This window comes from Aestuariimicrobium sp. p3-SID1156, from assembly GCF_025144225.1.
Classification (GTDB): domain Bacteria; phylum Actinomycetota; class Actinomycetes; order Propionibacteriales; family Propionibacteriaceae; genus Aestuariimicrobium.
In genome coordinates this window covers 56,377-112,974 of record NZ_JALXXB010000006.1, presented here as the reverse complement: position 1 = coordinate 112,974, position 56,598 = coordinate 56,377, and the positions used below count along the sequence as shown (strand labels likewise).

General features: G+C 67.2%; 56 protein-coding genes (2 of these 56 cut by a window edge). 37 read left to right on the top strand and 19 right to left on the bottom strand.

Annotated features, from left to right (window positions below; all coding sequences use genetic code 11):
- The 4 genes from M3G03_RS08770 to M3G03_RS08755 all read left to right on the top strand — a co-directional run.
- A protein-coding gene (locus M3G03_RS08770; RefSeq protein WP_259809318.1) for a type I restriction endonuclease subunit R crosses the window boundary here: on the top strand, nt 1-2,846 show its 3' portion. Its footprint begins 487 nt before the window's first position; the window shows 2,846 of its 3,333 coding nt (coding positions 488-3,333); its start codon lies beyond the left edge, outside the window; it ends in the stop codon at nt 2,844-2,846.
- Nucleotides 2,847-2,931: 85 nt separating this feature from the next.
- Nucleotides 2,932-3,285, top strand: coding sequence for a hypothetical protein (locus tag M3G03_RS08765; protein WP_259809317.1), 354 nt, complete (start codon nt 2,932-2,934; stop codon nt 3,283-3,285).
- A gap of 62 nt (nt 3,286-3,347) precedes the next feature.
- A protein-coding gene (locus M3G03_RS08760; protein ID WP_259809343.1) for an IS3 family transposase occupies nt 3,348-4,498 on the top strand; the annotation gives its coding sequence in 2 pieces (ribosomal slippage) (nt 3,348-3,618 and nt 3,618-4,498; 1,152 coding nt in all).
- The gene (locus tag M3G03_RS08755; protein WP_259809316.1) at nt 4,495-5,385 is read left to right on the top strand and encodes a hypothetical protein; all 891 of its coding nucleotides are present in this window, start codon (nt 4,495-4,497) and stop codon (nt 5,383-5,385) included. Before M3G03_RS08760 ends, M3G03_RS08755 begins: the two co-directional genes overlap by 4 nt.
- Before the next feature lie 66 nt (nt 5,386-5,451).
- Here M3G03_RS08755 and M3G03_RS08750 read toward each other — a convergent pair whose 3' ends face one another.
- The 5 genes from M3G03_RS08750 to M3G03_RS08730 form a co-directional block, all read right to left on the bottom strand.
- On the bottom strand, nt 5,452-6,156 hold the full coding sequence (locus M3G03_RS08750) for a hypothetical protein (RefSeq protein WP_259809315.1): 705 nt from the start codon (nt 6,154-6,156) through the stop codon (nt 5,452-5,454).
- Nucleotides 6,157-6,295: 139 nt separating this feature from the next.
- A complete protein-coding gene (istB, locus tag M3G03_RS08745) occupies nt 6,296-7,087 on the bottom strand; it encodes an IS21-like element helper ATPase IstB (protein ID WP_259809314.1) in 792 nt (263 codons plus the stop codon).
- A complete protein-coding gene (gene istA, locus M3G03_RS08740; protein WP_396121929.1) occupies nt 7,087-8,310 on the bottom strand; it encodes an IS21 family transposase in 1,224 nt (407 codons plus the stop codon). Before istA ends, istB begins: the two co-directional genes overlap by 1 nt.
- A 277-nt stretch (nt 8,311-8,587) precedes the next feature.
- The gene (locus tag M3G03_RS08735) at nt 8,588-8,893 is read right to left on the bottom strand and encodes a helix-turn-helix domain-containing protein (RefSeq protein ID WP_259809312.1); all 306 of its coding nucleotides are present in this window, start codon (nt 8,891-8,893) and stop codon (nt 8,588-8,590) included.
- Between the two features lie 554 nt (nt 8,894-9,447).
- Nucleotides 9,448-9,963 carry a hypothetical protein gene (locus M3G03_RS08730; RefSeq protein WP_259809311.1) on the bottom strand — a complete coding sequence of 172 codons (516 nt, stop codon included), beginning with the start codon at nt 9,961-9,963 and terminating at the stop codon, nt 9,448-9,450.
- Between the two features lie 116 nt (nt 9,964-10,079).
- On the opposite strand from M3G03_RS08730, the gene M3G03_RS08725 reads away from it, so the two are divergent.
- The 3 genes from M3G03_RS08725 (at nt 10,080) to M3G03_RS08715 (ending at nt 11,810) form a co-directional block, all read left to right on the top strand.
- The gene (locus M3G03_RS08725; protein ID WP_259809310.1) at nt 10,080-10,514 is read left to right on the top strand and encodes a hypothetical protein; all 435 of its coding nucleotides are present in this window, start codon (nt 10,080-10,082) and stop codon (nt 10,512-10,514) included.
- Between the two features lie 145 nt (nt 10,515-10,659).
- Entirely contained in the window at nt 10,660-10,989 is a 330-nt protein-coding gene (locus M3G03_RS08720; RefSeq protein WP_259809309.1) for a HigA family addiction module antitoxin, read from the top strand.
- Nucleotides 10,986-11,810 (top strand): alpha/beta fold hydrolase, encoded by an 825-nt coding sequence (locus M3G03_RS08715; RefSeq protein WP_259809308.1) that lies wholly within the window; start codon nt 10,986-10,988, stop codon nt 11,808-11,810. The genes M3G03_RS08720 and M3G03_RS08715 overlap by 4 nt, the downstream gene beginning before the upstream one ends.
- A gap of 251 nt (nt 11,811-12,061) precedes the next feature.
- Here M3G03_RS08715 and M3G03_RS08710 read toward each other — a convergent pair whose 3' ends face one another.
- Entirely contained in the window at nt 12,062-12,589 is a 528-nt protein-coding gene (locus tag M3G03_RS08710; protein WP_259809307.1) for a DUF998 domain-containing protein, read from the bottom strand.
- A 26-nt stretch (nt 12,590-12,615) separates the two neighbouring features.
- On the opposite strand from M3G03_RS08710, the gene M3G03_RS08705 reads away from it, so the two are divergent.
- From M3G03_RS08705 to M3G03_RS08695, 3 genes are all read left to right on the top strand, one after another.
- Nucleotides 12,616-13,245 (top strand): TetR/AcrR family transcriptional regulator, encoded by a 630-nt coding sequence (locus M3G03_RS08705; RefSeq protein WP_259809306.1) that lies wholly within the window; start codon nt 12,616-12,618, stop codon nt 13,243-13,245.
- 107 nt (nt 13,246-13,352) lie between these two features.
- Nucleotides 13,353-13,649, top strand: coding sequence for a MarC family protein (locus tag M3G03_RS08700; RefSeq protein WP_259809305.1), 297 nt, complete (start codon nt 13,353-13,355; stop codon nt 13,647-13,649).
- Between the two features lie 283 nt (nt 13,650-13,932).
- On the top strand, nt 13,933-14,745 hold the full coding sequence (locus M3G03_RS08695) for a patatin-like phospholipase family protein (RefSeq protein ID WP_259809304.1): 813 nt from the start codon (nt 13,933-13,935) through the stop codon (nt 14,743-14,745).
- 4 nt (nt 14,746-14,749) lie between these two features.
- On the opposite strand, the gene M3G03_RS08690 is transcribed toward M3G03_RS08695, so the two are convergent.
- Nucleotides 14,750-15,793, bottom strand: a complete 1,044-nt coding sequence (locus tag M3G03_RS08690) for a glutathione S-transferase family protein (protein ID WP_259809303.1) — start codon at nt 15,791-15,793, stop codon at nt 14,750-14,752.
- 61 nt (nt 15,794-15,854) lie between these two features.
- Here M3G03_RS08690 and M3G03_RS08685 point away from each other — a divergent pair, with 61 nt between their 5' ends.
- The 4 genes from M3G03_RS08685 (at nt 15,855) to M3G03_RS08670 (ending at nt 20,030) form a co-directional block, all read left to right on the top strand.
- Nucleotides 15,855-16,019, top strand: coding sequence for a hypothetical protein (locus M3G03_RS08685; RefSeq protein WP_259809302.1), 165 nt, complete (start codon nt 15,855-15,857; stop codon nt 16,017-16,019).
- Nucleotides 16,020-16,055: 36 nt separating this feature from the next.
- On the top strand, nt 16,056-17,237 hold the full coding sequence (locus M3G03_RS08680) for a sensor histidine kinase (RefSeq protein ID WP_259809301.1): 1,182 nt from the start codon (nt 16,056-16,058) through the stop codon (nt 17,235-17,237).
- Nucleotides 17,238-17,302: 65 nt separating this feature from the next.
- Entirely contained in the window at nt 17,303-19,393 is a 2,091-nt protein-coding gene (locus M3G03_RS08675) for an MMPL family transporter (RefSeq protein WP_259809300.1), read from the top strand.
- A gap of 4 nt (nt 19,394-19,397) precedes the next feature.
- The gene (locus M3G03_RS08670; protein ID WP_259809299.1) at nt 19,398-20,030 is read left to right on the top strand and encodes a response regulator transcription factor; all 633 of its coding nucleotides are present in this window, start codon (nt 19,398-19,400) and stop codon (nt 20,028-20,030) included.
- Here the strand turns inward: M3G03_RS08670 and M3G03_RS08665 are convergent.
- On the bottom strand, nt 20,027-20,770 hold the full coding sequence (locus tag M3G03_RS08665) for a trimeric intracellular cation channel family protein (RefSeq protein WP_259809298.1): 744 nt from the start codon (nt 20,768-20,770) through the stop codon (nt 20,027-20,029). The genes M3G03_RS08670 and M3G03_RS08665 overlap by 4 nt on opposite strands.
- On the opposite strand from M3G03_RS08665, the gene M3G03_RS08660 reads away from it, so the two are divergent.
- Entirely contained in the window at nt 20,675-21,442 is a 768-nt protein-coding gene (locus tag M3G03_RS08660) for a YoaK family protein (protein ID WP_311197524.1), read from the top strand. The genes M3G03_RS08665 and M3G03_RS08660 overlap by 96 nt on opposite strands.
- A 9-nt stretch (nt 21,443-21,451) precedes the next feature.
- Nucleotides 21,452-22,147, top strand: a complete 696-nt coding sequence (locus M3G03_RS08655) for a type 1 glutamine amidotransferase (protein WP_259809296.1) — start codon at nt 21,452-21,454, stop codon at nt 22,145-22,147.
- Between the two features lie 81 nt (nt 22,148-22,228).
- Here M3G03_RS08655 and M3G03_RS08650 read toward each other — a convergent pair whose 3' ends face one another.
- Both M3G03_RS08650 and M3G03_RS08645 read right to left on the bottom strand, forming a co-directional pair.
- Nucleotides 22,229-23,308, bottom strand: a complete 1,080-nt coding sequence (locus M3G03_RS08650) for a hypothetical protein (protein WP_259809295.1) — start codon at nt 23,306-23,308, stop codon at nt 22,229-22,231.
- Nucleotides 23,309-23,546: 238 nt separating this feature from the next.
- A complete protein-coding gene (locus M3G03_RS08645; RefSeq protein WP_259809294.1) occupies nt 23,547-24,044 on the bottom strand; it encodes an NUDIX domain-containing protein in 498 nt (165 codons plus the stop codon).
- Between the two features lie 72 nt (nt 24,045-24,116).
- Here M3G03_RS08645 and tpx point away from each other — a divergent pair, with 72 nt between their 5' ends.
- The 3 genes from tpx to M3G03_RS08630 are packed head-to-tail and all read left to right on the top strand — an operon-like array spanning nt 24,117 to nt 26,484.
- The gene (tpx, locus tag M3G03_RS08640; protein ID WP_259809293.1) at nt 24,117-24,611 is read left to right on the top strand and encodes a thiol peroxidase; all 495 of its coding nucleotides are present in this window, start codon (nt 24,117-24,119) and stop codon (nt 24,609-24,611) included.
- Nucleotides 24,612-24,622: 11 nt separating this feature from the next.
- The gene (locus M3G03_RS08635) at nt 24,623-25,582 is read left to right on the top strand and encodes an alpha/beta fold hydrolase (RefSeq protein ID WP_259809292.1); all 960 of its coding nucleotides are present in this window, start codon (nt 24,623-24,625) and stop codon (nt 25,580-25,582) included.
- Complete coding sequence (locus tag M3G03_RS08630; RefSeq protein ID WP_259809291.1) at nt 25,579-26,484, top strand: Sir2 family NAD-dependent protein deacetylase; 906 nt, start codon at nt 25,579-25,581, stop codon at nt 26,482-26,484. The genes M3G03_RS08635 and M3G03_RS08630 overlap by 4 nt, the downstream gene beginning before the upstream one ends.
- Here M3G03_RS08630 and M3G03_RS08625 read toward each other — a convergent pair.
- The 5 genes from M3G03_RS08625 to M3G03_RS08605 form a co-directional block, all read right to left on the bottom strand.
- Entirely contained in the window at nt 26,465-27,319 is an 855-nt protein-coding gene (locus M3G03_RS08625; RefSeq protein ID WP_259809290.1) for a metal ABC transporter permease, read from the bottom strand. The genes M3G03_RS08630 and M3G03_RS08625 overlap by 20 nt on opposite strands.
- Nucleotides 27,316-28,167, bottom strand: a complete 852-nt coding sequence (locus M3G03_RS08620; protein ID WP_259809289.1) for a metal ABC transporter ATP-binding protein — start codon at nt 28,165-28,167, stop codon at nt 27,316-27,318. The genes M3G03_RS08625 and M3G03_RS08620 overlap by 4 nt, the downstream gene beginning before the upstream one ends.
- Complete coding sequence (locus M3G03_RS08615) at nt 28,164-29,072, bottom strand: metal ABC transporter solute-binding protein, Zn/Mn family (RefSeq protein ID WP_259809288.1); 909 nt, start codon at nt 29,070-29,072, stop codon at nt 28,164-28,166. Before M3G03_RS08615 ends, M3G03_RS08620 begins: the two co-directional genes overlap by 4 nt.
- A 71-nt stretch (nt 29,073-29,143) precedes the next feature.
- A complete protein-coding gene (locus tag M3G03_RS08610; protein WP_259809287.1) occupies nt 29,144-29,674 on the bottom strand; it encodes a cysteine hydrolase family protein in 531 nt (176 codons plus the stop codon).
- Entirely contained in the window at nt 29,671-30,201 is a 531-nt protein-coding gene (locus tag M3G03_RS08605) for a GNAT family N-acetyltransferase (protein ID WP_259809286.1), read from the bottom strand. Before M3G03_RS08605 ends, M3G03_RS08610 begins: the two co-directional genes overlap by 4 nt.
- 144 nt (nt 30,202-30,345) lie before the next feature.
- Between M3G03_RS08605 and M3G03_RS08600 the strand changes: the two genes are divergently transcribed.
- The 16 genes from M3G03_RS08600 (at nt 30,346) to M3G03_RS08525 (ending at nt 51,191) form a co-directional block, all read left to right on the top strand.
- The gene (locus M3G03_RS08600; protein WP_259809285.1) at nt 30,346-31,197 is read left to right on the top strand and encodes a DeoR/GlpR family DNA-binding transcription regulator; all 852 of its coding nucleotides are present in this window, start codon (nt 30,346-30,348) and stop codon (nt 31,195-31,197) included.
- A gap of 118 nt (nt 31,198-31,315) precedes the next feature.
- A complete protein-coding gene (locus M3G03_RS08595; RefSeq protein WP_259809284.1) occupies nt 31,316-31,774 on the top strand; it encodes a ribose-5-phosphate isomerase in 459 nt (152 codons plus the stop codon).
- 18 nt (nt 31,775-31,792) lie between these two features.
- Entirely contained in the window at nt 31,793-32,662 is an 870-nt protein-coding gene (locus M3G03_RS08590) for an HAD-IIA family hydrolase (protein ID WP_259809342.1), read from the top strand.
- Nucleotides 32,663-32,733: 71 nt separating this feature from the next.
- Complete coding sequence (locus M3G03_RS08585) at nt 32,734-34,305, top strand: ribulokinase (protein ID WP_259809283.1); 1,572 nt, start codon at nt 32,734-32,736, stop codon at nt 34,303-34,305.
- Between the two features lie 116 nt (nt 34,306-34,421).
- Nucleotides 34,422-36,488, top strand: coding sequence for a transketolase (gene tkt / locus M3G03_RS08580; RefSeq protein ID WP_259809282.1), 2,067 nt, complete (start codon nt 34,422-34,424; stop codon nt 36,486-36,488).
- Nucleotides 36,489-36,641: 153 nt separating this feature from the next.
- On the top strand, nt 36,642-37,562 hold the full coding sequence (gene rarD, locus M3G03_RS08575; protein ID WP_259809281.1) for an EamA family transporter RarD: 921 nt from the start codon (nt 36,642-36,644) through the stop codon (nt 37,560-37,562).
- 44 nt (nt 37,563-37,606) lie between these two features.
- Nucleotides 37,607-38,926, top strand: coding sequence for an MFS transporter (locus M3G03_RS08570; RefSeq protein ID WP_259809280.1), 1,320 nt, complete (start codon nt 37,607-37,609; stop codon nt 38,924-38,926).
- A gap of 33 nt (nt 38,927-38,959) precedes the next feature.
- Entirely contained in the window at nt 38,960-40,669 is a 1,710-nt protein-coding gene (sppA, locus tag M3G03_RS08565; protein ID WP_259809279.1) for a signal peptide peptidase SppA, read from the top strand.
- A 68-nt stretch (nt 40,670-40,737) separates the two neighbouring features.
- On the top strand, nt 40,738-41,691 hold the full coding sequence (locus tag M3G03_RS08560; protein WP_259809278.1) for a sugar-binding transcriptional regulator: 954 nt from the start codon (nt 40,738-40,740) through the stop codon (nt 41,689-41,691).
- Between the two features lie 24 nt (nt 41,692-41,715).
- Nucleotides 41,716-42,774 (top strand): 2-dehydropantoate 2-reductase N-terminal domain-containing protein, encoded by a 1,059-nt coding sequence (locus tag M3G03_RS08555; RefSeq protein ID WP_259809277.1) that lies wholly within the window; start codon nt 41,716-41,718, stop codon nt 42,772-42,774.
- A 58-nt stretch (nt 42,775-42,832) separates the two neighbouring features.
- Nucleotides 42,833-43,855 (top strand): carbohydrate kinase family protein, encoded by a 1,023-nt coding sequence (locus M3G03_RS08550; protein WP_259809276.1) that lies wholly within the window; start codon nt 42,833-42,835, stop codon nt 43,853-43,855.
- Complete coding sequence (gene pepN / locus M3G03_RS08545; RefSeq protein ID WP_259809275.1) at nt 43,852-46,314, top strand: aminopeptidase N; 2,463 nt, start codon at nt 43,852-43,854, stop codon at nt 46,312-46,314. The genes M3G03_RS08550 and pepN overlap by 4 nt, the downstream gene beginning before the upstream one ends.
- A 66-nt stretch (nt 46,315-46,380) precedes the next feature.
- Entirely contained in the window at nt 46,381-48,114 is a 1,734-nt protein-coding gene (locus M3G03_RS08540; RefSeq protein ID WP_259809274.1) for a VanW family protein, read from the top strand.
- A 78-nt stretch (nt 48,115-48,192) separates the two neighbouring features.
- The gene (gene fdxA, locus M3G03_RS08535) at nt 48,193-48,513 is read left to right on the top strand and encodes a ferredoxin (RefSeq protein WP_259809273.1); all 321 of its coding nucleotides are present in this window, start codon (nt 48,193-48,195) and stop codon (nt 48,511-48,513) included.
- Nucleotides 48,514-48,516: 3 nt separating this feature from the next.
- The gene (dapC, locus tag M3G03_RS08530; protein WP_259809272.1) at nt 48,517-49,623 is read left to right on the top strand and encodes a succinyldiaminopimelate transaminase; all 1,107 of its coding nucleotides are present in this window, start codon (nt 48,517-48,519) and stop codon (nt 49,621-49,623) included.
- Nucleotides 49,624-49,802: 179 nt separating this feature from the next.
- A complete protein-coding gene (locus M3G03_RS08525) occupies nt 49,803-51,191 on the top strand; it encodes a 13E12 repeat family protein (RefSeq protein WP_259809271.1) in 1,389 nt (462 codons plus the stop codon).
- A 187-nt stretch (nt 51,192-51,378) separates the two neighbouring features.
- Here M3G03_RS08525 and M3G03_RS08520 read toward each other — a convergent pair whose 3' ends face one another.
- From M3G03_RS08520 to dapD, 4 genes are read right to left on the bottom strand one after another with little or no spacing between them, the layout of a single operon-like run.
- Nucleotides 51,379-51,759 (bottom strand): hypothetical protein, encoded by a 381-nt coding sequence (locus M3G03_RS08520; protein ID WP_259809270.1) that lies wholly within the window; start codon nt 51,757-51,759, stop codon nt 51,379-51,381.
- A 46-nt stretch (nt 51,760-51,805) separates the two neighbouring features.
- Entirely contained in the window at nt 51,806-52,906 is a 1,101-nt protein-coding gene (locus M3G03_RS08515) for a DNA glycosylase AlkZ-like family protein (RefSeq protein ID WP_259809269.1), read from the bottom strand.
- Nucleotides 52,906-53,775 (bottom strand): hypothetical protein, encoded by an 870-nt coding sequence (locus tag M3G03_RS12865; protein WP_311197523.1) that lies wholly within the window; start codon nt 53,773-53,775, stop codon nt 52,906-52,908. Before M3G03_RS12865 ends, M3G03_RS08515 begins: the two co-directional genes overlap by 1 nt.
- A 12-nt stretch (nt 53,776-53,787) precedes the next feature.
- Entirely contained in the window at nt 53,788-54,732 is a 945-nt protein-coding gene (dapD, locus tag M3G03_RS08505) for a 2,3,4,5-tetrahydropyridine-2,6-dicarboxylate N-succinyltransferase (protein ID WP_396121927.1), read from the bottom strand.
- A gap of 38 nt (nt 54,733-54,770) precedes the next feature.
- On the opposite strand from dapD, the gene dapE reads away from it, so the two are divergent.
- Nucleotides 54,771-55,838 (top strand): succinyl-diaminopimelate desuccinylase, encoded by a 1,068-nt coding sequence (gene dapE / locus M3G03_RS08500; RefSeq protein WP_259809267.1) that lies wholly within the window; start codon nt 54,771-54,773, stop codon nt 55,836-55,838.
- Nucleotides 55,839-55,862: 24 nt separating this feature from the next.
- Nucleotides 55,863-56,598 carry the 5' portion of a TIGR00730 family Rossman fold protein gene (locus M3G03_RS08495; RefSeq protein WP_259809266.1) on the top strand. 59 nt of this gene lie beyond the right edge of the window, so only the first 736 of its 795 coding nucleotides appear in the window; the start codon lies at nt 55,863-55,865; the stop codon falls past the right edge of the window.

Here is a 56,598-nt window from a genome sequence, read left to right as displayed (position 1 = left end):
AGTTCAAGGAGCCCAACGAGTCGGTCAAGGCGGCCTACGACAACAACTTGACCGACTACCGCGACACCATCCCGCAGCTATTCATCCCTAACTGCTTCGTGTTGCTGTCCAATGGAAGCCAGGCGAAGGTCGGGTCAACTTACGCGCCGTGGGAGTTCTTCAACGACTGGAAGGTCATCGACGCCCACGGCACCCGCGGTGCGGTCGCCCTGGAGACTGCGCTTCGAGGTACCTGCGACCCGTCCGTTCTGCTAGACCTACTAGAGAACTTCGTCGCGTACATGGAGCGGCCCGGTGGCCTGATCAAGGTTCTCGCGCGATCCCACCAGTTCCTCGGAGTCAACGCCGCGATCGAGAACCTGCACCGGGCGCGTGCTGAGCAGGACAAGCGCCTGGGAGTCTTCTGGCATACCCAGGGCTCGGGCAAGTCGCTGTCGATGCTGTGGTTCAGCCAGAAGGTGCTGCGACGGGTGCCGGGCAGGTGGACGTTTGTCATGGTCACCGACCGCACCGAGCTCGACACTCAGCTCCACGGGGAGTTCGCCGACGCCGGGGCGATCTCGCCCGAGGCCAGGGTGCACGCAGACTCCGTGGCGCACCTGCGTGAGCTGCTGGCGGCTGACCACCGGTACGTGTTCACGTTGATCCACAAGTTCCAGCCGTCGAAGGCGTTGGGGGAGCGGCAGATGCCGGTTCTCTCAACCCGTTCGGATGTCATCGTCATCACCGACGAGGCGCACCGAAGCCAGTACGACACACTCGCCCTGAACATGCGCACTGCGCTACCGAACGCCTCGATGATGGGCTTCACCGGCACACCGCTGATTGCCGGTGAGGAGCAGGCCACGCGCGAGCAGTTCGGTGACTACGTCAGCGTCTACAACTTCCGCGACGCGATCGAGGACGGCGCGACGGTCCCGTTGTACTACGAGAACCGCATTCCCGAGCTGCAGCTGGTCAACGAGAATTTCTCCGAGGAACTCAACGAACTCCTCGAGGAGGCCGAGCTCGACGAGGACGCCGAGGGCCAGCTCGCTCGGGCGTTCGGTACGCAATACACGCTGCTGACACGTCCTGAGCGCCTGAAGACGATCGCCAAGGACCTCGTGACCCACTTCGTCGGCCGGGGCTTCACCGGCAAGGCGATGTACGTCGGGCTCGACAAGGCCGCAGCCGTGCGGATGTACAACCTCGTCCGAGAAGCCTGGACCGAGCATCTGGCTGACCTGAAGGCGGAGCATGACGCGTTGCCAGAGCTCGAGCGTCCGTGGCTGGCATCGCGGATCGAGCTCATGGAGACCACCGACATGGCGGTCGTGGTCTCGCAGAGCCAGAACGAGCTGAAGATGCTTGACGAACAGGGCCTCGACATCCGACCGCACCGCGAGCGGATGATCCGCGAGGACCTGGCCGAGAAGTTTAAGGACGCCCAGGACCCGCTGCGGCTCGTGTTCGTCTGCGCGATGTGGATGACCGGCTTCGACGCGCCCAGTGTCTCGACGGTCTACCTCGACCGGCCGATGCGTAATCATACGTTGATGCAGACGATCGCCAGGGCCAACCGGGTCTTCCCGGAGAAGGACAACGGGTTGATCGTCGACTACGTCGGTGTCTTCCGGAACCTGGAGAAGGCGTTGGCGATCTACGGGGCCGCGAACGCCGGCGACTCACCGATCGAAATCATCGACGCCCTCGCCGCCGAGCTGGACGCTGCCGTGGCCGACCTGTTCGCCTTCTGCACCGGCGTCGGAGTCGACCTTGCTGCGATGCGCGACGCCGAAGGATTCGACCACGTCGCCAAGCGCGACGCAGCTGTCGAGGCGCTACTCGTCGACGAGGGCACACGCACCGACTTCCAGCAGAAGGCACGCCAGGTGCGGAAGCTCTTCAAGGCCCTCCTGCCCGACCCCAAGGCTGCTGCGCAGCAACGCAACGTCGCAGCGATCAGGGTGCTCGCCGAGCGCATCGCGGAGGTCACACGGCCGGCCGAGGCGGACCTCGGTTCGGTCACGGATGCGGTGGACGCACTGCTCGACCGCTCCGTAGGTGCCGAGGAATATGTCATCCGAGCCGCTGCCGAGGGGACCAAACCCGATCCGCTCATTGACCTGTCACAGATCGACTTCGAAGGTCTGTCGGCCAAGCTCGCTGGTCGCAAGCGAGCCGAGACGGACCGACTGGCGCAACTGCTACGCCAACAGGCCATCGCCTCGGCGACGCGCAACCCCACCCGGTACGAACTCGTCGAGCGGATCGAGCAGCTGATCGACGACTACAACTCCGGCAGCGTGAACATCGACGAGTACCTGCGGCGCTTGATCGAGCTGTCGCAGAACCTGACCGAGGAGGAAGAACGGTCGGCTCGTGAGGGAATGACCGAGGAAGAGCTAGCGATCTTTGACCTGCTGACCCAGCCCGATCCGGTGCTCACCGACGACGAGCGCGACACGGTGAAGGCCAGCGCAAAGAAGTTGCTGGAACATCTCCATGACAAACTAGTCCAAGACTGGCGACGCAAGGTCGACGTGATGAATGACGTCGATAGCACGATCCGACGAGTCCTGGACCAAGAGCTGCCCGAGACTCCCTACACGCTCGACATCTTCTCCACGAAGGTGCGGCTTGTCTTTGATCATGTCCTCACCGCCTACGGCGACGACGGAGAGAGCGCATACACCCCGCGGATCGACTTCCAGTGGCCCGCGCAGTCGGTGGAGTACGACGGCCCAGACGGGCCTCTTGATGTGGACAAGATCGCCGACGACGTCGTCGCCCGCATCCACGACGACCCGATCTTCGCCGCCCACGTTGCTGCACAGTTGGGTGCTACTGACTCAGCGACTTGAAGTGCGCAAGGGTTTCTGAGAGTGCTGACAACGGCCTCGATGATGCAGCATTTGTTTGCGCGAGCGCGGCAACGAGGAGAGTGCCATGACACGCGACGACGATGATCGAGAGGACGATCTCAAGCCTGCCCAAGAGAGGGAGCGCAACTCGGAGAGCGAGCAAGACCGAGACTCTGCTGCGGACGTCGGGGCGAGGCTTCGACTGCCGCCAAGGTTCGCGCAGTATTTGATGCCCAGCATGGATGCCGCCGTCGCGAAGATGGTCGCGCCCATCCGAGAGCAGATGAAGGCGATGATCCCGGGCACCTCGGTGTACGCGCGGGACATCATGGGGCCGCTGAACCGACGCCTCCAGGAGCAGATGAAGTCGGCGCTGCCTGACTACGACGTGCTGGTCAAGAATGCGCTCGAGCCGTACTGGGCTGACCCCGTTTCGTAGGTCCGGTCGTTATGCGAGTCGTCCTGTTGCCCGCGGTGGCGGGCAGGGAGACTGGTCAGATCATGACGAACAGTAGGAAGCGTCACACTCCGGAGCAGGTCGTCCGCAAGCTCGGGCAGGCCGACAGGATGCTCGCCGACGGGCAGGACGTCGCGGCGGTGTGCCGAGAGCTCGGGGTGTCCGAGCAGACGTACTACCGGTGGCGTAACCAATACGGCGGACTCAAGGCCGACGACGCGAAGCGCCTCAAGGAGCTCGAGAAGCAGAACGCCACGTTGAAGCGGCTGCTCGCCGAAGCGGAGCTGGAGAAAGCCGCGCTCAAGGAGCTGGCTGAGGGAAACTTCTAGGCCAGGGCAGGCGCCGCGCCGCCGTCGCGCACCTGATCAGGACACTGCAGGTGAGTGAACGGATGGCGTGCCGTCTGGTCGGGCTGTCCCGCTCCGCGTACCGACGCCCGCTCAACGCCGACACGACCGCAGACCCGGACCGGGCGCTGCGGGACTGGCTGCGCGCCTGGGCGAAGGACCATCCCCGCTACGGGTACCGACGCGCGTATCACGATGCGCGCGCCGAGGGCTGGGTGGTGAACCACAAGAAGACCCAACGCCTGTGGCGTGACGAAGGGCTCCGGGTCCCGCAGCGGCGGCGACGCAAACGCGTCGGGTCCTCGACCGTCGACGCGCCGACGGCGGACGCGCCGAACGTGGTGTGGGCGGTGGACTTCCAGTTCGACGCCGACGAGCACGGACGGTCGATCAAGATCTGCTCGATCGTCGACGAACACACCCGGGAGTGCATCGGCGGCCTCGTGGAGCGCTCGATTACCGCCGACCGACTCACCGCCCACCTCGAGGACCTCGTCGCCGCCCGGGGCGCCCCGGCGGTGCTCAGGTCGGACAACGGGCCGGAGTTCATCAGCGAGGCGATGGCCGACTGGGCCGGCACCCGCACAGGCCTGTCCTACATCCCTCCGGGCTCGCCGTGGCGCAACGGGTACGTCGAGTCGTTCAACAGCCGGATCCGCGACGAGTGCCTCAACATCAACAGCTTCTACTCGCTACTGCACGCGCAGGTCGTGATCGGCGACTGGAAGGACGAGTACAACCACCACCGCCGGCACTCCTCGCTCGGCTACCTACCCCCAGCCGAGTACGCTCAGCAATGCACCCATCAAATCGAAACCGACGACTCACAGAGCGTCCGGACCGAATGAAGGGGGCGGCCCAGTACAACGAGCGAGTCCAGTCGCAGGTGGCGTCGATCGTGGCGAGCCTACCGACGTTCACGGCTCCGATGATCGACTTCCCGGCGCTGAAGGGCGTCGGAGTCAGCCCAGCGATCGAGCCGATGCTCAAGCAGATCGCGAGCCAGCAGGCCGCGATGCTCGAGGGGCTGCGCGGCTCCCTGAAGCCGCTCTTCGACCTGCAGATGCTGCGCGGGTTCAACCGTGCGCTCCTCCCGCCTAATCTGAGGAGCCACGCAGACGAGATCAAGGCCTATCAAGTGCATGAGTTCCTCGAGCAGGAGGGCATCCCGCTCTACCTGGTGCCTCGCGGCCGCACAGCGCTCCGCCTGCTCCGGGCACAGGACCGCTCGGGCCGTCGGCGGGTGCTGGGTGACTGTTACGAGTCGATCACCGACGACTGCGCTACCGTTCTTGAGCAGGCGAACCGCGACGTAGTCGGCGACGAGCTGAAGTTCGTACTCGACGGGCTCGGCGCGATGCGTTCTGGACACTTCCGCTCGGCCCAGGCGATGTTCACCGTCACGCTCGACACGCTCATCTACCGCTTCTACCCCGACCAGGCCGCCCGACGCCTCATCACGAATCGGAAGAAGGGCGCGGACGTGCCGGCCGCCATCGACGAGATGGGTGTCCACGAGGCGATGGTCTGGCTGCCGATCTGGAACGCCCACGAGCAGTTCTGGAAGCACAAGGGCGACAAGGTGCCGAACTACTACTCGCGCCACGCGAGCGTGCATGGCGTCTCCTCGCGTCAGTTCAGTAAGCGCAACTGCATCCAGGTTCTCATGCTGATCACCAGTCTCATCGGCTACGCCGACCGGCTCATGTCGTCGGCTGGGCGTGCCAGAGCTTGATCATGTCGTCGCCGTCGGAGTAGACGGCTTCGCTGCCTTTGCCCATTGCGCGCTCGACGAGCTCCTCTACCCCTCACACCGCTTCGACAGAGAAATAGGCCCTGACGTGGACCTACGCTCTAGAGAGTGGGGGCGCTCGTGGCTTGGTCGGGGGTCCAGCTCGAGTTCGAGTTTCCTGCCGCGATCTCTTTCGCTCGGTGGTAGAGGGCGCCCGCATATGTGTCGACCGTCCCAACCCGCACGATCAGACAGCGTCTTCGACCGACCGGGATACGCCTGGTTCCAGACGTTGATCGCCTTCCGGCGGTCGACGAAAGTAGTCAGGTCGGCGTGCTGGTAGTGCGCGACCAAAGTGATCGGCAACGCCCTGGGCGTCCCCTCGGGACTGTGCTTGAACCACACCGAGGGGTGGGACTTGCCGTCGTCACCGATGGCAGACTGCGCCGAGACGCCCTTGTCAGTCCACCCAACTGCGAGCCTGTGCTCATGAAGACCCAGGCTCATGATCGCGATCTCAAGGCCCTTCTCGAAGGACAGTCGCGCCGTACGAGAGCCGCGCGGCCCCCTGTAGCTCCGGGGGATGACCACGCAGAGCCGGAGCTGGGAATCATCGAGAGGGTCAATCGCGGCGAACTGGTAGGACACAATCTTCCGCACCATGTGCTCGTCCTCGCCGACCCATACGCGGTCGGCATCCATCAGATCGACAGTCACGAACTCGGTGTCGAAGCCGATGACGATGGAATCCTGATCCGTGGACATCGCGGTCACCGAGGGGTACTGCCCGAAGCCGGCAGCGCCGCGCGCTCCGCGTGCTATTGAACGAGTCAGGACCTCGAACGGGTGTCAACGACGGTCGAAAAGGGGACCGTTTCCGGCGGTTGAAAAGGGAGCCACTGGTTTGTGGTGTCTAGTCTGCCTGTTGCTCGAGGCGGGCGGAAGGCAGGGTGGTCATGGTGGTGTTCCGCAGCCGGTAGGACGCGCCCTTGAGTGTGATGACTTCGGCGTGGTGGACGATGCGGTCGATCATGGCGGAGGCGACGGCCTGGTCTCCGAAGACCTCTCCCCAACGACTGAAGGGCAGGTTGCTGGTCAGGATGATCGAGCTGTTCTCGTAGCGGGAGGCGACCAGTTGGAAGAACAGGTTCGCGGCGTCAGCGTCGAAGGGCAGGTAGCCGACCTCGTCGATGACCAGCAGTTGCAGCCGGGCGAGTTTGCGCAGCTCCGCATCGAGCCGTCCGGTGCGGTGCGCGGCCTGGAGGCGGGTGACCCAACCGGCGGCGGTGTCGAACCCGACACGGATCTGTTGGTGGCAGGCCGCAACGGCCAGAGCGGTCGCGAGGTGGGTCTTGCCGGTGCCGGGTGGTCCGAGCAGCACGACATTGCCGGCTTCGGTCAGGTATCCGCCGACCGCCAGGCGGTGGAGTTGGGCCCGGTCGGCGGCGGGTTGGTGGTCGAAGTTGAACTCCTCCAACGTCTTGACCGCGGGGAAACCCGCCGCGCGCAAGCGTAGTTTCGCGCCGGAAGCCTCCCGGGCGGCGACCTCGGCCTCCAACACAGCCTGCAAGTACTGGGGTGCGGTCCAGGACTGGGCCGCGGCCTGGTCAGCCAGGCGTCGTGCCGATTCGCGGATGCGGGGTGCTTTCATCACCCGGGCCAGGTAGTTGATGCGGGTGAACGTCTCGTCAGCGGCGGTGGGCATCAGGCGACCTGCCCCTCGAAGTCAGCTGTTGCCAGGCCGAAGGCCTGGTCATAGACCGCCAGGTCCCTGACCAGGCCCTCGTCGACCGCTCGCAGCGAGGGTTGCTGGTAGTCGTGACGCAACCGGGCCGCGGTCTCGACATGAGCCGGGTCGGTGACCGTGCGGCCCGATCCCCAGACTCGCTCGTGCCGGGCGACCGGGATGCCTTGGTGGGTGACGATCACCTCGTCCAAGATGACGTGGACCTCGACGAGCCGGTCGATGGCCTGCGGGTCAACGGAGTAGTCATTGCCAGCGGCGCGAACGTAGTAGTCACGACCCAGCCGGATCGTGAACCGCTCACCAACCATCGGTGGTGTTGGCGGCAGAGCCGTCATGGCCGCCAGGTCCGCCGGGAACACCTCTGTGGGGCTCGCATCCAGCGCCCTGACCCTGCGCTGGTTGGCGACCGTGTCGAGCCAGTCGGCGAGTTGGGCGTTGAAGTCCTGCGGGCTGGTGAAGCTGCGGCCGGGCAAGAAGGACGTCTCCAGGTACTGGTTGGCCCGCTCAACGACCCCTTTGGTTTCGGGGTCATACGGCTTGGCCTGGACGAGTTTCGTGCCCAGCATGCCGCAAAAGCCACTGACCCCCTCAGCGAGCCGGCCACGGCGCCCGATCCCGGCCTCGTTGTCCCACAACAGCCGCTTCGGGATACCGCCGAAACGCTGCAACAGCAACCACATCCCCGCCAACAGGTCCCCGGTGCGACGGCTGGGGATCATCACCGCCTCGATCCGGCGGGAATGCGCCGCGACCATCACCAACACCGGCATACGGCCCCGCAGCCGGGAATCCACGCCGACGTCCACCGATGGGAACCACAAGTCGCACTGGACCTGCTCACCGGGCCGGTGGACCAGCCGATCCGCCGGATCAACCCGGCGAACCCGACGACGGGCCTCCGCGACGTTCTCACGGAACCAGGTGATCGACCCCTCCCAACCGACCCGCTCGGCCAGCACCGTCGCCGGCATGTCCGGGAACTCTTCCAGCAACGCCTGCACTGCTGGTTCAACCCGGGCCCAGGCTGACTCGACCGGCGGCCTGGTCTTGTAGGCCGGTGGGCCATCCGAGGCCAACGCCTTCGCGACCATCTTGCGAGCCACCCCCAACCGCTTCGCGATCGCCCTACCCGACAAGCCCTCACTGGCATGCAGATACCGAATCTCGGCCCACACATCCACGCTGATCATCCCTCCATCGTGATCGCGTGGCTCCCTTTTCGACCGTCGCTACTGGCTCCCTTTTCGACCGTCGTCGACACCGGGTGCTTCCGCGACGTCGCCGAGTCCGCCACCACTGTCCGAGACCAGCCCGCCGCATCGACCGGGTCGCGAGCATCGGCGGCGGCGGCGTCATGGGGCTGCTCCCCATACGGCGGTGCCGCCATTGCCGTTCTACCAGGGGTTTCAGTGGTGTCGCGCGTGAAGAAGAGGTCTTTCGTGCACGCGAGCCCGGCGCTCATGCCGCACCGCCGAAGATCGCGCTGAGGCGGCGGACCTGGGCGTCGCTCAGCGGGGGAGCGGAGGCGGCGAGCCGCTCTGCGGCGGCTTCGATCTCCTCGAAGGTTGCAGGCCTGACGGCGACCGCGAGAGCGTCGAGGTCGGTTCGCAGCATTTTGATGCGGGAACCGATCTTGACGGCGGGCAGTCGACCGTCAGCGATCCACTTCCGGAGGGTCTGATACGCGCCGTAGCCGAGCGAGACGGCTTCCTGGAGCGTGATGTAGTGAGTGAGATCGGACGAAGGAGGCGGGGAGTACCCCATGACAACTCCAGACAGCTTGAACTGTCCGGAGACGGGGGAATAGTTGTCCGGCTACTTTCCCGGTCGCCGTGCGCGATGCTCCACTGGGCCCTGTCGGGCCTCCGTGCCTTACGGGAGAAGTCGCTCCCTGCCGGGTCGTCTGTATCTCAATCTCGACGTGGTTCCCGGCGCTACCCGGTGCTGACTATGCGCTGCTCACCACAGCCCACGTGGGGTCATCCCTCTCCAACCACCTTGCGGTCGCGGTGATTAAATACTTGACGCGATCCTATCCGGTCGGTCAAGTGGTGGCAAGTTCGCCTCTCAGCGCTTCGAGCCTATCGCCGGGTGGGATGCGGGGGTCGTCGAGCACCTCCGCGGGGCCCACCTGGCGCAGTTTCCGCAACGCGACTCGGTGGATCCTCGGATGGATCGAGCGCACGCGCTCGCGACGCCGCAGCCGTTCGGTGTCCTTGTTGCCGAACGATCTGACGACGACACCAGTCTCTGACAAAGTCCGTCATTGACGCTGTACGTCAAACCGGAACTCCACCGCATTGCGCGACAGTTAGGCGTCACAGATCGATAACCACCAGACCTGGCTCACGCCACCACAGATGCCCGGTCGCAGCTGACTGACGTTGCTTCGCCAGCGCCCGTTCCCCCACTCTGCGCAGAGTCTCGTCATAGGCCGACGCTTCGAATGTGAATTCCATCGGTGATTCAACGGAGGCGTAGGACTCGCTGAGGTCGTCCTCCCATCCGAACTGGCTCCAGTGCACCAACTGCCCACCACGTTCGATGTTGACGGTGAGCGCGCCGCAACCAAGGTCGCCACACTCGCGGCATACGTACAGCTCCGCCCGGCCAGCAGGAAGGCCAGTCTGTAGACCGAGCGACAAGGACGCCAGCCAACCCACCCCAGGCTCCAGAGCCCATCCGCGGTGCAACGGAGTGGAAGTCCACCCCAGTGATTCTTCACCGATCGAGGCGCGCAGTGATGAGCCGTTCACGGCAATGTCGAGGTACTCAGGGCGCAGCCCATTCCCGTCCATCGACAGCGTCGACGCGACGAAGCTCAGAAGGTCCACGAGACAACGATAGGCATCTGAAATGCCTAGCCGACTAATTGTTGAAGCGGAACTCCACCGCATTACGTCACGGATAGGCCTCTCCGTCGCGTATCGAGAGCATAAGATGGGGGAGCATGTGCGCCACCAATCTGTGGGCGATCAACGCCGCAGCCTTCACTTCGGAGTTCCAGCGATTCACTGAGGACAGGCTGGGCATGCCGCCCGTGCAGACCACCATGCGCATAGCCTCCCCTCGAGTCCGAGGCTCGTCCGTGGTGTTCACTCTGACCAGCCGGATGTGTGACTGCGACAGTCTCATCGGGCGTCGCAACGACGCGCCGGTCCACGGTGAGATCGAAGCCGACGCGTGGCTCGGGTGGTTGCGTGACATGCCGGACCACGTCGCGAACGTATCGCGTGTCGCTGTGCTCCGAGCCTGGAGCCCCGAGGACGACGATGTGGTGCCCTCCCGAGCTCGAGGCATCGGCATCGGAGAACTCAGCGAGAGCGTGCTGCGCGACGTTCGCGACGACACTCTGCTGACGATCGACTACCCGCGGGTGGTCTGAATGTAAACTGCCCGGAGCTCCCGCTACACGTTGAATCGGAACTCCACCGCGTTATGGACACTGCTTCCGTTTAGAGCACTCGATCGAGCGGCACAGCACAGCATCAGAATCAACGTCCAGTGGCGGATCTGCTTCGTGTAGACGGATGCCGGACCGGAGGAGGCGGAGATCGTTGACTACCACTGACAGGATCGAGCCGATCCACCCAGGTGAGGTCCTCATGGAGGACTTCATCGTGGGCTTCGGCATCACCCAGAACAAGCTTGCCGTGTCGATCGGCGTCCCGCCGCGGCGGATCAACGAGATCGTGCGCGGGAAGCGGGGGATCACCCCAGACACGGCGCTGCGTTTCGCGAAGCACTTCGGCGGCTCAGCCGAGCTCTGGATCAACCTGCAGGGCCATTACGAGCTTGACCGCGCAAAGGACGCCGCGGGTCAGCAGATCAATGCGATCACGCCGTTGCAGGTCGCATGACCGACTGTGTGGTGCAACGTCCAGGAGGCGTCTCCATCGCAGTCACCGACCTCGGTGGCGACGGTCCCGTTGTCGTGCTGCTCCATGGCCTCGCCGGGAGCTCGCGGGAGCTGTTGACCACGGCGCATGCGTTGCGGGGCTATCGGGTGCTTCTCGTTGACCAACGTGGGCACGGCGCGAGCACGCGGCTTCCCGACGATCTGTCGCGCGATGCCTTCGTCGGCGACGTCGTGACGACCATGGAGGAGCTCATGCCTGGGCGGCGCGCCACGCTCGTCGGGCACTCAATGGGGGCCCACACCGCGTTTCTCACGGCAGCGGCCCGTCCGGACTTGATCGAAGGGCTCGTGATGTTGGAAGGCCACGTGGCAGGGAACGCCGATCCGGGCGAGGCTCGCGGGCTCGGCAGATACTTCGCGTCATGGCCGGTGCCGTTCGCGAACGAGACCGCGGCTCGAGAGTTTCTCGGCCCGGAAGCGATCGTCGACGCCTGGGTGGCAGACCTGGAGTCGACGGATGATGGCCTCTTCCCGCGCTTCGACGCCGCAGTCATGCAGCGCACGATCGAGGCCGTGCACGTACCACGCTGGGATGAGTGGGAGGCTCTTCAGGTGCCGACGCTGGCGGTTTTCGCGAAGCACGGGATGTTCGGCGACGCCGACAAAGACGAGCTGATTCGGCGCAGGCCCGAGACGCGCAGGGATGATCTCGACGGCGGAAGTCACGACGCCCACCTCGATGCCTTCGACGAGTGGATCCGCGTGCTCCGGTGCTGGCTGCTCTGCGAACAGAGCGGTGCGTCACGTGCCAGCGACCGGTGAGGTGCTCCGTGCCGGAACTCGATCGAGTTCCGCTTCACCATGTAGCCGCGAGTTCACGTCTGGTTCTCAGCAGAGGACCCATGAATCGAGACGGCAGTCCTGTCGCATGGCCGTCGTAGAGAGGCCCGCTCCCGGGACTGACCGGAGGGCCGGTGAGCCCTCACGAGCGCAACTCCGGTCAGCGCAGTCCAGAGCGTCAGCGAGTCGAAGGAGAGCCGCTCGGCACCGCCGAGGCCGATCCAAGGCATCTCTTACCCTTCCAGTGCCCCCACGAACACGATGAAGCTCACGACGGAGAGGATCACGACCGCGGCCGTGATCTTCCGGAATCTGCCGGGCCCGGCGGCGACGGCGATGAGCGCCATGGCGATCCACTGCGCGGCGGCTTGCATCAGGGCGAAGCCGTCGTGGGCTGCGGGCGATACGTCCCAGGGGAGAAGGCCGACGCCGATGACCGAGGCTCCGGCGATCGCCATCAGGATGGTTCCGGTTTGGCCGGCGAGCCGAGCCCAGTATCCATGCAGGAGAACCGCGCCGAGCAGGATCAGAGCCCCGGAGGCAACCATGCCGATGTTGAAGACCGCGTGTTCCGGCGAGCAGACCTGACGTATCTGTCGACCGAGTTCGGAGTACTCCCCACAGGTGGTCACACCGAGGTCGCTGATGGTGTTGCGAGAGAGCGAGTAGCGATTCGGCCAGCCCAGCGCCACGAACAATTGAATCGGGATCACCAGTGCGCTGAGCACCCAGGCCATCGCGCCGACGCGATATCGCTTCATACGGGTCTCCTTTAGAATACGTTCGTATGGTGGATGCTACAGGCGATCGTCGCCGTGTTCGACGCACGCAGGCGGTCGGCGCCCAGCTCGTCGTGGAGGCGGCGGTGCGCGTCCTCGTGCGGGATGGCTTGGATGGGTTGTCGGTGCGCAAGGTGGCGTCGGAGGCCGGGCTCTCCATCGGCGCGGTTCAGCATCATTACGCGACGAAGAATGCTCTGCTCGTCGCGTCGTCTGAGCACGTCGCCGAACAGTTCACGGCACGCGCTGATGCCCTCGCCCGCCGAGCTCTCGCCGAGGACGGAGCGTTCGCGGCATTCGTCGCCTTCTGCGAGCTCCTGGCGAACTCGTCGCCGGCACCGGAAGGAACCGGGGACGATACGACGGCGTCCATCGTCTGGCTCTGGTACGCGGCGAAGGCGACCCGTCCCGGGCCCGTGGCCGATGCCTTCGCCGCGGCCTGGTCCCGAACCGAGGAGCATCTCGCGGTTGTCATCGCAGATCTGTACCCCGCGCTCGATCCGGCAGACGAGGCGGCTCATCTCCTCGCTGTTCTCGACGGCATCGCCGTCGCGCGGGCCGCTGAACCTCAGCGGATGCCGCTCGCACGGGCACGGATGCTGGTGCGGCGGCATGTGGACTGCCTGTCGCGGCGATGATCCACGGCGTTGTCCGGACGCCCAGCTCAGCGCTCCGACCCAGCGGGAGATCGCGAAGGCCTCATTGACCAGGTGCGCGGTTCTGCAGTGCCATGGACGTTCCGACAATGGCCAGGACCAGACCCGGTGTGACCGCCACCACCCGGCGTGCAAGAATCCTCGACGTGATGAGCGTCTTCCTCGCTGCCGTGGCAGCCCTGCTCCCCATCACCAACCCCGTCGGCGCTCTGGCCGCCTTCGCCGGTCTCACCGCCAACCAGCCCAAGGACCACCTGCGCAGCCAGGCCATCCGGACCGGCGTCTACGTCTTCTTGATCCTGGCGGTCTTCTCCCTGGTCCCGGGGCCGGCGATCAGGGGCAGCGCCATCGGGGAGAACGAGATGTCCTGGCAATCGGTGTCGTGATCGCCCTCCAGGCGCGCTTCCTCGGGGCACTCGGTGGGGCCAACCGCTCGACCAGCGGCGTCCAGCGGAGCATCAGGCCGAGATCCACCACCGCCACTCCACAGGGTCCCAACCACTGCACCGCACCGACGCCGACGAGGGCGAGGCAGGATGGACGGGTGCATCCCGTCCTCGAGCTGCAGCGCGCGAGCTGCCACCTTCCAGGACGACGGCCAGACGGGCGTTGTCGGCGGCATGGCGCTGGAGGCCTTCGGCATCAGCTTGCCCTCATTGGACATCGCCGGTGGTCTGGTCGTCGCCCACGCTGGCTTCGGGATGCTGGTCGACCGTCGACGGGGTCTACGGGTCCTCGGCCGGCGCCTTGAACGGCGCCTGGCTGGTCTGCCAGAGGGTGCGCGACAACATCCACGGCTGGTGGGCGCCCGAAACCATGGGGGCCATCATCCGGCCTCGCAATGCCCTGCGCCGGCGGCCCGTCGTGAATGGCGACGCGCTGGTCAACGAGGTCTACGAAACCCTCACCCCGATGGGTTATGACGAGATTCTGGCCAGCGATGTCGAGTACCACCCCACCGGCACTGACGCCGACACCGGTGCCTCCACCGACCTGGCGCCCTTCATCCACGACAAGCGGACGCTGCAGCTCGCGCTCAAGGCGACCACCCGCCTTCCGGTCCTGTCCGGCCCACCGGTCGAGCTGGGCGGGCGCAGGTTCATCGACGGCGGCCTGGCTGAGGGCGTCCCGGTGGCGATGGCCCTCGCGCAGGGCGCCACCCACCTTCTGGTGCTGCGCACCCGCGCGGCCCAACTCGCACCGATCAGGACGCATCCGCTCAAGCAGCGCGCAGTCTCACGCTGGCTCGCCCGTCACGCGGCCGGCGCGTCAGAGACCTGGATCTCCCGCAACCAGACCAAGCTTGAGCTGGAGCAGATGATGGCCAGCGCCCCGAACATCCTGCAGGTCCATCCACCTGCGGACGCTCCCTCGATCTCGGTGGTCGGGCAGTCGGCGGAGGTGCAGGAGCGGGCGGTGCGGATGGGGGAGGTCGCGATGCGCGAGGCACTCCAGGGCGCCGGAACCAGTGCGGCGGACTGAGCTCTCAGGCGCCCAGCACGTGCGGTGAACGCTCCTGCGGCGGCACCGGCGGTGGGGGAGTGCCTTCCCCGAAGGGGCTGCCGCCGAGCTTCCCGCGACCATGGTCGGACAGCCATCCGGACAGGTCGGGCCCCTGCGGCACGATCGAGTGCGGGTTCAGGTCGGTGTGGACGATGTAGTAGTGCTCCTTGATCTGCACGAAGTCGATGGTGTCCCCGAAACCCGGGGTCTGGTACAGGTCGCGGGCATACCCCCACAGGTTGGGCATCTCGATCAGCTTCTGCCGGTTGCACTTGAAGTGCCCGTGGTAGACGGGATCGAAGCGCACCAGCGTGGTGAACAGGCGCACGTCGGCCTCAGTGATGGAGTCGCCCATCAGGTATCGGCGGTCCGCGAGGCGTTCCTCCAGCCAGTCCAGCGCGGTCCACAGCCGCTCGTAACCCTCGTTGTAGGCCTCCTGCGTGCCCGCGAAGCCGCAGCGGTAGACGCCATTGTTGACCTCGGTGTACACGCGCTGCATGACCTGGTCCATCTCCTCGCGGAGCGCTTCCGGGTACAGGTCCGGCCCCCCCTCGCGGTGGAACTGGGTCCACTCGGTGGAGAAGTCCAGTGTCATCTGGGCGAAGTCGTTGGTGACCACCTCGCCACTGGAGACCTCGACGATCGCGGGCACGGTGATACCGCGCGGGTAGCCGGGGAAGCGCTTGTCATAGGCCTCCTTGAGCCAGTGGATCCCCAGCACCGGATCCTTGCCATCGGGGTCCAGGTCGAAGGTCCAGGACTTCGCGTCGTGGACAGGCCCGGGCATGCCCACACTGAGGGCACCCTCGAGACCCAGCAACCGCCGCACGATCAGCGTCCGGTTGGCCCAGGGGCAGGCTCTAGCCGCGACCAGCCGGTACCGCCCGGCCTCGACCGGCCACTGGCCCTCGCCACGGGGCTCGCGCACGATCCGGTCGCTGATGTAGCGCTGGTCACGGGTGAAGGCCTTGCCCTTGGACGAGTAGACCCCGCCCTTGCCCTGTTCGTCGTCGCCAGAGTCGTTCATCACTCAACCAGTCTCACTCTTTCGTGACGACCGCGCTGGAGAACGGACGTATCCTCAGAGCATGAGGGTGTGGCGGGTCCTGGGGGCGATCGCGATGGTCGCGCTGGGCGCGATGATGGTCCACATGGGCGAGAGTGATGACTCACCCGGCTTGGGTGGGATCGGCATCTTCATCGCCCTGGGCGGGGTGTGGCTGCTGGTCAGGCCGCTGTTGCGCGGTCGCTGATCCATTCCTGTCGTGGCAGGCTGCCATCATGGACGCGTGAGTTCCGCCGACACTCGACTTCCCGGCCATACCGCGGTTCTGCTGCCGCTGTCGCGTTGGCTGTCGTGGGGGCTGACCTCGTTGTTGGTGGCCCTGGTGGTGTTCGCAGTCCTCGTGATGCCCGCAGGAACCTCGACTTCCGCCAGGCTGGGGGCGGCCCTCGCCGGGGCAGGGATCCTGGCTGCCTTCGCCGTCGGCCTGGTCAGCCGTCGGTGGCCATGGCTCTGGTTGGGTGCCCTCCTGGTCTGTTGGGTGGCGATGGTGATGCTGAGCCCACAGGCGGTCTTCATCGCCTTCCCGTTGTTCTTCCTGGAACTGCATGTGCTGGGACGCGTCGGTGGGCTGCTGGCGGTGATCGGCACCTGGGCCGTCTCGGTGAGCATGTTCGTCACCGGGGGCACCTTCAACCTGGGCGCCGTTCTGGGGCCCTGGCTCGGAGCGGTGGTGGCGGTGGTGACGGTCTGGAGCTTCGAGGGCGTGCAACGGGAATCCGAACGCCGACGCGTCCTGCTGGAGGAACTGGAACGCACCCGCGCCGAACTGCTCACCTCCGAACGGCACGCCGGCCAGCTTGAGGAACGCGAGCGCCTCGCCGCCGAGATCCACGACACCCTGGCGCAGGGCTTCACCGGCATCCAGCTTCTGCTGGGCAGTGCTGAACGGCTGCTCGATCGAGACCCCGCGCAGGCAGCAACCCTCGTGCACCAGGCTCGCCAGACCGCTGCACAAAACCTGCAGGACGCCCGCAACCTCGTCGCGGCGATGGCCCCGGTGGAACTCGAGCAGAGCACGCTCACCGACGCTTTGGGCCGCCTGGCGAACGCCACCCGAGCCCGTACCGGCGTGGACACCGAACTGCTGGTGCAGGATCTCCGGCGACCGCTCTCGGTGGAGGATCAGGCGGTCCTGCTGCGGGTGGCCCAATCGGCCATCGCCAATGTGGCCCAGCACTCTCGGGCGAAGCATGCCACCCTGCGCCTGTCCCAGGATGACAGCGACACCAGCCTCACGATCAGTGATGACGGCATCGGCTTCGATACTGCCACGGCCGGGGCCGAGGGCAGTGGCAGCTTCGGCCTCGGGCTGATGCGGCGCCGCCTGCAGAAGGCGGGCGGTCGTCTGGAGCTGGAGTCCGACGGCTCGGGCAGCGTCGTCCGTGCGATCCTGCCCGGACGCTGAACTGTCAACCGGATGATGGACGCGCGCGACGCGTGATCGCGGCGTCCAGAATCTACCCTTTCAGCATGCCCGCAACCTCCACTTCGACCCGCGCGGGCGCCCCGTCAGCCATCGCACGATTCCTGACCGGACGCCGCAGTGCCTGGGTTGTCCTCCTGATATTCCTGCTCGCCGCCGGTGGTGCGACTGCTGCCCTGCGTACCGTCGACACCGCTCCCCGCGGCACCAACCTGCCTGCCACCGCCGAGTCCAAGCTGGTGGCCGACACCCTCAAGACCTTCCCCGGCTCCGAGCGACAGCCTGTCCTGGTGGTCGCCAGCCGCGGTGACCAGGGCGCCCTGGGACGGGACGCCACGGGCGCCTTCTCCGGGCTGGCCGCGGAACTCGGCGGCGGCAAGCCTGTCATCATCCCCAGCGAGGACGGCAAGGCCGTGCTGGCCCTGGTGCCCCTCCCGGCGAGCGACAGCAGCAGTGACAACCTGGAACAGGTCCTGGACGTGCGCGAGAAGATCGCCCGGGCCGCGAAGGACAACCCCGCTCTGGAGGGCCTGAACCTCCAGGTCACCGGTGGCCCGGCCTTCGGTGGCGACATCGCCAACAGCTTCTCCGGCGCGAACGTGACCCTGCTCGTCGTGACTATCAGCATCGTGGCCGTGCTGTTGCTGATCACCTACCGCTCGCCGCTGCTGTGGCTGTTGCCGCTGCTCGTGGTCGGTACCGCCGACCAGACCGCCACCAACCTGTCGAACTGGCTGTCCCTCAAGACCGGTTGGCATGCCGAGGGTGGCATCGTCAGCGTGCTCGTCTTCGGCGCGGGCGCCAACTACGCCCTCCTCATGATCAGCCGGTATCGCGAGGAACTGCAACGTACGGAGGACCACCGCCTGGCGATGCAGCGTGCCTGGGTGGGTACCCGTGGGGCAATCATCGCCAGCAACCTCACCGTCGTGCTCGGTCTGATGACCCTGCTCTTCGCCGCCCTCCCGGACACCCGTGGGCTCGGCCTCTCCTCGGGCGCCGGCCTGCTGCTGGCGCTGCTGAGCGTACTGCTGGTGCTGCCGGCGATCCTGTCGATCGTGGGGCGCGGTATCTTCTGGCCCTTCGTCCCGCGCCCGGGTCAGGTCTCCCAGAAGCAGGGGCTGTGGGGACGCCTGGCCGAGTCGGTCGCCGCCCACCCCATCCGCGCCCTGGTGGCGGGGCTGGCAGTGCTCGGAGTCTTCGCCACCGGTCTGATCGGCACCCGGGTCGGCCTGGACCAGGCCGAGCAGTTCCGCGTCGAGGCTGAGTCCATCGACGGCCTGCAGACCGTGGCGGCGCACTACCCGGCCGGGTTCACCGCCCCGATCAACGTCATCGCGAAGCAGGCCCAGGCTGCCGACGTCACCAGCGTCCTCAAGGAAACCCCCGGTGTCACCAGCGTCCAGCCCACCGGCTCCCACGACGGGTGGGTCCGCCTTCAGCTGATCGGCAAGGACGCCCCCGGGACCGACGAGGCGCTCGACACCGTGCGCACCTTGCGAGACCGCGTCCACGCCGTGGACGGTGCTGAGGCGAAGGTGGGCGGCAGTATTGCCGAGGACCTCGACAAGCGCGAGGCCCAACGCCACGATGTCCTGCTGACCATCCCGCTCGTGCTGAGCGTGAGCCTGCTGGTACTCATCGCCCTGACCCGCTCCCTGGTGGCACCCTTCCTGCTGCTGGCCATCAACGTGACCAGTGCGGCCGCCGCCATCGGTGCTGGCAGCGTGGTCAGTCGCTGGGTCATGGACAGCCCCGCCCTGGCCAACGAGGTACCCCTGTTCGCCTTCATCTTCCTGGTGGCGCTGGGCATCGACTACACGATCTTCCTGGTCGAACGAGCCCGCCATGAGGCAATCGAGCACGGCACTCGACGCGGCATGGTCGAGGCCGTCCGACACACCGGAGCCGTGATCACTTCCGCCGGCATCGTGCTGGCCGCGGTCTTCGCAGCCCTGGGCGTGCTGCCTCTTGTCGTCATGGGCCAGCTCGGCATCATTGTCTGCCTCGGTGTGCTGGTGGATACCTTGTTGGTGCGAACGGTCATCGTCCCAGCGGTCTTCGAGCTGGTCGGGGACAGGATCTGGTGGCCCGGCCGCCCGCAGGCTGCCGGGGCCCCTGAAGGCGGGAGGAGCTGAGCCAATGTCAGCGGCACGGGTCGTACTGGTCGACGACCATCCGGTGGTCAGGCAGGGTCTGGTGGCAATGCTCTCCTGGTCCGAGGAGATTGACGTCGTCGGCGCGGTCGCGTCTGCTCAGGAAGCCCTGGACCTGGTCGCCACCGAGCGTCCGGACGTTGTCGTCACCGACCTGCGTCTGGGCGACCCGCGCCGCGACGGGGTCTGGCTGGCCGCCCAACTGGGCGGCGCGGAGGACCCGGCCGTGTTGATCCTGACCACTTATGACCAGGATCGAGACATCGTGCGCGCGGTCGAGGCGGGCGCGGTTGGTTATCTGCTGAAGGACGCCGAGCCGGAGGCGATCATCAATGCCGTGCAGGCGGCTGCCGCCGGGCACGACCTGGTGGACGCCGACCTGACCGCACGCGTGGTCGACACCCTGCGCCAACCACGGCCGGAGCTGAGCGAGCGGGAGACCGATGTGCTGCGCGAGGTCGCCCAGGGCGCGTCGAATCGGGAGATCGCCCGACGCCTGTTCGTCACCGAGGCCACCGTCAAGACCCATCTGGTCAGGGCATTCGCCAAGCTGGGCGTGGACTCCCGCACGGCGGCAGTCGCACGAGCCCACGACCTGGGGCTGCTCGACCTGTCCTAGTCCCCGAGGGGCTCGTCGTCAGCCGTGGAGGTGTTCTCGCGCTCGGCCTGCTGGCGTCCTCGGCTCTCGGCGCGGCGGATGAGGGTCAGCACCTGCGGCCGGGTGAAGGTGATGGGCTCGTTGGTGTGTCGAGGCAGGCGCCAGTCGAAAACCTCCGCCGCAGAGACGAGCGCGACGCTCAGGACTGTCGCAATCAGCATCAACCAGGAGGCGTCCAGCCCAGCCCAGTAGCCGACCAGCACCGCCAGCCCCGAGACGACTGCAGGAGTTGCGTAGAGCTTGTTGCCGCCGAAGACGGAGGGGACCCGTCCCACGGCGATGTCGCGGATCATGCCGCCGCCGATTGCCGTGATCAGGCCCATCATCAGGGCCGCCAGTGGGTTCAGCCCACCTGCCAGCCCTTTCACCGTTCCGGTGGCCGTCCACAGGCCCAGCACGAGACCGTCGGCGACCGGGAACAGCATCCGCCACAGGCGTCCGTCGAAGTGGAGCACCCAGGCCACCACAGCCCCGATGAGCGCCATGATCAGGTACCACCTGTCAGTGATCGCCACCGGTCGACCCATCATCAGCATCAGGTCGCGGAGGATGCCACCACCCAGGGCGGAGATGACCGCCAGGATGCAGAATCCGACCGGGTCGAAATGCTGGCGCCGCGCCAACGTGCCGCCGAGGAACCCGTTGAGGAACACCCCGATCAGGTCCAGGACTCGGAACACCAGCGCAACTTCGGCAAGCACGACCGACATTCCATCATGTCGGCGTCTTCGCCTCGCTGTCGGCCTCGCCGCCTGTGCGCCCTGGGGCAGCGTGCCACTAGCCTGTGGCCATGCTGGACCACCGTCATGTCAGGCAACACGACGCGACTCACCGCGGCGATCGCCGAGTCGACCTGGGAGGTCGCCGGGCGTGCCGGTGGCCTGATGGCGCTCTTCCTGCTCGGTGTGATGATCGGGGCTGCCGCCCGCAGGCTGGCCGAGCCGCACGCCGGTGAGCAGCGGGCCCGCGAGGTGGTCCTGGGACTGGTGTGCGCCATGGCAATCCTGAGCTCGTTGGGAGTGTGGATGGGCAACCAGCGGTTGGCAGTGCTCTTCCTCAGCGTCACGATCGGGGCCATGAACAGCGTCTTCGAACGTCACGGCGAGGTGGCGATCAGCATCACCTACATGACCGGAACGCTGGTGAAGATGGCCCAGCGCTTCGTGGACGGCTACTTCTTCGGTGGCCCGCGACGCATCTGGCTGCAGTACTTGGCCATGTGGGCGAGCCTGAGCAGCGGCGCGCTCATCGGTGGTCTGGCCTACCGGGCGATGGGGTTGCGGGCGGTCTGGCTGGCGACCGGATTGCTGCTGGCCGGCTCGATGGTGCTGGTGGCCCGCCGCCACCGGGCACGGGTGGAGGCACGCCGCTAGCATTCTTCCATGGCCAAGAAGCCCCGCATCACTGTCCTGCAGCCCGAGTCCGATGTCCCCCTCGACCGCTTCGAGGAGTGGCTGGCTCGCGACGTCCGACTGTCGGTGATCGACCTGCAGTCCAAGGACGTTCCGAACCTCGATGCCATCGGTGACGGTCTGGTGGTGCTCGGGGGTCGGACGAGTGCCCATGCCGAACTGCCCTGGATGGGCAAGGTCAAGGACCTGATGGCCGACCTGCACGCCATCGACATCCCAATCCTGGGGATCTGCCTGGGTCACCAGTTGCTCGCCGAGGCTCTTGGGGGACGCGTGAACGTGGGCGATCCGCGGGGTCTCGAAGAGGGTGCCCTCGAGCTGCACTGGGCTCCGGCTGCCGCCCATGACCCGGTGGTGGGCGGGGCCGTGCTGGCCGGGGGACCGGTGCCGATGTCCCACTACGACAACGTGGTGCAGCTGCCCGAGGGCGCCACCGAACTCGCGCGCACCGCCACCTACGAGAACGCCGCCTTCCGGCTGGGCAGCGCCTGGGGAGTCCAGTTCCACCCGGAGGCATCCCCGGAGCTGATGCAGCACTGGTGGAAGCGTGCCGGGCACAAGGGAACCACCATGCTCGACCGGATGACTGCCGCTGATCGCAGGGTCGAGCCGACCTGCCGCGCCATTGCCGAGGGCTTCACTGCCGTGGTCAACGGGGACGCCTGAGCTGCCCGCTGGCACACAGCACAACGCCCGCCGAGCGATCTGCTCGGCGGGCGTTGCAGTTGGTATGGATTCGTCCCGTGATCAGGAGGAGAAGCCGGCCAGGGTGGCGGCGATCCAGACCAGGGTGGTGGTCAGCCAGATGGAGCTGGCCGGGGGGTCAATGTGGGTCGTGCCGCGGTTGTACCAGAGGTTGGCGAACAGCTGGCCGAACATGGCGCCGACCCAACCGGCGAGAGCACCGATCAGTATGGCCCCGACAGCAGCGAGCCAGGCGTTGCTGTCCATAGTGCCCAGGTTGGCGTAGTACTTGAAGCCCTGGTCACCGGCTCCGCGCAGGATCGGGAAGAACAGGACGGAAGCCAGACCGGCCACCACCGTGACGTGGTGCTGGACAGGCATGTCCCACCCAATGATCAGGAACAGGATGATGATGGCCGAGATGCCGAAGGCGAAGGTCGGCGCGTTGCCCGCCATGGCAGGGAAGTGGATGGCCAGCATCAGGGCAACGCCGGCAGCGGCGAGGCCGAAGAAGATACCGATGGCGCTGAACTGGGCCGGGGTCTCCTGGTAGGGGAGCCACCTGTAGTCGTCGCTGGCGTCCCACTTGCCCATGAAGCCACCGCGCTCCTTCGGGGCGGTGCGCAGGCGCTCGGTGTTGAACAGCGAGGCCTTCCCCTCAGCGGTGTTGCCGAAGAGGAGGCGTGCGATGATCGCGGAAAGGAGCACGGTCAAGGCGACCGAGTCGGTGTGGGCGCCGAACCAGGGCAGCTTGGAGATGCCGATCTGGATCAGGTAGCCCAGGACACCGAAGGCGGAGCCGATGAGCAGCACGTCGGGGCGGCCCAGGCCGGCCAGCGGGCTGGTCGCGTCCTTGCCGGACTCGATGTAGCGCTTGTTCGCCGCGTAGGCAGCCGCAGCGGCGCCAGCGGCAAAGGTGATGTGCGGGCCCATGAAGGGACCGAACGCGATGTAGTTGAAGGCGACGCCCGGGTCGATGCCCATAACGGCGTCCAGGCCAGTGGTGGTGATGCCCCAGGCGAAGAGCACACAAAAGCCGGTCAGGGCGAAGGCGAAGTTGGCGCCGATCGCCGCGCCAACGAATCCGCCTGCGGCTGCAGCGAGCAGACCCAGCAGGAAGATGCCAAGAGAAGCAGTGAACATCCTTGTTCCCATTCGAGACGGAGCGCCGAAGCGCCGCGATGGAATCAAATCCGGTGGCATGTCCGGACTTGGCGAGGGAGGAACCCTCAGTGCAGGAACCTAACACGGTGTCCATGGAGAAGACGAGAGGTGGGGGCGGACGAATCCCGCGTGTCTAGGGCTTTCACCGGGGTTGTGCACAAACGTGGGGCGACTCGGCCCGACCGGCGCACAAGCGTGCGCGGCCTCGGAGCCACACTCAGGCGCCCAGATCCGGCCCTTCGCCGAACCAGCATCCGGGCTCCTCACGCAGTGCCCAGTCGATGCGCTCGACGAACTCCGGACGCATGGGCGGCAGCGCGTCCACCGGCCACCACCGAGCATCGGTGGACTCATCGTCGCCGACTTCGGGGTCACCGCCGAGCCAGGTCATCGTGAAGGTGTGGTTCACATAGGAGCAGATGTCTCCATTGGGATAGGTGATCTCCGGGTAGGTCTTGATCCACACGCAGCGCTTGACCGCCGATCGGACCCGGGTCTCCTCCAGGACCTCCCGCACCGCCACCTCGTGGAGCTGTTCCCCGGGCTCGACGATGCCGCAGACCGGTGTCCACTCCCCGGTGTCCACCCTGCGGACGAGCAGCAGCTGCTGCCCATCCTCATGCTCGCGCACGACGAGGGCGGTGATGCCGATCAGGAAGAGGGGAGCGTTCCCGATGTGTCGGCGCAGCTCGAGGATGAAGTCGGGGGTGGCCACGTCCCCAGACTAGGTGCCGTCGACTTTCGCCGCCCCTGCCCGGCTGTTGGGGGGAGCGGCAAGAATGGGGGCATGGCTACTGTGACCCTCAAGGGAAACCCCGTGGAACTGTCCGGCGAACTTCCGCAGGCAGGCGACCATGCGCCCACCTACGACCTGGCTGCAGCGGGCGATGCCCGCCTCACCCCCACCACCTTCGCCAGCAAGCGCGTGATCCTCAACATCTTCCCCAACATCGAGACCGGCGTCTGCCAGCAGAGCGTGCGGACCTTCAACGAGAAGGCATCCGGCCTGGAGGACACCGTCGTGCTGTGCGTCAGCAATGACGACCTCGCCACCCTGCAGGGCTTCTGCGCGGCCGAGGGGCTGGACAACGTCACCGTTGCCTCCGCCAAGGGCACCTCCTTCGCGGAGGACTACGGCATCCTCATCAACGACGGTCCGCTGGCCGGTCGCACGGCCCGCGCGGTGGTCGTCATCGACACCAGCGGCGTCGTGAAGCACAGCGAACTCGTTCCCGAGATCGCCCAGGCTCCCGACGACGAGGCCGCCCTCTCTTCCCTGTGAGCGGGCGCGGCATGAAGAGTTCTGTCTTCGACCTGCAGGTCAACGGCACCACGATGGGCATCCATCGCTGGTTGCCGGACGAGGGGCCCGCAGCCGGCATCGTCCAGATCGTCCACGGCATGGCCGAGCACGGCGGACGCTACGAATGGCTCGCCGAACAGCTGACCGGTCGCGGCTGGGTCGTGATCGCCGATGACCATCGCGGTCACGGCCGCACGGCCTCGAGCACCGGCACGCTGGGGCATTTCGCCGACCAGAACGGGTGGAACCAGGCGGTGGAGGACCTCCGCACGGTTGCCCTTCACGAGATGGCCCAGCATCAGCAGGCCGGCAGCAAGGGCCAACTACCGCACGTCGTGATCGGGCACAGTATGGGCAGCTTGCTGGCCCGGGACTACGCCTCCCGTTACGGCAGCGACCTGTCCGCCCTGATCCTGACCGGGTCACCGCGGGCTGCCGGGCTGGTGGGCAAGGCAGGGCGGGCGCTGGCGCGCACCTATGTCCGCGTCCGGGGGCCGCGCAGCGAGGCGAAGCAGATGCACAAGCTGACCTTCGGCAACTTCAACGCTGCCTTCAAACCCAATCGCACCGACTATGACTGGCTTTCCCGCGACACTGGGGCCGTCGATGCCTATGTCGCCGACCCGATGTGTGGTTTCACCTCCACCAACGCGCTCTACGTGGACCTCATCGGCGGGCTGGAACGGGTCAACAACCCCAAGCTGGTCTCCACGATGCCGCGCAAGCTCCCCATCTGGATCGGTAGCGGCGCCCTCGACCCTGCCGGCGGCCATCGCACTGTCAAGGCGCTGGTGAAGCTCTTCAAATCCGCCGGTCTCAAGGACGTCACCGCCGTCACCTGGGCCGATGCTCGCCACGAGGTCTTCAACGAGACCAACCGGGACGAGGTCGTCGAGGCCATGCTGCGCTGGCTGGACACCAGGGTCGTCGCTCCCGCTGACCGGTCATGAGCGCCGGCGCGCCCCGCCTGCTCGACCGTGCCCTGCGCGACTGGGAGCCCACACAGGTCCTGCGTGGCAGCCTCGATGATGCCCACGCGCTGCTCTCCTCCGTCCATTCTGCGGCGGTGCTGACCGGGGCCGGGGTGTCGACCGCCTCCGGCGTCCCCGACTACCGGGGTCCCCGGGCCCAGCGGGGCCGTCCGATTCAGTACCAGCAGTTCATCGCTGACGCCGAGAGTCGGCGCCGCTACTGGGCCCGCGCCTACCAGGGCTGGGCGGCGATGGGGCATGCCGACCCCAACCCCACCCACCTCGCGTTGGCCCGCTGGGAGCAGCTCTCCTGGCCCTGCTCGCTGACCGGGCTGATCACCCAGAATGTCGACGGCCTGCACCGGCAGGCCGGGAGCCAGGAGGTGGTCGAACTGCACGGACGCATCCATGAGGTGGTCTGTCTGGACTGCGGCCAGCTCACCGACCGGGAGGAGATGCAGCAGCGGATGGCCGCGGCGAACCCCGGGCTGGGCACTGGTCTGGCGGTCGGCCATCCCGAGATCCGACCCGATGGGGACGCCGTGGTCGAGCGGTGGGCGGATTTCGTCGTCCCGCCCTGCCTGGCCTGTGGTGGTCGGCTGAAGCCGAACGTCGTCTACTTCGGGGAACCGGTCCCGCGGGAGCGGGTGGCTCGCTGCCGGGAGTGGGTGGACCGGAGCGAGGCGCTGGTGGTCGCAGGTAGCTCGCTGTCAGTGATGTCCGGTCTGAGGTTCGTGCGCCAGGCCGCCGCCCGCGGGATCCCGGTGGTCATCGTGAACCAGGGTGCCACCCGGGGCGACGAGTGGGCCACGATCAGGCTGGACGCCCCGGTCCAGCAGGTCCTGCCGGCGCTCGCCGGCCTCAGGCCAGTCGACGACTGAACCCACGCCCTCGGACCAGGCGTCCCAGACCCAGGCAGACCAGGTAGATCAAGAATGAGACCGTGGTCACGTAGGGGCTGATCGGGAGGCCGGGGCCCAGCGACAGCAGGATGCCACCGACTGCTGAGATGGTGGCGAAGACCACCGAGAGAACGGCCAGCGTCAACGGCCGGGCGGTGACCTGGGCGGCCGCCGAGGTGGGCGTGATCAGCAGCGAGAGCACCAGCAGCGCGCCGACCAGCTGGACTGCCATGGCCGTGGTCAGGCCGAGCACGACCATGAAGGCGATCGAGAGTGCCCGGGTGGGGACGCCGCGCGCGATCGCGACCTCCGGGTCCACCGAGGCGAAGAAGAGGGGACGCCACATGGCCGCCAGGGCGAGGACGACGATCGCGGAGACGGCGACCAGAGTCCACAACTGCGCATCGTCGACGGCCACGATCTGGCCGGTGAGCAGCCCGAACTTGTTCGAGGAACGGCCCTTGTAGAGCGACAGGAAGAGCACGCCCAGGCCCAGCCCGAAGGGGAGGAAGATGCCGATGGTGGCATTGCGTTCTCGCGCCCGGGCGCCGAGCAGGCCCAGCAGGACGGCGGCCAGCACTGATCCGACGATGGCTCCGTGGGCGACGTTGTAGCCCAGGAAGAGCGCGATGGCGGCGCCGGCGAAGCTGAGCTCACTGGTGCCGTGAACCGCGAAGGACAGGTCGCGGGCGTGGATCATCGGCCCGATGATGCCGGCGACCAGCCCCAGGATGAGGCCGGCGACCAGCGATCCCTGGACCAGCGGCACCAGGTCAGTGAAGTTGTCGAAGTTGACGAAGGTGTCCCAGCTCATGACAGATGCACCTCCTCGGAATGGTCGTGGTGGTGGTCATGCTCGTGATCGTGATGCGGCTCCTCCTCGGCGCCGAAGACCAGGATGCGCTCGTGGCTCTCGTCGATCTGGTGCCGCACGACCTCGATGTGGGAGCCGTAGAGCCGGCTCAGGGACTCGGTGGTGATGACCTCATCGGGGGTGCCGACCATGGCCTGGCCCCTGGCGAAGTAGATGACCCGGTCGACGAAGGGCATGATCGGGTTGATCTCGTGGGTGACGAAGAGGACCGCGATGTCGTGCTCGCGTCGCATCCGGTCCAGGAGTTCTACCACCTGCTGCTGGTTGGCCATGTCCAGGCTCAGCAACGGCTCGTCGCAGAGCAGCACCGACGGCTTGGTCACCAGGGCCTGGGCGATCCGCAGTCGCTGCTGCTCACCACCGGAGAGGACGCCGATCGCCTCGTCGGCGTAGCCGAGGGCGCCGACCTCCTCCAGCACCTCGTTGATGCGGCGGGTCCGGGCACGGCTGGGGAGCCCAAAGCCCCATGTGGCGCCGTCCAGGCCGAAACCGACCAGATCGCGCCCACGAATGGCGGCGCGGGTGTCGATCGCCTTGTGCTGGGGGACGTAGCCGATGCGGCGGGAACCCAACCGGACCGGCTCCCCGGAAACCCGGGCGATGCCGTGGGCCAGGTGTACCTGGCCGAGCAGGACGCGGAGCAGGGTCGTTTTACCGGCACCATTGGGCCCCAACACGGCGACGAACTCGCCGGGGGAGATGTCGATGTCGAGGTGGTCCCACAGCACACGTCCACCGAAGGCCACGCAGGCATTGTCCAGGTGGACGACCGGATGGGTCGGGCTCATGCGCCGGTGATGGCGTCGACTGCCGTGGTCATGAAGTCAACGTAGTCGTCCACACCCTCGGGGAAGGTCTCATAGACCTTGACGATGCGGACGTTGGTCTTCGTTGCCTGCTCCACGAGCTTCGTGGACACCGCGTCCTGGGTCTGGCCGTTGACGATGAGCACCGTGGCCTGCTTGCCGATGAGCTGGCGGGTCTTCTCGACCGTGGCGACCGAGGGCCCGGCCTCGGACTCGGACTGGGTGATGTACTCCGGCGGGGTGAGGTCCTTCAGGCCAAGGTCGCGCAGCAGGTACTGGGCCACCGACTCGGTGCTGACCACGCCCTCGGACGGGTTCTTGGCACCCCAGTTCTTGGCCCGCTCCTCCAGGTCGTCCAGCTTGGCGTTGAGGGCCTTGGCGTTCTGGGAATACTTCGACGCATTGCCGGAGTCGATCTTCGACAGCTCGGCGGCGAGGGCATCGGCGGTCTTGCTCGCAGCGTCCAGCGAGTAGAAGATGTGTTCATTGTCGCCGTCCTTGAAGCCCGAGGTGGTGAAGGCGTCCACCACGACCGGCCTGGTCCTCACCGAGTTCAGCAGCGTCGTGGCCCACGTGTCGTAGCCACCACCGTTGATCACCGCCAGCTTCGAGCGGGAGATCTTCAGCTTGTCCTCGGCGGTCGCCTCGTAGTCGTGGGGGTCCTGGTCGGGGTTGTTCACTGCGGAGCTGACCGTCACCAGGTCGCCGCCGACATTCTTGGCGATCGAGCCCCACACCGAGGTGGACGCGAAGACCTCCAGCGCGCTGCCGTTCTCCGCGCCGCCTGAACCGGCGCCCTCCTCGGTCTTCGAGCAGGCGACCAGGCCGGTGGATGCCAGAGCGCCGAGAGTCAGCACACCGAGCGAACGGCGCGACAGGTGCTTCATGTTTCCCTCCAGACGAGTTGATAACCGTTATCACTCTACGCCCTGGAGCCAGGGAAGGCACATCGAGCCGATCAGCGCACCACGATCTGGGGTCCGTAGAGGGCCATCAGGTCCAGCGCCTTCCGGTGGTTCTCGACCGTCGACCCGGCGCAGGCCTCAGCGGCCACTTCGACCAGCGCGCCGGAGTCGGCGGCGGCCAGGGCCGTCGAGAGGACGCAGCAGTCGGTGGCCACTCCGGCCAGCACCAGATGCGGGTTCGGCCCGGTGAGGGTGAGCAGCTGCGAGCCGAACTTCCCGAAGGTGCGCTCGTCGACCAGCACCGCTGCGCCAGAACGGACCAGTTCGCGCGCCGGCGTGACCAGGTCGAACAGGGGGTTGTCGTCCGGCTGGTCGGCGAAGGGCCAGTGCTCGAAGTAGGCGCCCCAGGAGCCCGCACGATCCTGTGCGGGCAGCCAGCGGGTGACGATGACCCGGCCCGCGTATTCGGCGGCCAATCGCTCCACCGGCGGCACGATTCCCTCGAACCCGGTGGCACACCAGGTCGAGGCCGGGTCGGAGAAGACGCGCTGGAGGTCGATGAGCACCAGCCAGGGCGTGGTCATCGCTGGGGGCTGGTGTCGGGGAAGGTCATGGTCATCAGCACGACGTCCAGCCAGGTGCCGAACTTGCGGCCCACCTCGTGCAGGCGTCCCGATTCGGTGAACCCGAGCTTCTCGTGGAAGGCGATCGATGCTTCATTGCCGGCGTCCAGGACCCCGACCATGGCATGGATGCCCTGCCCGCGGGCATGGTCGACCAACGCACTCATCAGCATGCGCCCCACGCCCATCGCGCGATGCTCGGTGCTGACGTAGACCGAATGTTCCACGGTGAAGTCGTAGCCCGCCTTGTCCCGGAACGGGCCATAGGAGGCAAACCCCACCACCTGCTGGTCGCCGTGGGAGTCCATCTCGGTGGCGACCAGGACGGGGAAGCGACGCCGCTGCTTGGCCTGCAGCCAGGCCGCCCGGTCGGCGACGGTCACGGGGGAGAGGTCATAACTGGCGGTGGTCGCGACCCCGGCCGTGTTGTAGATCGCCGTGATGGCGGGCAGGTCGTCGGTGGTCGCCGCTCGGATGATGGGGGACATGGCGTGCAGACTACTTCCTTGCCCTGCGCCGTGGAACCGGCACTCCAGCGTCGTGCTGAACCTCCGCTCTCCGTCTGCCCTGATCCTGCCGGAACAGAAGGACCGACGTCTGCCCTGGCGGCACCCGGGTCTAGAATCCTGCTCATGGCAGGCAGTGATGAGGGAGCAGGAATTGGGTCCGGATCCTCGGGCGAGGAGGCCGCCCCACCGACCGCACCGACGGCGTCGGGCCAGACCGCGCGACGCCACCTGATCGCCGACATCGTCTTCCGCCGCGGGTCGGTCACCATGGACGAACTCGTCCGCGAGATCGGCGTCTCCCTGATGACCCTCTACCGCGACATCGCCGCGCTGGAGGAGGCCGGTGTCCTGACCCGCCAGCGCGGCAAGGTCTCCGCGCTCGCCTCGGGGCTGCACGAGGCTGGGGCCAGCTTCCGGTTGGCGACCAATACGGAGGCCAAGTCCGAGATGGCCTCCCACATCCGCGAGCACATCGCTCCCGGGTCATCGATCGTGCTCGACGACTCGACCTCGGCGGCCTGGGTGCTGCGCGCGTTGGTCGATGTCACCCCGCTCACGGTGATCACGAATTCACTGCTGGTGGCACGCGAATGCTCCGCGCGTCCCGACGTGAAGCTGCTGCTCACGGGAGGGGAGTACCAGCCCTGGGCCGAGGCGATGCTGGGCCCCAGCGCCCTGGCGATGCTGGCCACGATTCGTGCCGACTACTGCATCCTGTCCGCGTCCGGCCTGGAGGAGGGTGTCGTGTACCACCCCTACCAGGACGTGGTCGAGGTCAAGCGGGCGATGCTGCGGGCCGGGCGACACAAGATCTTGATGCTGGACCACACCAAGTTCAATCGCCGAGCCCTGCACGCCTTCGCGGAGCTGAAGGAGTTCGACACCGTCCTGGTGGACCACCACATCGGGGAGAAGGACTTGGCGATGCTGCGCGAGTACAGCCAGCGCGTCGTGGTCAGTGAACCGACATCCTGAAAATTTCACGCTAACCCTGTTCATTTTCAAGTCCGTGGTGTTACTCTAGAGTCACACGTCAGAGGTGGTGCATCGGCCAGTGAGGGCTGTTGCGCCCTTCTGGGAACTGGAGCGCATCATGGGTTTCCGAGTTGTCCTCGCCTGCGACATCGCAGGAGTTGAGTACCGCGACAAGATCAAGGCCGATCTCGAGAAGGACGACCGCATCGACGAGGTGATCGATGTCGGCGTCGAGGCCGGTGACGACACCGCCTATGCCCACCCCGCCGTGGCGGGTGCCCGCAAGATCGCCGATGGGGAGGCTGATCGCGGCATCTTCATCTGTGGCACCGGCATGGGTGTTGCCATCGCCGCCAACAAGGTGCCGGGCATCCGTGCCTCCGTGGCGCATGACTCCTTCTCCGTGGAGCGACTGGTGCTGTCGAACAATGCCCAGGTGCTCACCATGGGCCAGCGCGTGATCGGCGTCGAACTGGCCCGCCGACTGGCCAAGGAGTTCTTCAACTACACCTTCGACCAGAGCTCTCCCTCGGCCGCCAAGGTGGACGCCATCTGCAGCTACGAGCCCCAGGGCTGATCCGTGGGTGAGCAGCCAATGGGGGCACAGTCCGCCGCAGGCCTGCGCCTGCCCGAGAAGCTCTACGACGCCTATGTCTTCGACATGGACGGCACCATCTACCTGGGCGACCACCTGCTTCCCGGCGTGACCCGGATGCTCGGTGAGCTGCGGCGCCGCGACATCGGTGTCCGGTTCCTTTCGAACAACCCGACCAAGGACCCCCACCAGTACAGCGAGAAGCTGGCGAAGCTGGGCCTGCCCACCGACGTCCAGGACATCGCCAACACGGTGGTGACCACCGCCGGCTGGCTGAAGGAGCACCACCCGGACGCCGTCCTCTTCCCGATCGCCGAGAAGCCGCTGTGTGACTACCTGGTCAACGAGGGCTTCGAGCTCAGCGAGGACCCGGAGAAGATCGACATCGTCATCGCCTCCTACGACCGTACCTTCGACTACCGCAAGCTGCAGATCGCCTTCGACGCGCTGTGGTTCCACAAGCGGGCAATCCTGGTCCAGACCAATCCCGACCGTTACTGCCCCTTCCCGGGCGGACGCGGCGAGCCCGACTGTGCGGCGATCGTCGCCGCCATCGAGGCCTGTACCGGGGTGACGTGCCAAGCCAACTTCGGCAAGCCCGACCCGATCATGGTCGAGGAGGCCCTCCGTGGCTTCGGTGTCGAACCGGCTCGCGCGGTCATGGTCGGTGACCGGCTGGGCACCGACATCAAGATGGCGGTCGACGGAGGCATGGCGTCGGCCCTGGTCCTGACAGGGGACTCCACGCAGGAGGAGTCTGAGGCGCTGCCCACCGAGGAGCAGCCCACCTACGTGCTCGATCGCATCGATCGACTCATCCCCCAGGCCATCTGGGACGAACTCGGCTGGACCGAGGACAACGACCAGTAGGTCAACCAGCAGTACCCAGCTTCCCTGCCGCCCGGGCAGGGGAGTGTCCTGATAGTTGAAAGGCATGTTCAATGTCGAACACCATCGCCGGCAATGACGGCTACCTGATGGGCATCGACTTCGGTACCGAGAGCGTCCGAGTCGCCATCTTTGACACCAGGGGGACCCCCGTGACCTTTGCGGCCACCCCCTACAAGACCACCCACCCGCGCGGTGGCTGGGCCGAGCAGGACCCGGTCGAGTGGATGCAGTGTCTGCAGGCCTCCAGCCACAAGGCCCTGGAGAATGCGCGCATCTCGCCGGCCTCGATCCTGGGCATCTCCTTCGATGCCACCACCATGACGGTCTGCGCGCTCAACCAGAACGGCGATGCGTTGCGTCCGGCCATCATGTGGATGGACGTGCGCGCCACCGAGCAGGCTGCCCGCGCCAACAGCTCCGATTCCGTGGCCCGGCTCTACAACGGGGGTGGCACCGCCCCGGCCACTGCCGAGTGGTACCCCTTCAAGGCCGCTTGGCTCAAGGAGAACGAACCCGAGACCTACCAGAAGGCCTTCCGCCTCATCGACGCCCCCGACTGGGTCGGCTATCAGCTGACCGGTGAGTGGACCGTCAACATCAACTCCGCCGCAGAGCGCATGTTCCACAACCGCGACCACGGCGGCTGGCCGGTCGACTTCTATGAGCACATCGGCTGCGGGGACGTGTTCGACAAGATCCCCGAGCGAGTCGTCGACCTGGGCGACCAGATCGGGACGCTGAGCACCCGCGCTGCCACCAAGCTCGGCCTGAAGCCCGGCATTCCGGTCGCGCAGGGGCCTGCAGACGCCTGGGCCGGCCAGATCGGACTCGGCGTGGTCACTCCCGGCAAGCTGGCGCTCATCACCGGCTCCTCGCACGTGCTCTCGGGCCAGTCCGACAAAGCGATTCACGGCCAGGGTTTCTTTGGCGCCTTTACCGACTCGGTGGTCAAGGGCCAGTACACCGTCGAAGGCGGCCAGGTCTCCACCGGCTCGGTGCTGAAGTGGTTCAAGGACAACTTCGCCCGCGATCTCGTGGATGCCTGCGAGCGGACCGGGATGAATGTCTACGACATCCTCAATGCCCGCTCCAAGGACCTTCCCCCGGGTGCCGACGGCCTGATCGTCAACGAGTACTTCCAGGGCAATCGCACCCCCTACACCGACTCCAAGGCGCGTGGGATGTTCTGGGGCCTGTCCCTGCACCATGGCCCCGAACACATCTACCGCGCCATCCAGGAGGGCGTCTGCTACGGCACCGCCCACAACCTGCGGGTGATGGCCGACCAGGGCTTCGAGGCCAAGGAGATCGTCGCTTGCGGCGGCTCCACCAAGAGCCGTGACTGGATGCAGATGCATTCCGACGTCACCGGGGTGCCGATCACCCTGACCGAGGTCGGGGACGCCGTGGTACTCGGCGCCTGCATGCTCGCCGCCGTGGGCGCAGGCGTGTACTCCGACATCAAGGAGGCCGCCGACAACATGGTCCACACCCGCATGACCCTGGAGCCCCGTCAGGACGTGCACGAGGAGTACCAGTTCTACGTGGACAAGTACTGCGAGGCCTACCCGAAGATGCAGGACCTGACCCACGGCCTGGTCGACCACGAGGCGAAGAAGTAGCCGTGACCGACTCCGGGCGTCCCCGGGAGAACTGACGGGGGCGCCCGGGGCGGCGGGCAAAGATGACACGATGGAGCAGTAGGCGTCCCGCGCCGAGGCTCACGAGAGGAAACCTGATGACTGACACCAAACTTGAGTGGAGCGAGCTCGACCAACGTGCCGTCGACACTGCCCGCATCCTGGCCGCTGACGCCGTGGAGAAGGTCGGCAACGGCCACCCCGGCACCGCCATCTCGCTGGCCCCGCTGGCCTACCTGCTCTACCAGAAGGTCATGAAGACCGACCCCAGCGACAGCCTGTGGCTGGGACGCGACCGGTTTGTGCTGTCGGCCGGGCACTCCTCGCTGACCCAGTACACCCAGCTCTACCTCGCCGGCTGCGGCCTCGAACTGGACGACCTGAAGGCGCTGCGCACCTGGGGGTCGAAGACCCCGGGCCACCCGGAGTACCACCACACCGAGTTCATCGAGTGCACCACCGGCCCGCTGGGCGCGGGTGTCTCGAATGCCGTGGGCATGGCGATGGCTGCCCGCAAGGAGCGCGGCCTCTTCGACCCGGACGCTGCGGCAGGGGAGAGCCCCTTCGACCGTTTCGTCTACTGCATTGCCGGCGACGGCTGCATGCAGGAGGGCGTCGCCTCCGAGGCCAGCTCGCTGGCGGCCACCCAGAACCTGGGCAACCTGATCCTGTTCTACGACGACAACCGGATCTCGATTGAGGGCGACACCAAGATCGCCTTCTCCGAGGACGTCCAGGCCCGCTATGACGCCTACGGCTGGCACACCGCGCACGTCGACTTCACCCAGGGCGGCACCGGTTACGAGGAGAACGTCCAGGCTCTCTGGGATGCCATCGAGGAGGCCAAGAAGGTCACCGACAAGCCCTCCTTCATCAAGGTCACCACCGTCATCGGCTGGCCGCTGCCGACCTTGCAGGGCAACCATTCCGTCCACGGTTCCAAGCTGGGCAAGGACGAGATCAGCGGCTTGAAGAAGGTCCTCGGCTTCGAGGACGAGCCCTTCGCCGTCGACCAGTCGGCCGTTGACCATGCCCGGGCGCAGGCCGCTGAAAACGGTAAGCGGCAGCGCGCCGAGTGGGACCTGAAGTACGAGGCCTGGCGCACCGCCAATCCCGAGGGCGCGGCCCTCCTGGACCGTGTTTCGAAGCGCGAGCTGCCGGCTGACCTCGAGCTGCCGAGCTTCGACGCCGAGAAGATGTCCACCCGCAAGGCCTCCGGTGAGGTGCTCAGCAAGCTTGCCGGGCAGCTGCCCGAGCTGTGGGGTGGATCGGCAGACCTGGCCGGGTCGAACAACACCACGATGAAGGGCGAGCCCTCCTTCATGCCGGTGGAGCGCAGCAGCCAGGAGTTCGCCGGCAACCCGTACGGGCGCACGCTGCACTTCGGCATCCGCGAGCACGCCATGGGCGGCATCGTCAATGGCATCAACCTCTCGGGGCTGACCCGCTGTTACGGTGCCACCTTCTTCGTTTTTGCCGACTACATGCGCCCGCCGGTACGTCTGGCGGCCCTGATGGAGTTGCCCAGCATCTTCGTCTGGACCCATGACTCGGTCGGCGTCGGCGAGGACGGACCCACCCACCAGCCCATCGAGCACCTGGCTGCCTACCGCGCCATCCCCGGCCTGGACATCGTGCGCCCTGCCGACGCCAACGAAACGGCGGCGGCCTGGCATGAGATCCTCAAGCGGATCGACCACCCGGCCGGCTTGGTGCTCTCGCGCCAGGACCTTCCGATCTTCGATCGTGAGGCCGAGGGTCTCGCCCCGGCCAGCGAGGTGGGCCGCGGTGCCTACGTGCTCAAGGAGGCCTCGGCCGAGCCGAAGCTGATCCTGATTGCCACCGGCTCGGAGGTCCAGCTCGCCCTGGGCGCCGCCAAGAAGCTGGAGGAGGAGGGCACCCCGACCCGCGTGGTCTCCATGCCCTGCCAGGAGTGGTTCGACACCCAGGACGACGACTACCGCGAGTCGGTGCTGCCCGCCTCCGTGACTGCCCGCGTCTCGGTCGAGGCCGGCATCTCCATGGGCTGGTCTCGCTACGTCGGCCCTGCCGGTGCCTCGGTGTCGATCGAGACCTTCGGCGCCTCGGCCTCGGGTGAGGTCATGTTCGAGGAGCTCGGGTTCACCGTCGACCGCGTCGTGGAGGTCGCCCGCGGGGTTCTCTGATCCCCCGGTGACTCGCTACTACGCGCCGTCATTTCACACTCGGACCGTCGACGTCGGCGGTCCGAGTTCGTGTTCGGGGTGCCGAGTGGGGAATGACGGCGCGTAGTAGCCCATCGTTTCGCCCCGCTCGACCCGCAGGTCTAGATTGGCTGCGTGACTGAGGGCAAGGACCGCCCGGTGCCCTCGGCGCACCGCGGACCGGATGCAGCATTGCTGACCGGCGTCGGCTGCTATGTCCTGTGGGGCCTGTTCCCCCTCTTCTGGCCCCTCCTCGGACGCGCTTCCGCCGTCGAGGTGCTCGCCCACCGCATGGTCTGGTCGTTCCTGGCCACCCTGCTCGCGATCCTGCTCCTGCGCCAACGCTGGACCTGGCTGCGCACGATGACCACGAAACGCTGGCTCCTGCTGCTGGCAGCCGCCGCCGTGATCTCGGCCAACTGGGGTGTCTACATCTTCGCCGTGAACTCCGGCCATGTCGTCGAGGGCTCCCTCGGCTACTTCATCAACCCGCTGGTCAACCTGCTCTTCGGACGCCTGTTCTTCTCCGAACGCCTCGATCGCCTCGGCCGCGTCGGGGCAGCGCTCGCCTTCGTCGGCGTGGCCGTCATCGCGGCCGGCAACTGGCGGACGCTGTGGATCTCGCTGGTCCTGGCCCTCAGTTTCGGCATCTACGGAGCGCTGAAGAAGACCATCCCCATCCCGCCCCTGCCCGGGCTGCTGGTGGAGTCCGGGGTGATGCTGCTTCCGGCGGTGTTCTTCCTGGTCACCCTTGAGTCCAGTGGACGCGGGCACCTCAGCGTCCCGAACTACTGGTGGCTCTTCCCGGTCAGCGGCGTGGTCACCTTGATCCCGCTGTGGCTGTTCGCGACCGCCGCACGGGGCCTGCCGCTGGGGACCCTTGGCGTCCTGCAATACATCGGACCCACCATCCAGTTCCTGCTCGGCCTCGTGGTCTTCGGACAACGCCCCTCCACGGTCTATTGGCTGGGTCTGGTCGTGGTCTGGGCGGGCTGCGCGGTCTACCTCGGGGGCCTCCGACGCGGGGGAGGGTCGCGAGTCCGCGCACGCACTTGATCCGCCAACTAGAATCGTTAGCGGAGGTAACTAGATTGTCCACTGTGTCACGCTCGGACCGCGTCTCGATGTTCGCCTCGTTCGGGTGGTACAACTACCGCCTGTTCTGGCTCGGGGCGCTGGTGAGCAATATCGGCGGCTGGATGAGTTCGGTCGCCCAGCAGTGGATGGTGCTCACCGAACTCACCGACCACTCGGCCACCGCGCTCGGCTTCCAGACCGCGCTGTCCTTCCTGCCCGTGGCGCTGCTGGCCCCGCTCACCGGAGCTGTCGCCGACCGGTTCAGCAAGCGCCACGTGCTGCTGGTCACCCAGTCCCTGCTCGCCCTGAACGCCTTCGGTCTGTGGTTGGTCTACACCACCGGTCTGATCACGCTGCCGCTCGCTTTTGTCTTCGGCATCATCGGCGGCTGCGTGATGGCCTTCGACATGCCTGCACGCCAGGCGTTCACCTCCGAAATGGTCCCGGCCCGCCTGATTCCCAATGCGATCGGCCTCAACTCCGCCCAGTTCAACGCAGCCCGCCTCGCCGGTCCAGCCGTCGCCGGGCTGCTCATCGCCGCGGTCGGCGTGGGGCCCGCGCTGCTCATCAATGCGATCTCCTTCGCCGCCGTCCTGGCCGGACTGGCGGCGATGCGTCCGGGCGAACTCACCCCCGCCCCGCGCAGCCGTGGAGGAGCGGGTGCCGTGCGCGAGGGCCTGGCCTATGTCCGGCGCCGCCCCGACATCCTGTTGGTGATGGCGGTGGTGTTCATCCTGTCCGCCTTCGGGATGAACTTCCCGGTCACCAACTCCCTGATGGCCACCACCATCTTCGGTCAGGGAGCCGGTGAATTCGGTGCCCTCGGCTCGGCCATGGCCATCGGCACCTTCGCAGCAGCCCTGGTCGCAGCCCGCCGCCAGCGTCCCCGATTCAGGACGATCCTGTTCGCATTGGGCGGGTTCTCCCTCGGAATGATCGCGGCCGGTTCTGCGCCGAGTTTCCCGATCTACATGCTGCTCCTGGTGCCGATCGGCTTCTGCGCACTCACCATCCTGACCAGCTGCAATGCCCTGGTGCAGCTGGCCGCCGAACCGGAGTTCCGCGGTCGCGTCCTGGCGGTCTACCTGGCCGTCAACATGGGGGGGACGCCCTTGGGTTCGGCGCTCATCGGGGCCATCTGCCAGGAGTGGGGAGCGCGGGCCGGCCTGTGGGTTGGCGGCCTGGCCACTGCGCTGGCGGCGGTGGCGATGGGGCTGTGGCTGGTCCTGCACGATGGGGTCCGGCTGCGCCTGCGCCGGGTCTGGCCGCTGCGGTTCAGGGTCCACAACCCCGGCGCGCTCACCGTGACCCCCACCGAACCCGGCGTCGGGGCTCACGCCTGAGGCCGTCGCAACCCCCCGCATACAGTGGGGGACATGGACTTGAAGTCGCTGCCCTTCGCCTCCCTCCTCAGCTCCTCCCAGACCTCGACCCGCGTGTTGGAGATCGATCTCGCCCGTGGCGTGCTCTCCTCCCCGCCCGAGAACCCGATCGCGATGCTGCGCGCCATCAATTCCGCAGCCCTCGGGCTGCTCCGTGAGGGCCTGCGCCACGCCGCCCAGGATGACCACGTCGCCGGGCTCATCCTGCGTATCAGTGACCACTCCCAGTTGGACCTGGCCGGCCTGCAGGAGCTTGGCCTGATGGTCGCCGAGTTCGGCGAGCACAAGCCGACGGTCGCCGTCGCGGAGACCTTCGGCGAGATGGGCAACGCGCTGGGCACCTACGCCCTTGCGGCCCGGACCCACCAGATCTGGCTGCAGCCCACCGGCGTGGTCGGCATCGCTGGCGTACACCTGGGCATTACGCTTTTCCGCGGGCTCCTGGAGAAGGGCGGTATCGAGCCGCAGTTCGGGCAGCGCCACGAGTACAAGACCGCCGGTGACCGTTTCGCCGCCGACCATGTCACCCAGCCCCATCGCGAGATGATCCAGCGCCTGGCCGACTCGCTGCTCGAGGACTTCGTCGCGACCATTGCCGAGGAACGCAAGCTCGACGCCGTGCAGGTCCGCGCCCTGGTTGACCGCGGCACCCTCGAGGCCAACGAGGCCCGGGAGGCCGGCCTGGTGGACCACATCGGTTACCGCGACCAGGCCTACGCCGCAGCCCTCGAGGAGTGGGGCGCCACCACCGAGGCGCTGCAGTTCGTCCACCGCTACGAGGCTGCGCAGGCGCCGAAGCGGAAGGCGCGACGGATGCTGGAACGCAAGGCCCCGCAGGTCGCCGTCGTCGCCCTCCGCGGGGGGATCGTCACCGGCCGCGGCCGTCCGGGGCGCAACCCCGACGCCGGCTCCGATGTCATCTGCGAGCAGCTGCGCGCCGCAGGACGCGAGGAGCAGGTCAGGGCCGTGGTCCTGCGCATCGACTCACCCGGAGGTTCCGCAGTCGCCTCGGACTCGATCTGGCGGGAAGTCTCCCGACTGCGCGAGTCCGGGCGTCCCGTGGTGGCGCAGATGGGCTCGCTGGCGGCCTCGGGTGGCTACTACTCGGCCATGGCCGCCGACGAGATCGTCGCCCTGCCGGCGACCCTGACCGGCTCCATCGGGGTGGTGGCGGGCAAGTTCGTCGCCAGCGGCACCTATGACAAGCTGGGGCTGGTCCACGAGGGCCGCAGCGCCGGCCGCCATGCGGGCATGCTCGCCGCCGACCGTCCCTTCACCGAGGAGGAATGGGGCATCCTGAACCGCGAGCTCGACCGGATCTACGACGATTTCGTCGCCAAGGCCGCCGAAGGTCGCGGGATGTCGCGCGAGGAACTCGAGCCACTGGCGCGCGGACGGGTCTGGACCGGTGCCGACGCCCTCGACCGCGGCCTGGTGGACCACCTGGGCGGCTACGACCGCGCCTTCGAGCGAGCCTGTGACCTCGCCGGCATCACGCGGAGCAAGGCCCATACCCGGCACATGGGGGCACTCGGCGTCCTGGATCGGCTGCAGCCGGCCAATAGTTCCGAGTCGCGCAGCGCCGCTGGGGTCGGGCTCGACCCGCTCAGCCCGGACGCGCTGCTCCAGCGCGTTGCCCACAGCCTCGGCATGGGCCCGATCGCCGGGCCATTGATGATGCCCTGGCGCATCACCATCCGCTGATGGTGCTCATAAGTGCAACTTCAGCCCACCATCTGCACTTCGGTGGGCCCCTGGCCTAGGGTGAAGACATGACACCGGACGCCAGCGACAGCGAACTGCTGATGCTGCGTGCCGCCGAGTTGTACTACCACCAGAACCTCACCCACGCCCAGATCGCTGAGCAGCTGTCCACCAGCCGCTGGACGGTGGGACGGCTGCTCGAACGAGCACGCGAAGTGGGCATCGTGAGGATCACCATCCAGCACCCGCTCGCCCGCCCGCACCACCTCGAGGTCGCCCTGTGCGACACCTACGGCCTGCGTGAGGCGATCGTGGTGCCCCGCCAGACGGACGCCGAGGCGACCGCCGATGCGGTCTGTTCCGCTGCGGCCGACCAGCTCGCCGCCCTCCGGCCCCGCCCGACCTCGGTCGGCCTGTCCTGGGGGCGTACCACCAGCCGCGTGGCAGGCAAGCTGCCGCAGGGTTGGAACCGAGGCGTCACCGTCGTCCAGACCAACGGCGGACTGGCCGTCGGTGGAGTGGACCTGATCGGGCGTTCCCTGCGGGAGATGGCCGAGCGCGGTCCCGGCCAGGCCAGGCTCTTGCCGGCGCCCACCATCGTCGGGTCCGCCGAGTTGGGTCGCACCCTTCGTCAGGATCCGGCAGTGGCTCGCACGCTGCAATCCGCCGCTGCCGCCCGCGTCATCGTCTTCTCCCCGGGTAGCGCCACCTCGACCTCGGTCCTGGTCGACTCCGGCTACCTCACCGGCGAGGACGTCACCCGCCTCACCCGGCAGGGCGTCGTGGGTGATGTCCTCAGCCACTTCGTCGACGCCGACGGCACCATCGTCGACGCCGACCTCGACGCCCGCACCATCTCCATGCCCCTGGAGTCGCTGCGTGAATGCCCCGCCAGCATCGCTGTGTCCACCGGCACCGACAAGGTCGAGGTCACCCGCGCGGCCCTGACCGCACGTCTGTGCCGCACCCTCATCACCGATGCCGAGCTGGCAGCCGCCCTGCTCGGCGTCCCCGCACCCTGACCGCACCACCACCAAGGAGTAACCATGGCAAAAATTGCAATCCTCGGCGCCGGCATCATGGCCACCGCGCTGACCTGGCCCCTCACCGACAACGGCCACGAGGTCGCCCTCGTCGGCACCCATCTGGACGAGGAGATCATCCGCTCCATCCAGGATTCCGGCGTCCACCCCAACCTCGACCTCAAGGTCCCCGAGGGCGTCACCGCCCACCAGCTCGCCGAGGCTGAGACCGCCTTCGAGGGCGCCGACCTGGTCATGAGTGGAGTCAACAGCTTCGGCGTGGACTGGGTTGCCGACCAACTCAAGCGGCTGGTGAAGCCGGGCGCGAAGATCCTCTCGATCACGAAGGGCATGCAGGCCGACGAGGACGGCACCCTGCACATCCTCCCTGAGGTCATCCAGCGCCACTTCGGTGACCTGGCTGACCAGTGCCAGTGGGCCGCCATCACCGGACCCTCCATTGCCGGCGAGGTCGCCGTGCGTCATGACACCTGTGTGGTCTTCACCTCCACCGACCAGGAGTACGTGGACTGGGTCGCCGACCTGTTCCGCACTGACTACTACCACGTCTGGACGACCACGGACTTCATCGGCGCCGAGGTCTCCGCGGCCGCCAAGAACATCTACGCCTTCGGCGGCGGTTTCGCGGCCGGGATCCTCCAGGCCCAGGGCAAGGACAAGGACCGCTACGTCATGTTCAACTACGCTGCGGCCCTCTTCGCCCAGGGCGCGGTGGAGCTCAAGCAGTTCATCGAGCTGCTCGGTGGCGACCCGAAGACCGGCGACGGGTTGTGTGGTGTCGGCGACATGTTCGTCACCTCCATGGGTGGTCGCAATGTCAAGGCCGGCACCTACGTCGGCAGCGGCGTCCCCTTCTCGGAGGTCCGCGACGTGCACATGAAGGGCGTCACTCTCGAGGGGGTGGCCGCCATCCGCGTGGTCGGCGCCGCCCTCAAGCCGCTCACCGAGCGCGGGGTCATCCAGCCCGAGGACTTCCCCTTCTGTCGCTACCTCTACGAGATCATCGCCGAGGACGCCCCCCTCGAGATGCCGTGGTCGCTCTTCTTCGGTGGAGAGAAGTGACCTCTGGGCGAGCTTGCCCGCTAGCGTAGGGGCTGCACATTCGAGCAGGAGGTCCTCGGTGGACGACATCCCCAGCTGGGCAGTGGATCGAAGCGGCGAGCAGGCCATCGACCTGCTCGCCGTCGGTCTGTTCTTCAACGACCTGGTCTTCAGTGGCCTGCCCGCCACTGGGCCGCAGCCGGGCAGAGAGCTGCGCACCGCCCCCTACGTCGGTGTCCCGGGCGGCATCGCCAACTCGTGCATCGCCGCGGCGAGGGTCGGGCTGCAGGTGTCGATGGTCAGTGATGTCGGTGACGACACCCTGGGTCGCGGCTCGCTGGAGATGCTCGAACGTGAAGGGGTCGACACCCGCAACTGCCTGATGCACCGCGACTGGCAGACCCCGCTGACCGTCATCCTCAACTACGCGGGCGACCGGGCGATGGTCACGGCCGAGACCCCGCACCCGGGGGCCTGTGTCCTGCGGCAACGCTCGCATCCACCGGCGGCGGTCTCCATCGCGCACCTGCAGCCCTTCGCCATGCCCTGGCTCGAAGCGGCCGCCGAGGCTGGCACCAAGGTGATCGGCGACTCCGGTTGGGACGAGTCGGGGGAGTGGGACCTGGCCGCCATGGTGGACCTGCCGCTGTGCCACAGCTTCACCCCCAACCTCGACGAGGCGTTGAAGTTCACCCGGACAGACAGCCCCGAGAAGGCATTGCACGTGCTCGCCGATGTCGTCCGGGAGCCGGTGGTCACCCTCGGTGGTGAGGGCGCCATGGCCCTTGACCGCCTCACCGGCGACATCGTCCACGTCCCCGCCCTCCAGGTCGAGGTGGTGGATGCCTCCGGTGCAGGTGATGTCTTCAATGCCGGCTGGGCGGCTGGACTCATGACCACCTGGCCCCTCGAGCAGAGGCTGCGCCTCGCCGTCGCGATGGCGTCCCTGACCGTGGCGCGCCCCGGCGGCGCGACCACCGCCCCCACGCTGGGGCAACTGTGGAACTGGCTCACCCGCCAGCCGGCAGATTCGGCATTGGCGCGCGACTACTCCTTCCTGGCAGACATTGCGACCCACCACCAGTGGAAGCGTCCCCGATGAGCCGACGTCCCAGCCTGCGGCGTGCGGAGGCAGACGAGCGTTCAGGTCTGGTACGAGACGTGCGAGCAGAGGTGGAACTGGACCTCACCGGTAATCGCGACACCTTCAGCAGCCGAACGCGCCTCGTCTTCAACGCCACCGCGGGTGCTGACACCTTCATCGAGTGCGACGGTGCGGACGTTCAGGCCGTGCTCAACGGCACGCCGATCCCTGACGCGGCGATCGAAGGTGGACGCATCCACCTCGACGGGCTGCAGTGCGAGAACACCCTCGACGTCGTCGCGACCATGCACTACTCCCACGATGGCGAGGGCCTCCATCGTCACCAGGACGCCGGCGACGGGCAGACCTACCTCTACGCGATGAGCTTCCTGGACGCCGCCCCTCGCTGGATCACGTGCTTCGACCAGCCCGACATCAAGGCCCGCCACCGTTTCCGCGTCCTCACCCCCGCCGACTGGATCGTGCGCGGCAACGCGCCGGTGGAGAGTCACACCGAGCGCGCCGGACGCACCGAGTGGGTGCTGGGCTGGACCGAACCCATCCCCAGCTACACCACCACCCTCGTCGCCGGGCCCTGGGCCACGATCGCGGGTGACCACGACGGTGTCCGACTGGAACTGCTGGCCCGACGCTCGATGACGGCCGAGTTGGAACGCGCCGCCACCGATCTGCTCGAGGTCACTGCCGAGTGCCTGGATGCCTACCACGACCTCTTCGCGATCCGCTATCCCTTCGGCGACTACGTCCAGGCATTCGTTCCCGACTTCAACGCCGGCGCGATGGAGAACCCGGGCTGCGTGCTGGTCCGTGAACAGATGCTCTTCCGCGGGGCTGTCACGCGGGCCGAACTCGACTCCCGCGCCGGGCTGGTGGCGCACGAGATGGCACACCAGTGGTTCGGCGACCTGGTCACCATGCGTTGGTGGGATGACCTGTGGCTCAACGAATCCTTCGCGGAATACCTGGCCCACCGCGTGATCACCGCGTCCGGCCGCACGAACCTGTGGGTCGACTTCGGTGTCAACCGCAAGAACTGGGGGTCGGAGGCAGACCAGGGTCCCGGCTCGCACCCCATCGCCGGCAACGGCTCCGACGACGCCCGCACCGCCCTGGAGAACTTCGACGGCATCTCCTATGCCAAGGGTGCCGCCGTCCTCCGCCAGCTGGTCGCCCGCATGGGCGACGAGGTCTTCCTGGCCGGCCTACGCCGCTACGTGGAGCTGTTCCAGTTCGGGAACGCCCGTGCCCAGGACCTGCTCGACTGCTGGACCCACGCCGGAGCCGAAGGGCTGGAGCAGTGGTCCCGGCAGTGGCTCACCACCCAGGACCTGGACCTGATCAGCGTCGATGCGGACCACGTCGTGCGCCAGGTGCCCCTCGAGCACCCGGCCGACCGCGACCACGCCCTGGAACTCGCTGCCTTCGACGCCCATGGCGTGGATCAGGGTCGCATCCCATTGGTGGTCGGCTGCCAGCGCACCGAACACCCCTTCATCCATGCCGACCTCCTGATCCCGGACGCAGGCGACCAGACCTGGGCCCGGGTTCGTCCCTCCGTGTCGCTGGGCCAGCTGCCGGCCCTCTCGCGCTTCGCCGACCCGTCCGTGCGGGTGGTGCTGCTCAATGCCCTGCGCGATGGCGTCCGACACGCCGAACTCTCGCCACGGGCGGCCTTGTCGTCGATCATTGCCGCACTGCCGGGCGAGGCAGACGCGACCATCGCCGCCGCCATGCTCAGTTGGGCCCTCGACCTCTCCGGTGACTGGCTGGCACCCGCCGAACGCACCGAAGGACGCGAGGAGTTGGCAGCCGCATCGGCCGAGCTCGTCGCCTCAGCGCCTGCCGGCTCCGACCTGCAGCTGAGCGCCTTCCGCGCCTTGCTGCGCACCACTCGGGACCGCGAACAGCTCACCGCGTGGTTGGAGGAGCAGGACCTCCCCCAGGGGATCGGGCTGGACCAGGAACTGCGCTGGCTCGGCGTCCACCGGCTGATCATGCTGGGCGCCGGAACCGAGATCATCGACGCCGAGTACGCCCGCGATCACACCTCGACCGGCCTGCTGCGCATGTGGGGAGTGCAGACCGCGGTGCCCACCGAGGAAGCCAAGCGCGCTGCCCTGGAGGTGCTCACCGGGTCCTCCGACCTGGGCAATCACGAGCTCCAGGCGATCGCCCAGAACCTTTTCCTGCCTGAGCATGCCCACCTCACCGATGGGCTGGTCGAGCCCTGGCTCTCCGGAATGATCGCCTCGGCCCGCCACCGGCAGGGCTGGATGGTGCCCAGACTGGTCCAGGCCTCGGCACCGACCTCCCACGCGAGCGCGGAGGTGGACCTCAGGCTGCGCGCCGCTCTGGCGTCCGATGACGTGCCCGCCCTGGTACAGCGGCCCCTGCAGGAGGCGCTGCGCCGGGTGGAACAAATCATGGCGGCACGAATGGCACGTTCTGATCTGTGACCCCTGGCCAACCTGTGACGTAGGATGGGGCAGTCCTTCCCTGTTCGATTCTCGCCAGGAGCCGCGTTGTCTGAACCCGTCCAGAGCCAAGATCGTCCCCGCCGCGGGCGCACCGGAGTGATCGTGGGCTCGGTCCTCGGAGGGCTCCTGCTGCTGGTGGCCGCGGCCTATGTCGCCGGGTACTTCATGGCCAGCAACAAGACTCCCCGCAATGCCTCGGTGGAGGGGGTCTCCATCGGCGGCTTGACCCACGGGGAGGCCGTGAACGTCCTGAACGAACAGCTCGGCCCAAGGTATGACAAGCCGATCACCCTCGAGGGCGATGGCAACAGCGCGCAGTTGAAGCCCTCTGAAGCGGGCATGGTCGTCGACTTCGACCGGACCGTGGCCAAGGCCGGAGCCGGCCGCTCGTGGGACCCGGTCAAGATCTGGAACGTGCTGCGCGGGGGAGGCGCCATCGGTGCTGTGACCCGGATCGACCAGTCCGCCCTGGACAGGGCAGTGGCCTCGACGGCCTCCACCTTCGCCACCGAAGGCAAGGACGCCACCATCGCGATCGAGGGCATCAAGGCTGTCACCACCCCGCACACCCCGTCGGTCACGCTCAACCAGTCCGCGACCGCCAAGGCAGTCCGCAAGGCCTGGCCGACGTCCGACAAGGTCCAGGTCGCCGTCGACACAGCCGACCCCGAGATCACCACTGACGAGGTCGACAAGGTCAAGAAGGAGTACGCCGACCCGGCCCTCTCCGGTCCGATCGTGGTCAAGGCGGGCCCGAAGACCTTCAACCTGGACGTCAAGACCATCGCCGCCGCCACCACCTTCACCGCCAAGGACGGCAACGTCACCGCGGCCACCGACATGGAGAAGGTGTGGAAGGAGGCTGAGAAGGACATGGACAGCCTCGGCTTCGCCAAGGGCAAGGACGCCCGGTTCACCTTCAAGGCCGGCAAGCCCTTCATCGACCCGTCGGTTGATGGCGTGGGTGTGGACAAGAAGTCCTTCATCGACACCGTCGGACCCGCGATCACCAAGACCGGCCAGGACCGCACTGTTTCGGTGAAGGTCACCAAGCAGCCGCCGACGTTCAGCACCGGGGACGCCGAGAAGTTGGGCGTCAAGGAGGTCATCGGCGAGTTCACCACCCAGTTCCCCTACGCCGAGTACCGCAACATCAACCTCTCCAGGGTGGCGAGCGTGATCAACGGCAAGCTGGTCAAGCCCGGCGAAGTGTTCAGCATGAACGACACCCTGGGTGAACGCACCAAGGCCAATGGCTACGTCGACGGCTACGTGATCCAGGGGTCGCGGTTGAAGAAGGAGACCGGCGGTGGCGTCTCCCAGTCCGCCACCACGCTGTTCAACGCCATCTTCTTCGCCGGGCTGGAGGATGTGGAGCACCACCCCCACACCCTCTACTTCCCGCGCTACCCGGCCGGACGCGAGGCCACGCTCTACTACGGCAAGCTGGACCTCAAGTTCCGCAACAACACCAACTACGGGGTCGTGATCCAGGCCTACGTCCAGAAGGCCGCTCCCGGGGGCCAGGGCTCGATGACCATCAAGATCTGGTCCACCAAGACCTGGGATGCGGTCAAGTCCACCGAGCTGGTCAAGACCGACTACTACGACGCCCCTGACCAGACCAACGACGAGCCTGACTGCGAGCCCCAGGCCAAATCGCCCGGCTTCACCGTGAACTGGAAGCGGGAGTTCTACAAGGGGGGCAAGGTGGTCAAGTCCGAGCCCTACCGCTGGACCTACGCCGCGACCCCGCAGATCACCTGCACCAAGTCCTGATCGCCCCGGGGTGGTGCAGGGTTGTAGTATCGCCTGTGCTCGGCGACGTGCGTCGAGCAAGCACAACGAGGAGTGGATGTGGCCTACATCATTGGTGAAGCCTGCGTGGACGTGAAGGATCGCGCCTGCGTCGACGAATGTCCCGTGGACTGCATCTACGAGGGCAACCGCATGCTCTACATCCAGACCGACGAGTGCGTCGACTGCGGCGCCTGCGAACCGGTCTGCCCCGTTGAGGCGATCTACTACGAGGACGACATCCCCGAGGACCAGAAGCACTACTTCGACATCAATGTCGAGTTCTTCGACGGTATCGGCTCGCCCGGTGGTGCCGCCAAGATGGGTGTCATCGACAAGGACCACCCGACCGTCGCCGCCCTGCCGCCGCAGGGAGAGTGACCCGTGGGCCTGTCGGCTCGCCTTCCCGATTTCCCCTGGGACAGCCTGGCCGAGGCCAAGTCCCGCGCCCAGTCGCACCCGGGCGGGATCGTCGACCTCTCGGTCGGGACGCCGGTCGACCCCACCCCCGAGGTTGCCCGCGAGGCGCTCTGTGAGGCGTCCGATGCGCATGGCTACCCGACCGTCTGGGGGACGCCCGCCCTGCGCTCGGCGATCCTGGGGCACCTGACCTCGCGCTGGAACAGCGTGGACCTGCCCGAAACCGGCGTCCTGCCGGTCGTCGGCACCAAGATGATCGTGGCGATGCTGCCCATGATGCTGGGTCTTGGCGCCGGGGACGTGGTGGTGATCCCGGAGATCGCCTACCCGACCTACGACGTCGGTGCTCGCGTGGCGGGTTGCGGAATCGTCCCCTGCGATGATCCCTCGCGCCTGCCCGGCGCTGGTCAGCCGGGGACGCCGTCGCTGATCTGGATCAACTCCCCGGCCAACCCCTCCGGCGCCGTGATGTCGGTGGAGCTGCTGGGGGAGTGGATTGCCTACGCCCGTTTGGTGGATGCGGTCCTGGCCAGCGACGAGTGCTACGGCGAGTTCGTCTACGAGGGACGCTCCCACTCGGTGCTCGACCAGTCCCTCAACGGCGGTTCTGTCGAGCGTGTGCTCGCGGTCATGTCGACCTCCAAGGAGTCGAACATGGCCGGCTACCGAGCCGGTTTTGTGGCCGGTGACCCCGCGATCGTGTCCGAACTGCTGGGCGTCGGCAAACATCTGGGCTTCATGGTTCCCGCCCCGGTGCAGGCCGCGTTGCAGGCTGCGATGGGGGACCGGGCGCATGTTGCCGAACAGTTCTCTCGATACCAGAAGCGTCGTGAGGTGCTCACGCCTGCACTCGAAGCCGCCGGGTTCCGGATCGACGACTCCCAGGGCTCGCTCTACCTCTGGGCGACCCGCGACGAGGACTGCCGGGCCACCGTCGACTGGCTCGCTGACCGGGGAATCCTGGTCGCTCCCGGTGATTTCTACGGGGAACGTGGGCGCCAGCATGTGCGGATCGGGCTGACGGCCAGCGATGAGCGGATCGCCGCGGCAGCGGAGCGCCTGCGCGGCTGAGCCGTTACTCCCCGGGGCTGGATGCCGATGATTCCAAGGTGGCGGCCCGTCGTCGCTCGCCCTCCTTCGTGCGAGGCGAGGCCTGTGAGGACTCAACTGGTAGGCGATGCACGTCTTGTCGGACCCCTTGCCTAGATTGGTACATGTCTTCGAATAGAGACATGAAAGAGGTGGTCAGCGTGGGATTCAACCCAGATGTAGCGCGCGAGCGGCTGGTCTCGCTGCGCGCTGCGCGACAAGCCAAACTCAGGGCCGAGGCCGAAGAGCTGAGGTGCTACGCCGAGTTCGCCGAGGAATACCGCTGGGTTCCCGAGGACACGCAGGGTCCGGTGCTGCACGGGGAACAGATGGTGCGCGCTGGTGGGGATGGGACACCGGAGATTGCCGAGTTCACCCCGATGGAAGTCGCCGGAGCATTGGGGTTGTCGGTCGACACTGCGCATGTGGAGCTGTTCCAGGCGGTCGCCACCAAGTACCGGTTCCCCCGTCTGTGGCAGATGGTGATGACTGGCAGGCTGCGGGCATTCAAGGCCACCTCGATTGCTGGGATCGCCAAGCCCCTCACCCACGAGCAGGCCCTGGAGCTGGATGCGGAGTTGGAGCCGATGATCGCCACCGGCCACTTCTCACGCCACGAGCGCTACGCGCGCGCCCGGGTGATGGAGATGCAGACCGGACGTGTGCAGGACGAACACGAAGAAGCCCTCGCCAACCGACGGGTCGACTTTGATCAGTCGGCGCTCGGGGTGACTGGGGTGTCCGCCCGGTTGTTGACTGCGGATGGGATCCATCTCAACGCCGCCCTCAACCGATTGGCGATGATCCTTGGGCAGGGCGGCAACCAGGACTCCCATCAGATCCGCCGGGCAACGGCACTGGGGATCCTCGCCTCCCCCGCCTACGCATTGAGCCTGCTGCAGGCCTCGCTGGTCGACCAGCTGCCTCACGGGCTCGAGCAGGAGTGCCCCTCGAAGGGGATGCGTGGCCATACCTGCGGCCAGGTCACTGTCGACCCCGACAAGCTGCTGCCCCGCAGCGAAGTCATCGTCCATCTGACCGACGACACTGCGCGAACCGGGGAAGGTCTCGGGCGGGTGGAGAAGGTCGGACCCATCCTGGCGGGCTGGGTCAAGGAACTGGTCGGCCACTCCCGCGTGACCGTCCGCCCGGTGCTCGACTGTGACGGTGTGCAGCCGGTCGATTCCTACGAGATCCCCGCCGCGATGCGGCGAGCAGTCACGCTGCGGAACCCGACCGAGGTGTTCCCCTGGTCAGTGAAACCCTCCACCGGTAGGGGCATCGACCTCGACCACACCATCCCCTGGGGTGCTGACCAACCCGACCGGCAACCGTCAACCAGGCTGGACAACCTCGGTCCACTCTCGAGGAAGGTGCATCGAGCGAAAACCCATGGCGGCTGGCAACTGGCCCAACCCCTCCCGGGCGTGTTCCTGTGGCAATCACCGCTCGGGTTCACCTACTTGGTCACCCCCTCCCAAACCTGGATGGTTGATGACCCCACCGGCCGCATCCTCACCCACCAGCAGGAGGAGCCCGCAGCCGCCTGACAATCATGGCGGGGATGTCGGTCCGCCGTCTGACAGGCCTGGTCCATGTCCCATCTCGCGAACTCTCACCTCAGCCTTGACGAGCACCCCCTCGCTACCAACGCCAGCGGGGTCAGAGGCGTGCCCATTCGTTGGGAGGGCTAGCGGCAGCAGGGCGCTTACGATCCCATCGCGTTCCTTGTGTGAATCAGCGCGAGAGTGGGGTCAGTTCGGGCGTTGGGAGGCTGTAACTCCACCGCGCCGTCAGGTCCACGGGGTCGCTGGAGGGGTCCAGATCCCCGGGCAGGGGTCCCACGACGACCTCGTTCCGAGTGAGTTCCTTGATGCCGACGCGCAACCGCTGGCCGTCACGCTGAAGCTCGTAGACCTCCGCCAGCAGTCCCAGTCCGATCTCATCAAGCAGTTCCTCAGCCTGAGCGAGCTGACACGCGGGGCCCGCCTGCCGATGCAGTAGGTCGAAGGGGACGAAGTCTCCTTCGTCCGTGACGGCGATGTACCCGACCAGTTCGTTGTCGTTGGATCGGACGTGGTCGAAGACGGAGTCGGAGGTCAGGTCCAGTGTGGTCATGCACGCACTCTACGAAGATTCCTGCCCTGCCACGGCAGGGGCATGCCTACCGGCTGCGAGCCAGCTCAAGCTGCAAGTAGTGAGCCAAGGTCTCGAGTTCCGCATCGACAGCCCGTCGCACGGCCCCCGACCAATCGCCCTCCTCGCGGATGCCGTGCACTCGCAGCACGCCCTCGTCACGCACCGCCTGCGCGTCCACGGTGCCGACCAGCCGATCCAGGTGCAACACCGGCAGCGCGTAGTAGCCCCAGATCCGCACCTCGGCGGGCTTGTACATCTCCAGAGCGAAGTCGAACTCGAACAGCTCATCAAGCCTCTTCCGGTCCACCACCAGCCGGTCGAGAGGGGAGAGCAACGCCGTTCGCCCCCGGAACTCTGCATCCAGCAGCTCAGGATCAACCCGCCAGGTCCCCTTCACCCCATCCACGACCGCTGGCTCGCCAACCGGGCCAACGTCCAACGGTTCGGAAGGCACTTTGGCGGCCTTCTCCCGCGCCAGGCCCAGACTTCGCAGCCGCCGAACCATCAGCTCGCGGTGCGCCTCCTCCGCCGAGACTGCCGCCGCAGCAGCGGGGAAGACGTCGTCAGCCAACGCCCACACCCGCTCGCGCCCCTGCCGACGGCTCACAGCCACCTCACCGCGCTCGGCCAGGCGCTCCAGCAGCATGGTCAGGCTCTTCTGGTTGTTCCACCCGGATGACCGCCACTCTCGCTCGAAGTGGATGTCCTCGAACTCGCGTGCCGTCAGTTCGTCCGCCCCGGCCAGTTGGGCCAGCACCTCCTCCCGTGCACGGGAGTTGTCCTCCACCCAAGCTGCCACCGACTGCAGGTAGGGGTCCGCCGAGTCGCCCGGCCAATCAGCCATCACCACCCGGTGCAGCGGGACATCGGCGGCAGCGCGCAGGTAGGCGCCGATCTCCACCAGCTCCCTCTCGGCGATGGCAGCGTCGAGGTCCCCGCGCCGGAAACCACGCCCCACCCGACTCCAGAACACCAGCTCCGGGCTCGTGGCCACGTGCGCGGTCAGGTCCATCTGGATCGCGGACAGCCCCTCGGCTACCTCCGCGACGCTCTGCGGGCGAGGGTGCGCCAACAACTGGGCCCGCACCGCGAGCCTGCGCGCGTCCCTTCGCGAGAGTTCCAGCATCAGCCGAAGGTGATGGTCGCGACGGTGCCTGCCGGGGCAGGAGTCCCACCCCACACGGCGTACTCATCGGGCAGCATGATCCAGCTCTGACCCTGGCCGGCCTCGCGGCCGACCTCGACCTTGCGGACCTTGGCATCGCGCACGCTGGCCATCATCAGCTGGCCCGCCGCCCAGGCCAGGGTCGGCGACTTCGCCGTCAGGGTCATCACGCCTCCGGTCTGGCTCACCGCGACCTTGCCCTTGAGGCCCTTGGTCAGCACCTGCTGGTGGACGCTCTTCTCCGGCGTCGCCTGGCGCACCGCACAACTCAGCCCGGCCGGGGTATTGCCGGTCAGGACGCTGGCCAGCGCCTTCGCATTCTCCTCATGCTTGCGGTACCCATCTGGGACGCCGGAGCGCTGCACCTTCTGGGCCACGTCATTGATGTCGCCGGTCTGCCAGCCCTTCACCTTCACCAGGTGGTCGTAGAACTCCCCCGAGGAGTACCAGGGGTCCATGATCTGCTCGACGGTGCCCCAGCCCTGGGAGGGACGCTGCTGGAAGAGCCCCACCGAGTCGCGGTCGCCGTAGTCGATGTTGCGCAGGCTCGACTCCTGCATCGCCGTCGCCAACGCGATGGACGCCGCCCGCGGGGGCAGGTCGCGGCGAATGGACTCCGCCACGATCACTGACGCCCATTTCGCCTGCTCCGGGGTCAGGAAGTAGCTGACATCCCCTGCGCGGGCCACGCAGCCCTCTGCCACCGGGGCTGGGCCGGGAACCTCAGGGTCCCAGCGGCTCACCAGCCACCACCCGGCGCCGAAGAGCAGGCCCAGGACGACCAGCAGGCAGACAAGGAGCAGCGCAATCTGGGCACCGACCGATCGCATCGCAGTCGCGGGTCAGTCGTTCTGGTGGAGGGCTTCGTTCAGCTCCACGCTCTTGCCGCCACGGCTGCGGGCGAGCACCGTCCCGGTCACCGAGTCGCGGATGAACAGCAGGTCGCTCGCACCGGACAGCTCGCTCGCCTTCACCACGCGGCCGTCGTCGAGGGTGACCTTGCTGGCGGCGGTCACATACAGGCCGGCCTCCACCACGCAGTTGTCGCCCAGCGAGATCCCCACACCGGCGTTGGCGCCCAACAGGCACCCCTCGCCGATCGAGATGACCTCCTTGCCGCCGCCGGACAGCGTCCCCATGATCGAGGCACCGCCACCGACGTCGGAACCGTCCCCGACCACGACGCCGGCCGAGATGCGTCCCTCGACCATGGATGCCCCGAGGGTGCCCGCGTTGAAGTTCACGAAGCCCTCGTGCATGACGGTGGTGCCGCTGGCCAGGTGGGCGCCCAGGCGTACTCGCGAGGCGTCACCGATCCGCACCCCCGAAGGCACCACGTAGTCGGTCATCCGCGGGAACTTGTCCACGCTCAGCACGGTCAGCTGGCCGCGAGCCGCGCGCAGGGCAGCGCGGGTGCGTTCGAAGTCATCCACCGCGCAGGGGCCGGCCGAGGTCCACACGACATTCGGCAGCGCGCCGAAGATGCCGTCCATGACCAAGCCATGGGGCTTGACCAGGCGATGGCTCAACAGGTGCAGGCGCAGGTAGGCGTCCGCAGCGTCGGCCGGGGCGGCGTCCAGATCGATGACCGTGCGCACTGCGCGTGACTCGACGCGACGAGCATCGTCGAAGGTCTGCGCCGAGCGCAGCTGCTCGGGGGCCGGGCTGTCGTCCGGCAGGCCCAGCTGGGGCGAGGGGTACCAGGTGTCCAGCACCTGACCCGACTCGTGCACCGTCGCCAGGCCCCATGCCCAGGCGGGTCGGGAGAAGGTTGTCGCATCAGTCATGCCCTCCATCGTAGGGGAGTGACACTAGGCTCAGAATCATGGAGAACCCCCGGATCGATCCCCACTCGGACCTGACCACCCTCCTCCAGCAGGTGGTCGACATCGAGTCGGTCAGTGGCAACGAGGGCCCCCTGGCCGATGAGGTCGAACGCATCCTCCTCAGCGCTGCGCACCTCGAGGTCATTCGGTACGGCCACACGGTCGTCGGACGCACGAAGCGTGGGCGCCCCGAACGTGTCGTGATCGCCGGCCACCTCGACACGGTCCCGGTCGCCGGCAACCTGCCAAGCCGGCTCGAGGGTGACCGCGTCTACGGCCGTGGCACCTGTGACATGAAGGGCGGGGTGGCGGTGATGCTCAAGAATGCCGTCGAGGTCACCGAACCCACGCGCGACGTGACCTGGATCTTCTACGACTGCGAGGAGGTCGAGTCCAGCCGCAATGGTTTGGGAGCCCTGGGTCGCGAGCACCCCCACCTTCTCCAGGCCGATTTCGCCGTCCTCATGGAGCCAACCTCAGCCTCCGTGGAGGGCGGCTGCCAGGGAACCTGCCGCTTCCTGATTCGCACCTCCGGTGTCGCTGCGCACTCGGCCCGCTCCTGGCTGGGGCACAATGCCATCCACGACCTCGGCCCGGTCCTCACCCGCCTCGCCGAGTTCGACGCCCGCGAGATCGAGGTGGATGGGCTGCTCTACCGTGAGGGCCTCAATGCCGTCGACATCCGCGGCGGCATCGCCGGCAATGTCGTGCCGGACGCCGCCACTCTCACCGTCAACTACCGTTTCGCCCCCGACAAGCTCCCGGAGGACGCCGAGCAGGTCATGCGCGAGCACTTCTCCGGCTGGGAGCTCGAGTTCACCGACATGGCCCCTGGTGCCCGCCCCGGCCTCGACCGCCCGGCCGCCGCGAAGTTCGTCGAGGCTGTCGGTGCCAGCCCACGCGCGAAGTACGGCTGGACAGATGTGGCCCGCTTCGCCACCCTCGAAGTGCCTGCGGTGAACTTCGGCCCCGGTGACCCCGGCAAGGCCCACATGGACGACGAGTTCTGCCCCGTCTCCGACCTCGAGACCTGCCATGCTGCGCTCCAGCGCTGGCTGACCGCCTGACCACCGACCCTGAGAGGACGCACCATGCCCCATCGCACGTCCCGTCCCATCGACAACGCCCCCAGGCCCTCGGGTTCGGCGGTCCACGCCGGCCCGGTGATCCGACGGCAGGACCAGATCCAGCCCACGACCACCGACCAGCGCCTGCTGCAGGGTCGCGGTGGCGACGACTGGGTGCACTCCGACCCCTGGCGCGTGCTGCGCATCCAGGCTGAGTTCGTGGAGGGCTTCGGCACCCTGGCCGACCTCGGCCCCGCCATCTCGATCTTCGGTTCGGCCCGCACCAAGGCCGACCACCCCATGTACCACGCTGCCGAGGACCTCGCCCGAGGCCTGGTGGAGCGCGACTACGCGGTGATCACCGGGGGTGGCCCCGGCATCATGGAGGCCGCCAACAAGGGCGCCTCCGAGGCCGGGGGCACCTCGGTCGGGCTGGGCATCGAGCTGCCCTTCGAGACCTCGATGAACGAGTACGTCAACCTCGGCATCAACTTCCGCTACTTCTTCGCCCGCAAGGTGATGTTCCTGAAGTACGCGCAGGGGTTCATTGTGATGCCCGGCGGCCTGGGCACCTTCGACGAGCTCTTCGAGGCCATGACCCTGGCCCAGACCGGCAAGGTGCAGCATTTCCCCGTCGTCCTCTTCGGCACCGAGTACTGGGCTGGCCTGATCGCCTGGATGCGCGAGAAGGTCCTGGGGGAGGGTTACGTCGCTGAGCGTGATCTCGAGAGCTTCCTGTGCACCGACGACATCGAGGAGG

Bases quoted from the DNA above. Each gene is read 5' to 3' on its own strand.
- M3G03_RS08765 (WP_259809317.1), top strand. From the start codon at position 2,932: ATGACACGCGACGACGATGATCGAGAGGACGATCTCAAGCCTGCCCAA.
- M3G03_RS08755 (WP_259809316.1), top strand. From the start codon at position 4,495: ATGAAGGGGGCGGCCCAGTACAACGAGCGAGTCCAGTCGCAGGTGGCG.
- istB (WP_259809314.1), bottom strand. From the start codon at position 7,087: ATGCCCACCGCCGCTGACGAGACGTTCACCCGCATCAACTACCTGGCC.
- M3G03_RS08735 (WP_259809312.1), bottom strand. From the start codon at position 8,893: ATGGGGTACTCCCCGCCTCCTTCGTCCGATCTCACTCACTACATCACG.
- M3G03_RS08725 (WP_259809310.1), top strand. From the start codon at position 10,080: ATGTGCGCCACCAATCTGTGGGCGATCAACGCCGCAGCCTTCACTTCG.
- M3G03_RS08720 (WP_259809309.1), top strand. From the start codon at position 10,660: ATGCCGGACCGGAGGAGGCGGAGATCGTTGACTACCACTGACAGGATC.
- M3G03_RS08715 (WP_259809308.1), top strand. From the start codon at position 10,986: ATGACCGACTGTGTGGTGCAACGTCCAGGAGGCGTCTCCATCGCAGTC.
- M3G03_RS08710 (WP_259809307.1), bottom strand. From the start codon at position 12,589: ATGAAGCGATATCGCGTCGGCGCGATGGCCTGGGTGCTCAGCGCACTG.
- M3G03_RS08705 (WP_259809306.1), top strand. From the start codon at position 12,616: ATGGTGGATGCTACAGGCGATCGTCGCCGTGTTCGACGCACGCAGGCG.
- M3G03_RS08700 (WP_259809305.1), top strand. From the start codon at position 13,353: ATGGCCAGGACCAGACCCGGTGTGACCGCCACCACCCGGCGTGCAAGA.
- M3G03_RS08690 (WP_259809303.1), bottom strand. From the start codon at position 15,793: ATGAACGACTCTGGCGACGACGAACAGGGCAAGGGCGGGGTCTACTCG.
- M3G03_RS08685 (WP_259809302.1), top strand. From the start codon at position 15,855: ATGAGGGTGTGGCGGGTCCTGGGGGCGATCGCGATGGTCGCGCTGGGC.
- M3G03_RS08675 (WP_259809300.1), top strand. From the start codon at position 17,303: ATGCCCGCAACCTCCACTTCGACCCGCGCGGGCGCCCCGTCAGCCATC.
- M3G03_RS08670 (WP_259809299.1), top strand. From the start codon at position 19,398: ATGTCAGCGGCACGGGTCGTACTGGTCGACGACCATCCGGTGGTCAGG.
- M3G03_RS08660 (WP_311197524.1), top strand. From the start codon at position 20,675: ATGCTGGCGCCGCGCCAACGTGCCGCCGAGGAACCCGTTGAGGAACAC.
- M3G03_RS08655 (WP_259809296.1), top strand. From the start codon at position 21,452: ATGGCCAAGAAGCCCCGCATCACTGTCCTGCAGCCCGAGTCCGATGTC.
- M3G03_RS08650 (WP_259809295.1), bottom strand. From the start codon at position 23,308: ATGTTCACTGCTTCTCTTGGCATCTTCCTGCTGGGTCTGCTCGCTGCA.
- tpx (WP_259809293.1), top strand. From the start codon at position 24,117: ATGGCTACTGTGACCCTCAAGGGAAACCCCGTGGAACTGTCCGGCGAA.
- M3G03_RS08635 (WP_259809292.1), top strand. From the start codon at position 24,623: ATGAAGAGTTCTGTCTTCGACCTGCAGGTCAACGGCACCACGATGGGC.
- M3G03_RS08630 (WP_259809291.1), top strand. From the start codon at position 25,579: ATGAGCGCCGGCGCGCCCCGCCTGCTCGACCGTGCCCTGCGCGACTGG.
- M3G03_RS08625 (WP_259809290.1), bottom strand. From the start codon at position 27,319: ATGAGCTGGGACACCTTCGTCAACTTCGACAACTTCACTGACCTGGTG.
- M3G03_RS08620 (WP_259809289.1), bottom strand. From the start codon at position 28,167: ATGAGCCCGACCCATCCGGTCGTCCACCTGGACAATGCCTGCGTGGCC.
- M3G03_RS08615 (WP_259809288.1), bottom strand. From the start codon at position 29,072: ATGAAGCACCTGTCGCGCCGTTCGCTCGGTGTGCTGACTCTCGGCGCT.
- M3G03_RS08610 (WP_259809287.1), bottom strand. From the start codon at position 29,674: ATGACCACGCCCTGGCTGGTGCTCATCGACCTCCAGCGCGTCTTCTCC.
- M3G03_RS08605 (WP_259809286.1), bottom strand. From the start codon at position 30,201: ATGTCCCCCATCATCCGAGCGGCGACCACCGACGACCTGCCCGCCATC.
- M3G03_RS08600 (WP_259809285.1), top strand. From the start codon at position 30,346: ATGGCAGGCAGTGATGAGGGAGCAGGAATTGGGTCCGGATCCTCGGGC.
- M3G03_RS08595 (WP_259809284.1), top strand. From the start codon at position 31,316: ATGGGTTTCCGAGTTGTCCTCGCCTGCGACATCGCAGGAGTTGAGTAC.
- M3G03_RS08590 (WP_259809342.1), top strand. From the start codon at position 31,793: ATGGGGGCACAGTCCGCCGCAGGCCTGCGCCTGCCCGAGAAGCTCTAC.
- M3G03_RS08585 (WP_259809283.1), top strand. From the start codon at position 32,734: ATGTCGAACACCATCGCCGGCAATGACGGCTACCTGATGGGCATCGAC.
- tkt (WP_259809282.1), top strand. From the start codon at position 34,422: ATGACTGACACCAAACTTGAGTGGAGCGAGCTCGACCAACGTGCCGTC.
- sppA (WP_259809279.1), top strand. From the start codon at position 38,960: ATGGACTTGAAGTCGCTGCCCTTCGCCTCCCTCCTCAGCTCCTCCCAG.
- M3G03_RS08560 (WP_259809278.1), top strand. From the start codon at position 40,738: ATGACACCGGACGCCAGCGACAGCGAACTGCTGATGCTGCGTGCCGCC.
- M3G03_RS08555 (WP_259809277.1), top strand. From the start codon at position 41,716: ATGGCAAAAATTGCAATCCTCGGCGCCGGCATCATGGCCACCGCGCTG.
- pepN (WP_259809275.1), top strand. From the start codon at position 43,852: ATGAGCCGACGTCCCAGCCTGCGGCGTGCGGAGGCAGACGAGCGTTCA.
- M3G03_RS08520 (WP_259809270.1), bottom strand. From the start codon at position 51,759: ATGACCACACTGGACCTGACCTCCGACTCCGTCTTCGACCACGTCCGA.
- M3G03_RS08515 (WP_259809269.1), bottom strand. From the start codon at position 52,906: ATGCTGGAACTCTCGCGAAGGGACGCGCGCAGGCTCGCGGTGCGGGCC.
- M3G03_RS12865 (WP_311197523.1), bottom strand. From the start codon at position 53,775: ATGCGATCGGTCGGTGCCCAGATTGCGCTGCTCCTTGTCTGCCTGCTG.
- dapD (WP_396121927.1), bottom strand. From the start codon at position 54,732: ATGACTGATGCGACAACCTTCTCCCGACCCGCCTGGGCATGGGGCCTG.
- dapE (WP_259809267.1), top strand. From the start codon at position 54,771: ATGGAGAACCCCCGGATCGATCCCCACTCGGACCTGACCACCCTCCTC.